Consider the following 41,552-nt stretch of genomic DNA (forward strand, 5'->3'; position numbering starts at 1 on the left):
ATGGAACTAAAATTAAAAGGATTTTTTAACAAAGCGGCCTAATAAAATTAGTCACAAAATTACTAGGAAGTCCAGATCGCTAGGTGGACAATGCAGCACAAGTAGTTGTTCAAGGTCGAATTTGATTTACCGTTTATAGCAAAATTTTTTTCTAAGGTGACTCTTAGTGCTCTAAATTCAGTTACCTGCTCCAAGGCAGTTTCTATAATGCTCTTTTGTTTTTTTTAAATACATCTCCTTTAGGGTTTCGGTGAGTTCTTAAGTTAATGTGTTTTATAACTAGCTAAAAAGCTTCCGAGGAACGAGGATTAGTTCAACACACTATTTAATTAATTGGCAGGTTTTTATTTACCAACTCAATGCAATGGCAATGAAACCATATGCAAACCCATTGCAACTATTAAAAGTTAAAAAAATTAAATTGAAAATCGAGAAAAGGTATTAAAGAAGGGCTAGATTCATGACTCATTAAAATAGAAAGTTACTCTCTAAGAGTTTTTAAAAATAAACTTTACAATGAGGCAATTCTACTTTAATTCTTGCTTTTTCTTTATCACTTAAAGAATTTCCAACAGCTATTAATGTCTGAAGCTTTTTTAAATCGCTAAGTCTTTCTGGAAATTTTTCTAAACCATTGTTAGAAATTATAAGCATCTCTAACGATTTTAATTCTGAAAAGCCGTTCGGCAATACGGTTAGTTCATTATCATTTATGATAAGAGTTTTTAAATGTTGTAATTCTCTAATTGCGTCTGGTATTTTTTTTAATTTATTATTCTCTAGGTTGAGTTCCTCTAAAGATTTAAGCTTCGTCCATTGTATATCAAATTCATGAAACTGATTATAACCAAGCTTTAAAATCTTCAAGTTTTTCAAACTCCTGGTGTTTTGCGGCAAATAACTAAGTTGATTGTGCGCCAACTCTAACACCTCTAAACTTTTACAATTACCTATTGCTTCAGGTAAAGCTGCTAATGAATTAGATGACAAATGTAAAAATTGTAATTTCTTTAGTTTCCCTATACATCTCGATATTTGTGTAAGAGAATTATCTGATATATCTAATGATTTTAGGTTTTTTAATTCGCTTATTTCTTGAGGCAAATACTGAAAGGTATTCAATTTTAAGTTAAGTGTTTCGAGTTTCTTTAGTGAGAAAAGTGATTGTTCCCAATGTGCTAAATGATTTCGCATTAAGTTTAAAAACGTTAAACCTTGTAACCCTTTTAAATCTTCTGGAATAAAAAACAATTGCTGATCGCGCAAATTTAAGCTGGTGGCTTCTTTTTTTTCCGCTACAGCGTTATCTAATTTATAATACACTGTAGCCTTTAGCGGATTAAAATTTTGTGCAAGAACGGTGTTCTCTAATGAAGTTATTATAAAAAACAACCAAGCTATAACACAAACATTTTTAAAGTTTTTCATAGTTATATTTTTAAAAAGAAAAAAGGACCGATGCTTTGCCCGGCACCGATCCTTACCATAAACATGGCTGAAAAAAATTTTAATTAATTAGATTTTAACACCTTATACCTTGCGGTTTTAGCTCCAATTTTCACCTCTATTATATAAAGTTGATTTGATGTAGCGAAGGTTGAAAAGTCTAACTTAATTTCTTGCTGATTTCCGGTAGTCTGCATTCCGTTAACTTCAGATATTTTTCTACCTAAAAGATCAAACACCTGAATGTTAATTTCTTGTCCAGAAATATCATTAATTCCTACAAATACATTTCCTTGTGTTGGGTTAGGATAAATGCTCACGATATCTTTTAAGCTACTTTCTACGCTTAAGTCATCTTCTACCACGATATAGTCCGTTTTAATTACCTCGTTATCACCTGCCATATTGGTAGTTTTTAAGGTTACTGAATAAACTCCTTCTGTAGCGTAAGTAACCACTGGGTTTTCATCTGTAGAAGTTGCCGGTGTTCCACCTTCAAAAGTCCATTCCCAAGCGGTTGGATTGTTGTTTGTTAAATCTGTAAAAGTGACCATATCGCCTTCTTCTACCAAAACCTCATCTGCCACAAAATCGCTTAACGGAATTTGTGCCCCCAAGTTTTCTTTTAAAGCAAAAACAACCGTTGCCGAAGCATCAAAAGTGATATCATTAAAGGTAGCGTCTTGTTGTGGAGAATTTGCTCCACTTGGATGCTGAATAGAAAAGAAACCATATTTATAATCTGGTGTAAAGGTTAATCCTGTAGGCTCAGAACCTGCTGGCATAGAAGCAAAAAGCTCTACTTGCGGTTGTGATTGCGTGTGGTTTGGACGCACTACCCAAATATAGTTGTTACCACCATCTTGTAATACCCAAAGATTCCCTTTTTCATCGAAAGTAAGGTTATCGTTTCCGTTACCCCAAGGTTCAGAATACGTTCCTTGAGTACTGTTAATACTGTAACTCATTCCGCCAACAAAGGTTTCAAAATTAGAAACAGCGGTTGTTCCGTTATCGGTAAATCTATAGGTTCTATTTTTTCCTTTAGCGGTAAAATAAACTTTTCCGTCAAGCGGACTTATTTCGCAATCTTCTACTCCGTTAAAATTAGTTCCGCCAAGGGCAGCCGCCGCATTTCTTACATTATTTCTTTCTGCTGGAGTTGTGTTAGGTACTTCCACCCATTGCGCGGTAGAAGAAGTTGGATCGTTGTTAGCAAGTGGCGTGTCTAATACCAATACATATAAAGTACCTGCTGAAAGGTTACCAGGAGTATCCATTACATATTTATACACACAGTCTGTACCACCATCTTCGCCGTAATAAGCTGTAGTTGCATCATCACTTACAACAACATTTTCATGGTTCATTCTTCCCATGGCCCAAAGCTTTTCTTGTCCGTTTCCGTAATCCATTACTTCTGCCGTAACAGGATCTATTTCTACCAACCAGCCAACATCTTCGTAACCATCGCTATTGGCATCTCCACCATTAGTAGATTCTTCTGCAGTAACTACAGTTCCCCAAGGAGTAACTCCTCCAGAACAGTTTCTTATGGTAGTTACCAAAGCATTGTTATATAAATCTACTGGTTGTGTGTTGGTTACTTCCCAAAGTAAGGTTTGGTCATTAAAATTTACATCTAAAATAGAAACTCCTCCTGGATTGTTTTCGTGATTAACCGAAACGTATCCCAACTCACTACTTCCATTAATAGGAACATAACCTGTAAAGTCATTATTACCAGGCACGGTTCCGCTACCGTCCATATATTGATCGCCTTGTTTAAAGATTAATTGAAAACGGTGTTCTTGCGGAATAATCATATGGTTTTGTTGCGCCGTAGGAACTATAGAAGTAAAACAACCCACATGCGGATTTGTACAATCGAAAGTTGAAGTGTTTTCTTCTTCCATTAATAAATCGAAGCCAAGATCTGAGCTAGAAGCTGTTGCTTGGTGCAATTCTACCGCCAAAACATTGGTTCCGTTTTGTAAAGAATTAGCAATATTTACCAAGTTAAAAGAAGTTTCATCATTTCCTCCAATAGTTGAAGAAGCATACGTGTTGTATGTTATAGCTCCAGATGGCAAGTTTAACCTAGAAACCTCAGTTCCGTTAAGGTAAACCACCACACCATCGTCATGCATAATGCCTAAAATTAAATTTCCTATAACAGAGGCATCTACAATTTGAAACTCATGACGAAAATAATAGGTAGGGTATTTATTGTTAGAATCTGGACCAAAGTCTAAAGTGGTAGATTCTACCCCGTCCCCATAACCAAAAATAGCGTTACCAGAAGCCCAGCTAGAATCGTCATAACTTACATCTTTCCAAGCGGTGCCTAAATCTACACCGGTGTCGTTGTAAGACCAAACGCTACCCGCACTAATAAGAGAACTGTTTGCAGTTAAAGCAGTTTCGTTACAGTTTTCTTCTTCCGTAAAAGAAGAGTTAACATTAGTTGCATACAAATTCAACCCAAAGGCAAAAAGCATACAAAGCATTAAAAAGGAATTTTTTTTCATGGTAAAATTTTGAGGTTTATAATTTCAAGTCAAAAGTAGAGGTTGAGTGTTTACTTTTATTAAATTCCGCTTTAAGCTTATTTTATGAAAAAGTTATCAAGGTTAACTCAGCCTTAGAGCAAGGTTATGAATGTAAAATCTTTGTTAACCAATTTATATAAACATCTAGCTATAAGGTATTTGTTTATTTCTGATTTAAACTTACTGCCTTAGCCCCGTTTAAAGATTTTATAAAAGCTATTAAGTCTTGTTTTTCTTTGTCTGAAAGATTTAAAGGATCTGGAGATAAGGTTTGGTTGTTCACCTTTAAGCCTTTACCTGCTCCGCCGCCATCGTTATAAAAATCGATTACTTCTTCTAAAGTGGCATAAGCTCCATTATGAAAATAAGGTGCGGTTAAACCGGAATTTCTTACGGTGGTGGTTTTGAAAGATTTTTCATAAATCCATGCTTTTTCTTCAGAGATTTCATTTTCCCACCGTCCTTCATCGGTATCTAATAAAATTTGTTTTGTCGGATTTTTTAAAACTCCCAAAATTTCACTTTCAGAATCGCTATAAAAAGGAGGCACAAGACCCGAGAAAGTGGGCGGGAAATGACAAGTGGCACAATTTGCTTTTCCCATAAATAAGTTGAATCCATCTTTTACTTCTCGAGGTAAATAGACTTCTTCGTTATTTATATATTCGTCAAACTCACTATCAAAACTGGTAAGAGAAAGCACGTAAGAAGATAGAGCCTTAGAGAAGTTAACTCGGTTAACTTGATTTTTACCAAACACCTTTTTAAAGCCTTCGGTGTATTGCTTATTATCTACTATTTTTTTTAAAATAGCATCATAAGCAGTATTAAATTCATCTGGATTAAAGATAACATGTTCTGCCTGTTGTTCTAAGGAGAAAGCCCTAAGATCATAAAAAAAGCGTTCGGCGTAAACTGCATTGAGTAAGGTTGGTGAATTTCTTAATACCGTTTTTCCCTCTACATTACTAAAAGATTTAGGTTGCCCATCGGTAAAAGCCATTTTAGGATTATGACAAGAAGCACAACTCATTTGTTGATTTTCGCTTAAAGTGGAATCATAAAAAAGTTTTTTTCCTAAAGCATTTAACTCTTTAGAATCTTCTTCTTTTTTAAATTCCGTAAAAAAATAAGGGTTTAAGAAGTCTTCAGAAAAAATAGATTTGCTTTTAGGGTTCCAGGAAGAAACGTAAGGAAGAAAATTTGGAATTTCTTTTTGATCTATTTCTCCCAATTTTCGATACAACGGATTGATATAAGATTTTAAAAATACCAGCCTATCAAAATTGGTAAAAGAAGCAGGTTGCTCTAAGTAATTTATAGATTTAGAGAAAAGGTTTATTATTTCTTGCAGTTCTTTTAAAGGTGATTGTTTTTGATATTCTTTAAAAAAAGACATCATTGCTTGCATTGATATTTTTGCTTCTTCAATAGCATTGAGCGACCCGGGAGTATCAAAACCAGTAACTCCCAACGTAAATACTCTTATTAAACCCAATCGCATAGCTGCTATTTCTTTTTCGGGTTCTATAGTTTTTGTTTTTAAGCCTTCATATAATAGTTGATATGCATTGTAAAGCTTTCTACTGTTAGTAGCAATTAAATTAGCGTCTAGGTTCTCATCTTCTTCATAGACTAATTCATCTAATACCTGTAAGCCTTCTGGAGGAATAACATCAGGTAGCATACCCGTTTTTTTTATATGTAATAAAGGGGCTCCGTTAATATGTTCGTTCACATATTCTTGATGATAAAATGAAAGGTAAAATTCTATTTTTTTGTAGGATAACCTAGCAGATTTTACCGCTAATTTCACATTACCAATTTCCGTTTTATGTAATTTATATGCATTTGCAGTAGTATCTAAACGTGCCAAAGATTCTTTTAGTTCATTTGCATACGTCCAAAACCTGTTATTTTTGCTATGATAATCAGTTTCTTTAGAAAAAGAAGAGAAAACAAAAAACAGCATAACAAGCAAGCAGGACAAAAAAAAACTGATGGTTTTAAAAGAAAATCTCATAAATCATAAAATTAAACGGTAAACATAGCAGAGTATTTTTAGGTGTAGATTACCTAAAGATTATCAAAAAATTAAATCCATCTATTTATAAAAGAAAGATTCTATTTTCATCATTGGTAGAACAAAGCATATATCTTTTTCTTATGTTTTTAAAATCGTATTTTTATAGTCACAAACAAAAACTCAAAACCATGAAAAAAATTACTTTTTTACTCTTTCTTACACTTAACATTGGGTTGGTTTCCGCGCAAAGCTACACCACTCCCAATAACGGAACTAGTTATGACTTAGATGGTATCTTAAATTTGAGCGCCAGTACTTTGAATTATGACGGTACGGCATATAGCTTATCAGAAGATTTAACTATTGCTTCTACAGATACACTAAACATTAGCACGCCCGAAACTTTAAATATTGCGGCAGACATTAGGATCACCATTGAAGGAACCTTGATCTTCGATGCGGGAACTGATCAAATTGTGATTCAAGCAGTAGATGAAACTGCGCCTTATGATGGTTTTCGTTTTGAAGAAGATTCAGAAGCCTTCATTCACAATACCTCAATCACCTATGGCGGAGGCTTAAAAGTAATCACCCCAAATTTCACCTTGACCGAAAGTTTTTTATCTAATAATGTATCGGGAGTATCCACTGGGGCGGTAGTTTCGCTCTCTAATGGCTCTCCTCTTATTCAAGGTAACACATTTACATTTAACGACTTACCTGCTGTCTCTTCTGGCGCTAATCAAAGTGTTTCGGCAACGATTACCGGGAATTTTTTAGAAGCTAACGGACAGGCGAATCAAAATCGTCCACAAATTAATATGGGAACCACAGGTGCCGATACGCTGAGAATTACCAATAACACGATCCTAGGAGATGTTTCCTTAGACCAAGTAGGTGGTATCGCCGTATCTAATTTTACAGGCGGAGAAATACTAGCCATTATTGATGGCAATATCATCACAGATAACCGCTACGGAATGACGATTGCCGGCGGTAATGCTTTTGTGTACATTAGAAACAATACGATTACCCAAAATAATACCCAGAACTTGCCTAACCTTGGCGGAAGTGGAATCTCATTAAATTCAACCACCGATACTCAAAACATTATTGCTAGAGGCAATTATATTGCCAATAATTTATGGGGAATCACACTTTTGGGAGAAGCTTCTATAGATCTAGGTACCAATGAGATCACAGATCAAGGAAATAACTTGTTTTCTGAAAACGGAAATAATGGAGGTACCTTTTCGCTTTACAACAATACACCTAATACCATACAAGCGGTTTGGAACTGTTGGGAAGAAGGGGTTTTGTTTAGTTCTGCGGAAGAAGTGGAGCCTTATATTTTTCATCTAACAGATGATGCTACTTTAGGCGAAGTAATCTTCAATCCGTTTGATTGTGCAGACTTAAGTGTTAGCAGCAACCAAGCTTTACAAGTAATTGTTTATCCTAATCCTTCTCGTGGAAGTTTTTCTTTTGAAAACACTCAGGATTTTACTCAAATGAGTATATATACCATTGCTGGAAAAAAAGTAAAAACAATCGATTTACAGGCTAACGACAATCAGGTCAATACGCAATTAGCTTCAGGAATTTACTTGCTGCAATTCAAAAAAGGAAATCAACATGCCTTTGAAAAATTGGTTATTGAATAATGTTTACATTTTTTAATGAAAGGCTTCGTGTCACAATAGATCAAGAAATCTAACAGGTTTTGAAAACCTGTTAGATTTCTTCTGATACATATTTAGAATTACTAGTAATACACTCGTGAAAAATATCACACCAAAAATTGCTAGTGTAACCTAAGTCACTGTCAACTCCCATTTCTTTGCTTAATTTTATCCTTTCAAGGAAAAAAGATGAGAATCAGCATCAATATAAACAAATGCATCTCAATAACCTTAAAACCTTTAGAACTATGAAATTAACAAACTTCACAAAAAGCATCTTAGCCGTATTTATTGTCCTGTTTTCCCTGTCCGTTTCGGCACAAAACACAGGAACGAAACCAATGAACAAACAAATGGTGTCCGATTTGAGCAAAACCCCAAATATGGCTTTGGGTTTGCAAAAAGAACGCCATGTCAAAGGAGCTTTCAAACTTTTTGACCGAATGATTGCTAGTGATATGGAGCTTAAACATTTCGAAATAGTAATTTGGGGAGATGCGGTGAAAGAATTTAGTAAAGCTTCGGAACTCTCTCGCATTATCGAGAAAAATCAACATCCAAAACTAAGAGTAAGCGTCTGCAGGCAAGCGATGAAAAGATGGAACGTGACCAAAGAAGATTTGCCAGAGGGCGTTATTTCTGTAGAAAACGCATTTTCGCGACTTTTACAAATTCAGGCAAATGGATATAATGTTGTTATTCCTTAAACCAAGCAATCTTGGTTTTGATATAAATATAATGGGTTTTTATTCAAAAGATTTGGGTAAAAACCTCTAACTATTAGTCTGTAACAAATTGTCTTTAAGCGAAATTACTTATTGCAATTCAAAAAAGAAAATCAACATGCATTTGAGAAACTGGTGATTGAATAATGAAATAATTTAAAATTCTAGCAAAAAGAAAAGTGAAAACTTTTCTTTTTGTTTTTAGTAGCAGCCTATCTTTGCCAAATGCAAAACAGTTTAGACGTGATTATAGTTGGAGGTGGCGCGGCAGGTTTTTTTACCGCTATTCAAATTGCCGAACACCAGCCAAACAAACGTATTCTCATTTTAGAACGGGGAAAAGAAGTGCTTACCAAAGTGAAAATTTCGGGAGGGGGTCGTTGCAATGTGACCCACGCCGAATTTATTCCGCAAGAATTGGTTAAAAACTACCCCAGAGGAGAACGAGAACTGCTAGGTCCTTTTCATCAATTTATGACTGGCGATACCATCGAGTGGTTCGAGAACCAAGGTGTGGGGCTTAAAATTGAGGAAGACGGAAGAATGTTTCCCGTAAGCGATTCTTCCCAAACCATCATCGATTGTTTTTTGCAACGCGTTGAAGATTTAGGGATTGAAGTCAGAACCTTAGAATCGGTGAAAGATTTTTTTAAAAAGGAGAATCTTTGGAATGTTACTACCAAGTCCGCAACCTATCAAGCTGAAAAATTGGTGATTGCCACCGGGAGCAATCCAAAAATATGGAACCATTTACAAGCCTTAAATCATCATATTGCGTCTCCTGTTCCTTCTTTGTTTACCTTTAATACCAAAGACGAGCGTGTACAAGGATTGGCAGGAATTAGCACCTATGCTTCCGTAAAGGTATTGGGCGAAAAGTTAGAAAGTGAAGGGCCGTTATTAATTACGCATTGGGGTTTCAGCGGACCTGGGATTTTAAAACTTTCGGCTTGGGGGGCGCAACAGCTTTTCGAGAAAGACTATCAGTTTCAATTAGAAATTAATTGGCTTGGTCACGCTTCCGCGGAAGCGACACTAGAAAAATTATTAAAAGTAAAAAAGCAGAATCCCAAACAGCAAATCGCCACCTATGCACAATTGAAGCTTCCCAAACGCTTGTGGCAGCAACTCGTAGCCGCAAGTGTTCCTAAAAATAGAATATGGGCAGAAGTGAGCACACAAGAATTGAAAAACCTATGCGCAGAATTAACACAAGGCGTTTATCACATACAAGGAAAAAGCACTTTTAAAGAAGAATTTGTGACTGCCGGCGGAGTGGAATTAAAGGAAATTAACTTTAAAACCATGGAAAGCAAATTGCAAGAAAATTTATTTTTTGCCGGAGAAGTGACCAATATAGATGCTATTACAGGCGGGTTTAACTTTCAAAATGCGTGGACAAGTGCATTTATCGCGGCGCGTGCTATAAGTTAGGGGATATGAAAAAGCACTTATTTATCCTGGCTTTATTGCTAGCCATTTTAGCTTCTTATGTATTTCCTCAACTTTCAGAAGTTTTACCTTTAGGCATCATTACCGATGTTGGAATTGCCTTTATTTTCTTTTTTTATGGCTTAAAATTATCCCCCACCGAGCTTAAATTGGGAATGCGTAATTACAAGTTACATCTCTTAATACAAGCGGCCACGTTTATTATTTTCCCGGTATTAGTGCTACTGTTTTATCCTATATTTACCTCTGAAGAATCTTATACCTACTGGCTTGCTTTTTTATTTTTAGCCGCCTTGCCTTCTACCGTTTCTTCTTCTGTAGTGATGGTTTCGTTGGCCAAAGGGAATATTTCTGCTGCCATTTTTAATGCGAGTTTATCTGGAATTATAGGCGTGGTAGTTACTCCGTTATGGCTTAGTCTATTTTTAGATACTTCAGAAAATGGTATCTCATTTTTGGATGTATTCAGTAAATTAGGAATTCAAATCCTTATTCCACTTGGGATAGGTTTTTTACTTCACAAGTATTTCAAAAAGCTTGTTGCCAAGCATAAAGCCAAGTTGAGCGTTTTCGATAAAAGTGTGATTACCCTGATCGTTTATAACAGCTTTAGTCACTCTTTTAAGGCTAATATTTTTAATGAATTATCTCTTCTTGACCTGCTTGTAATTTTAGGCGGAGTAGCAGGTTTGTTTTTTACAGTTTACGCACTTTTAGGATTTATATCTAAAAAACTTCATTTCTCTAAAGAAGATGAGATTACCGCTAGGTTTTGTGGTTCAAAAAAATCTCTGGTTCACGGCTCTGTAATGCTTCAGGTTTTGTTTGGTAATGCATCAAGTACAGGAATTTTCTTAATTCCCATTATGCTGTATCATATTTTTCAACTGATGGTTGTTGCCGTTTTTGCGAATAAATTTCAGCAAAGAAGTAGTTAATTTTATTAAATATTAGCGCTTTACGTCTTCCAAAATAAAATCTTCTACGCTTTGGGCTTTATCGTTGGTATGTAAAACGGCGATGTCACCCGTAGCTTCAAAAATAACCGCTCTCACTTGACTGAGCTCCAAAACATTTGCTTCTCGAAGTTTTGACCTTAAATCAGATACCGTTACTTTAGATCTTTTTAGGTTATCGTATAAAATTTCAGCTCCGTTCATTAATAGAATAGGATCATTATCTACTAGCTTTTGAAAAACCTTCTTATGCCTAAGACTCGCTACCAAAATTTGGAGAATATACACAATCCCCAATCCTACCGCGCCTTCCAGTAAAGAAGTAGATTTGGATAAGATGGTGGTAGCCAAAATAGATCCTATGGCGACAGTCATCGCAAAATCAAAACTCGACATTTTAGAAAAACTACGCTTTCCTGCCAACCGCGTATAAACGATGACGCAAATATAAATCCCGACAGCACTTAAAACGATGGCTACTAATGATGTAGATGAAGCCGCAAACCATTCTTTCATAATAGATTAATTAAGTCTCCAAATTTCATAGTTAAGCACGGCAATAAATCCTAACCAAACGATATATGGAATTAATAAATAAGCCGCTAAGGGCGAGACCACTTTAAACCACCTGATGGTAAAAAGAACCAATATAAAAAGGGAAATGATAATGATTAAGCTTAATAAAGGCAGTTTTAGACCAAAAAATACGATAGACCAAGCGGTGTTAAGTAACAATTGAAACCCAAAATGATAGAGAGCCGTTTTTACCCAAACGTGGTGCAATCCTTTGTTCCATACCAAGCCCAATGCAATTCCCATTAACATATACAAGACCGTCCAAACTGGGCCGAACAACCAATTGGGAGGGGTAAATCCCGGTTTCTGTAAAGCCAAATACCAGCCATCAAAACCAGACTGAGTGATAATAGCATCTATAAATCCTACCAATAGACAAACCAGTATAGAAATGGAAATATATTTCAGTTTGCTATTCATCATCTTTAGGCTTAGGTACCTGTAATTTATAAATTTATTTTTACAATCTCCATAGAAATGCTTTTATGAAGATTATATTTGCTGAAAATTTTGGTTATGCAAGAACAGCAGTTTATTCCATCGAAGAAATATCAGCTTCCAGAAGAAGGCCATGTTGCCTGGGAATCGCCCAGTAATATTGCCTTGGTAAAATATTGGGGGAAGTACGGCGAGCAATTGCCTAAAAATACTTCGATAAGTTTTACGCTTTCGCATTGCAAAACCACCACAAAAATAAATTTTAAAAAGAAGGATGCTGAGAAAGATTTTTCTTTTGAAGTTTACCTTGACGGAAAAAGAACAGAAAGTTTTGAACCTAAAATTAAACAGTTTTTTGAACGTGTGGAAGATTATCTTCCCTTTTTGAAGCAGTATCATTTTAAGATTGAAACTCAAAATTCTTTTCCTCACAGTAGTGGCATCGCTTCTTCGGCAAGCGGAATGAGTGCTTTAGCTTTATGCCTATTGCAATTAGAACGACAAGCAGATTCCGCTATGACGGAAGAATTTTTTAATAAGAAAGCTTCGTTTTTAGCAAGACTAGGATCAGGTAGTGCGGCGAGAAGTATTAAAGGAAATCTAGTGGTTTGGGGAGAACATCAAGCGGTTAGAGAAAGCTCCAACCTATACGGACTAGCATATTCTGATGATGTCCACGCTGTTTTTAAAGACTATCAAGACACTATTTTACTCGTAGATCGCGGTGAAAAACAAGTGAGTAGTACTGTAGGGCATGACCTGATGCACGATCATCCTTTTGCAGAACAACGTTTTACACAAGCTAATGATAATTTAGAAAAGCTTTTGCCAATTTTAGCTTCTGGTAACCTAGAGGAATTTATCCACATTGTAGAGCAAGAAGCCTTGTCCTTACACGCTATGATGATGACTAGCCATCCTTATTTTATCTTGATGAAACCGAATACGCTTCAAATCATCAATAAGATTTGGGAGTTTAGGCAAACGCATAACAGTAAAGTTTGCTTCACCTTAGATGCGGGTGCAAACGTACACGTACTCTACCCTAAGGAAGAGAAAGAAGAAGTTTTAGATTTCATTAAGAATCAGTTAGTTGGTTATTGTCAAAAAGGAATGTATATTTGTGACGAGGTAGGCTTCGGAGCAAAATCAATATAAGTTATAGCGTTTTTGCCTTAAAGCATTAAATCGACATTATGAAAGGACCATTATTTTATTCAAAAATTTTATTATTTGGGGAATACGGAATTATAAAAGACTCTAAAGGTCTATCTATTCCTTACAACTTTTATAATGGAGCGTTAAAATCTAGCGATTCACTTACTGAAAATCAATTAAAATCCAATCAGAACTTAAAGCGTTTTGGAGATTATTTGAAAGACTTGGCTCAAGAAAAACCAGCATTAATTAATTTCGATTTTGACGAACTGGAAAAAGACATTCAAAGTGGAATGTATTTTGACAGTAGTATCCCTCAAGGATACGGCGTAGGAAGTAGCGGTGCCTTAGTTGCTGCGATTTACGAAAAATATGCACACGACAAAATTACCGTTCTGGAGAGTTTAACTCGAGAAAAATTATTGAGTCTTAAAACTATTTTTGGGGAAATGGAATCTTTCTTTCACGGAAAGTCTTCTGGATTAGATCCTTTAAATAGCTACTTAAGTTTACCTATTCTCATCAATTCTAAAGATCATATTGAAGCTGCAGGCATTCCTTCCCAAGCGATAAACGGGAAAGGCGCTGTATTTTTAATAGACAGTGGGATTGTAGGAGAAACTGCTCCTATGGTAAATATCTTTATGGAAAACATGAAGCAAGAAGGCTTTAGACAAATGCTAAAAAATAAGTTTAATAAACATACCGATGCTTGCGTAGACGATTTCTTAAAAGGAGATGTAAAATCGCTTTTCGGAAATATTAAACAGCTTTCTCACGTGGTTTTAGACAACTTTAAGCCTATGATTCCTAAGCAATTCCACCAACTTTGGAAGGAAGGAATCGAAACCAATGCGTATTATTTAAAACTTTGCGGATCTGGTGGTGGCGGTTATATCTTAGGTTTTACTGAGGATATGGATAAAGCTAAAAAAGCATTGAAAGACTACAACCTAGAAGTAGTTTATAATTTTTAAAATTCTGTAGATGTCTTCTAAAAAGAACAGACACTTACTGCTAAAATTAGCAAGTTTGTTCTCTGTCGTAAGAGGCTATAATATTCTAGTTATTATAGCGGCACAATACCTAACTTCTATCTACATTCTTGCTCCAAACAAGCCTTTAGCTGAAGTTTTATTCGAAAAAAATTTATTTATTATCGTATTGGCTTCTGCCTTAGCGATCGCTTCGGGTTATATTATCAATAACTTTTACGATACCGAAAAGGACCTGATCAATAGGCCTCAAAAAACTTTTTTAGATAATTACATCAGTCAGAAGACGAAGCTCTCCGTTTATTTTACGCTCAACATTTTGTCGGTTATTCTTGCCAGTTATGTTTCTTTTAAAGCCGTATTATTTTTTTCTGCCTATATTTTCTTTTTGTGGTTTTATTCCCACAAGCTGAAAAAATACCCATTTATTGGTAACCTGACTGCCTCTACGCTAGCGGTAATGCCTTTTTTCGTGGTTTTCGTATTCTATCAAAATTTTGACTTGATCATTTTTATTCATGCTACTTATCTATTTCTGATTATCTCTATTCGAGAACTAGTGAAGGATTTAGAAAACCTGAAAGGAGATTTTACACAAGAATATAATACCATTCCCGTAGTTTACGGTGTTCCTTTTACCAAGAAAATAGCGACTGCTTTAGTAGCTTTGACTTCTATCCCTACCCTACTTCTTTTGGTAAAAGATTTTAATATAGGCTATATGTATTACTACTTTATCACAGCCTTTTTTCTGCTGATTGCTTTTTTATATTTTTTATGGAAATCAAAATCCAAGCTCCAATATACCATTCTGCATAACCTACTAAAGCTCATTATTGTACTGGGAGTTTTTAGTATTTTACTTATTGATATTGATGTTGTTTTAAATCGTATTTTTTAGAAAATTTTTATTCAGTATTAACAATTAGAAATTATTTATTTATATTGTACCTTTGCAAAAAATTAAAATTATGGGCAACGAAAGAAACCAAGGAAAAGGGAACATGAAGAATAAGAATAAGCCTTTTAATAAAGACAGAAAACCTACCTCAAAAAATAAAGTAAAAGTAGATCAACAAATTAAAGATCCTGAAGCAGGAATGCGCCTCAATAAGTACATTGCCAATGCAGGAGTTTGCTCTCGTAGAGATGCAGATATTTATATTTCTTCCGGAAATGTACGCGTAAACGGAGATGTAATTACCGAAATGGGCTACAAAGTAAAATTAACCGACGAAGTAAAATTTGATGGTAGAAAAATTACTCCAGACCAAAAAGAATATGTTTTGCTTAACAAGCCTAGCGGTTTTTACGTAACCGGAAGTTTAGAAAGAAACAACCGCACTGTAATGGATTTGGTGGCCAATGCTTCAAAATCTAAACTGAGTCCTATTGGAAAATTAGACACCAGTACGATGGGCTTGCTACTGTTTACCAATGATGGGACTTTATCTAAAAATTTAGCCAATCCCAAACAAGGTATCCGTCAGCTTTATCACGTAGAACTCAACAAGAATCTAGATCAGATTGATTTGGAGAAAATTAGAGAAGGTGTAACTTTAGAAGATGGAAAAGTAAATGTAGATGATATTAGCTACGTAGACAATCAGCCTAAAAGACAAGTAGGTATTGAGCTTAAAAGTACTCGTCAACATCTTGTACAACGTTTGTTTAAAAAATTAGGCTATGAAATTGTACGCTTAGACCGCGTGGTTTATGGAGGTTTAACCAAAAAAGATTTACCTAGAGGAAATTATAGACACCTCTCTAAACAAGAAGTGATTAACTTAGGGATGCTCTAATCACTAGGAACATATAGTTAAAAAAAGTGTCTTCTTCAAGGCACTTTTTTTTATGCAAAAATTTAACATTTAGAGGCTTTCACAGTATAGAAAAATAGATTTTATTTGTTTTGAATTAAGACGAATTAATTGAACTCTCTTTCAAATTTCGGATTGCTAAAAAACGGGAGGTTTTTTACAGCAATAGTTTACCAGGTAAACCTCCGATTTTTTAAGTTTACTTCCGTAACCTCACTCCCATTCAATCAGAAGTTAGCCTTTAAGCCAACTACTGCATTTCAAATTTTACTCTAATTGAAGCGTATTTTTATAAAATTATTTCTATCTTTTACATGTATTTACCTAACGCTAAATATTTTAAAAAAACCTAATGAATACAAAGTATATTGACCTCATAAGTCAAACCTATCATTTCCCTCAAGAAGAATTTAAGTTAAAAGACAACAGTCTTGAGTTTCACGACATCAATTTAATGGAGTTGATAAAAGAGTACGGCGCTCCATTAAAATTCACTTACTTACCAAAAATTTCTGAAAACATCCAACGTGCCAAAGGCTGGTTTAAGGATGCTATCGCAAAGAATAATTACAAAGGTAGTTACAGTTACTGCTATTGCACGAAGAGCTCACATTTTCAGCACGTTTTAGACGAGGCTTTAAAAAATGATATCCACATTGAAACTTCCTCTGCTTTTGATATTGATATCGTAGAGAAGATGATGAAAAAGGGAAAGATCAATAAAGACACCTTTGTCATTTGCAACGGTTTTAAACGCGCGCAATACGTCTCTAACATTGCAAGGCTAATCAATAATGGGCATCCTAACTGCATCCCCATTATCGACAATTATGAAGAAATAGATTTGCTATCAGAAGAAATTAAAGACGATTTTAAAATCGGAATTCGTATTGCTTCGGAAGAAGAACCTAAGTTTGAATTTTACACCTCAAGATTAGGTATTGGCTACCGCAATATTGTTCCGTTTTACGAAGATCAAATTAAAAATAACGATAAAGTAGAGCTTAAAATGCTTCACTTTTTTATCAATACAGGGATTCGTGATACTGCATATTATTGGAACGAACTTTTAAAATGTTTGAAGGTTTATGTCCGCTTAAGAAAAATTTGCCCCACCCTAGACAGTTTAAATATTGGTGGCGGTTTCCCGATTAAAAACTCCCTACATTTTGAATATGATTATCAATATATGATTGATGAAATCATAAATCAAATTAATCATTTTTGTGAAGAAGCAGAAGTGCCTGTTCCCAACATTTTTACTGAATTTGGTAGCTTTACTGTAGGAGAAAGCGGAGGCGCTATTTATGAAATCCTATATCAGAAGCAACAAAATGACCGTGAGAAGTGGAATATGATCAACTCTTCATTTATCACTACCCTACCCGATACCTGGGCGATTAACAAGCGTTTTATCATGCTTGCCATTAACCGCTGGGAAGATGAATATGAGCGCGTCTTATTGGGTGGTTTAACTTGCGATAGCGATGATTATTACAATAGCGAACAGCATATGAACGCTATCTATTTACCGAAATATAAAAAAGAAAAACCGCTTTATATAGGCTTTTTCAATACGGGAGCTTACCAAGAAAGTATTGGTGGCTTTGGCGGATTACAACACTGTCTTATTCCTAGTCCCAAACATATTTTGATTGATAAGGATAAAGAAGGCAACATCACTACAAAACTATTTAGCAACCAACAGAAAAGTGAAGACTTACTTAAAATTTTAGGCTACGATGACAACTAAAAACAATTATGCAGGCATTCCAGATAAATATGCTCGGTTAGAAGAAGCAAAAGTGGTATTAATTCCTGTTCCTTATGACGGTACAAGTACTTGGCAAAAAGGAGCCGATAAAGGTCCGCAAGCTTTTCTTGAAGCTTCAGAGAATATGGAGTTATTCGATATCGAAACCCGTACTGAAGTGTACAAGAAAGGTGTATACTTAGCAGCTCCCGTGACCGAGAATTCTTCTCCAGAGAAAATGGTAGAAGCGGTTCACAAAACCACGAAGAACTACATAAAACAAGGTAAATTTGTTACGCTATTTGGAGGCGAACACTCCATTTCTATTGGTAGCATTAGAGCGTTTAACGAAGCTTTTCCAGATTTAACGGTCGTACAAATTGATGCTCATGCAGATCTTCGTAAAGAATATGAGGGTTCATCCTATAACCATGCTTGTACCGTTCACGAAGCCAGCAAAACAACCAATTTAGTTCAAGTGGGGATTCGTTCTATGGATGAAGAAGAACTGGAATATATGGATGAGAATCAAGTGTATTTTGCACACGATTTATATGAAGATTGGATGGATGACGCCATTGGACAAATGACTCCGAATGTCTTTTTAACCATAGATTTAGATGCGTTTGATCCTTCTATCCTACCCTCTACAGGAACGCCAGAACCAGGCGGACTTTTTTGGTACGAGACATTAGACTTTTTAAAACTCATCTTTAAAAAGAAGAATGTAGTAGGCTTTGATATTGTAGAACTTTGTCCCAATAAAGAGGAGAAATCATCTGACTTCCTAGCGGCGAAATTGTATTATAAAATGTTGAGCTATAAGTTTGAATACGGAAACCCTATAGTGATAGAAGAGGAATAATTTTTAAATAACCTTTACTTAGGCTCTGGGCGAGCCTCGCACAAATAGACCTTACTTAAAAAATAATTATTCAGCGTTAAATGTTTTAGAGACTTGCCAAAGAAGATTTTGAAACGGACTCGCTTTAAAAAATCATAACATAAAAAATGACTAAAGGAGCAATTTCCCAATTTATAGAAAAATATTACTTACACTTTAATGCTGCAAGTCTTGTAGATGCTGCAAAAGCTTACGAAGATCAACTTAACGGAGGGGCAAAAATGTTAGTTTCCTTAGCCGGAGCTATGAGTACTGCAGAAATAGGTAAAATCTTCGCCGAAATGATTCGGAAAGATAAATTACAAATTATTTCTTGTACGGGAGCGAATCTAGAAGAGGATATTATGAATTTGGTCGCGCATTCGCATTACAAAAGAATTCCTAATTACCGCGACTTAACGCCTAAAGATGAGTGGGATTTATTAGAAAAAGGCTTAAATAGAGTTACCGATACATGTATTCCCGAGGAGGAAGCTTTTAGGAGAATTCAAAAGCACATCGTAAAGATTTGGAAAGATGCCGAAGCGAAAGGAGAACGTTATTTCCCTCACGAATTTATGTACAAATTATTACTAAGTGGCGTTTTAGAGGAGCATTATGAGATAGATCTTAAAGATTCTTGGATGTACGCTGCCGCGGAAAAAAACTTACCTATTATCGTTCCGGGTTGGGAAGACAGTACCATGGGGAATATATTTGCCAGTTACGTGATGAAAGGAGAGCTAAAAGCTAGTACCATGAAATCTGGAATTGAATACATGACTTTCCTAGCCGATTGGTACACCGAAAATTCTAAAAACGGAATTGGGTTCTTTCAAATTGGAGGAGGTATTGCAGGAGATTTTCCTATTTGCGTGGTGCCTATGTTATACCAAGATATGGAACGTCCCGACACTCCATTTTGGAGCTATTTTTGTCAGATATCAGATTCTACTACCAGTTACGGATCTTACTCTGGAGCGGTTCCTAACGAGAAAATTACTTGGGGGAAATTAGATTTAGATACGCCTAAGTTTATTATTGAAAGCGATGCCACCATTGTAGCGCCGCTTATTTTTGCCTATTTATTGGATATGTAATTTATTTAGGTATTAGGATTTAGCTAGCAGGATTTAGGTCTTAGAAAAAAATAATAAAATTATCTTTTTAATTTTCAAATGGAGCTTACTAAAAAAGTTTTTGCAAAAGGGATAGCAGCGGCATCTTTTTGTGAAGTGCAACGCAACAAAAAATATAGCGGATAGCCCGGTTGCGCTTTTTCAGCGCAATTTGCCCTCATAAAAATGATGCTATGAATTAATACGAGACTAAAATGATGGATAAAATAGAGAATATTGAGTTAAAATACCTCACCATAGAGGATTTTGAAGAATTAAAAGAGGCTACGGTTTCTTCCTACGGCTCTATGCCTAACTCGTATTGGAAATTAGATGAAATAGGAAAATTAATTTCTCTTTTTCCAGAGGGGCAAATCGTCATTAAAATTAACGGAGATATTGCAGGCTGCGCGTTATCGGTGATTGTTGATTTAGATGAAGTGGAAGATCACCACACGTATCAAGATATTGTGGGAGATGAAAATTTTAAGGCGCACGATAAAAATGGCGATACGCTTTACGGAATTGATGTGTTTATAAAACCCGCTTATCGTGGACTGCGCCTAGGAAGACGTTTATACGATTACCGAAAAGAGGTGTGCGAAAATTTGAATTTAAAAGGAATTGTCTTTGGCGGAAGGATTCCCAACTACCATAAATTCGCAAAAGAATTCACTCCGAAACAGTATATTGAAAAGGTGAAAGCGAAAGAAATTCACGATCCTGTGCTGAATTTTCAATTATCTAATGATTTTCATCCGGTGAGGATTTTAAAAGGATACCTGGAAGGCGATAAGGCTTCTGGGGAATACGCGGTTTTGATGGAATGGGACAATATTTACTATACCAAACCTACCAAAAAACCATCAGCCAACAAGAGTATTGTGAGGTTGGGATTAATTCAATGGCAGATGCGTTCCTACATTGGAATGGATGATTTAATGCAGCAGGCCGAGTATTTTATTGATAGTCTCGCAGGATATCGGTCTGATTTTGCAATGTTTCCAGAGTTCTTTAATGCGCCCCTTATGGCGAAATTCAATCATCTTTCTGAATCTGATGCAATTCGGGAACTGGCAGGATATACCGAAAGGGTGAAAGAAAAACTATCTGAGCTTTCTATTTCCTATAATATCAATATTATTTCTGGAAGTATGCCAGAGGTCATTGATGGTAGCCTTTACAACGTAGGTTACCTCTGCAAAAGAGACGGAAGCATCGAACGTTATGAAAAAATACACGTCACGCCAGATGAAGCTAAAATTTGGGGAATGCAACGTGGTAGCGAACTAAAAACCTTTGACACCGATTGTGGCAAAATAGGAATTTTGATTTGCTATGATGTGGAATTTCCTGAACTTTCCAGATTACTTTCTGATGAAGGAATGGATATTTTATTTGTTCCGTTTTTAACTGATACTCAAAATGGATATTCTCGGGTTCGGCTTTGCGCCCAAGCGAGAGCGATAGAAAACGAATGTTACGTCGCCATTGCAGGAAGCGTTGGGAACTTGCCAAATGTACATAATATGGATATTCAATATGCGCAATCTGCAGTATTTACGCCTTGTGATTTTTCTTTTCCGTCCAACGGAGTAAAAGCCGAAACCACTCCCAACACCGAAATGATTTTGGTTGCCGATGTAGACATCGACTTATTGCGAGAATTACATACATTTGGAAGCGTTCACAACCTCAAGGACAGAAGACCCGATGTGTACCAACTTCAGCGTACAAAAAAATCTTAAGCTTTTTTTAAATCACAAACTTGCCTTATAAAAATTTGCGTTCTTTGCAATCCTATTCCTTTACCTATGCAAGATTGGATTATTTATACGATTGGTTTTACGGCACAAATTCTTTTTGCTTCCCGTATTATTATACAATGGTTTAAGTCAGAAAAAGCTAACAAAATTAAGACTCCAGTTATCTTTTGGAAACTTAGTTTACTGGGGGCCATTATGTTCTTTATCTACGGTTACTTGCGTCGAGATTTTTCTATTATGTTGGGACAGGCAATTATTTATTTTGTCTTTATAAGGAATCTAGCGCTACAAAAAGAATGGAAACCTTCTCCTTTTATCTTTAAATTTATCGTCATTGGTTTTCCCATTTTTGCGATTTGGTATGGTATTTTTGGAGCAGATATCAACTATAACCTCTTATTTTCACAGCAGGAAGATCAAGGGATTGGCACCTGGTTGTTAATTACAGGGATTGTTGGGCAATTGGTCTATGTATTTAGGTTTATCTACCAATGGATTTATTCTGAACAAAAGCAGAAATCAAGTTTACCTTTAGGATTTTGGATTCTAAGCTTGGTAGGTTCTGCCATTGTTTTGGTTTATGCTATCTATAGAGAAGATCCTGTACTTTTAGCATCTCACTTTGGCGGTTCTATTATTTATATACGTAATGTTTATATTGGGTTACGATCCTCTGCTTCATCGTAGGGAAAAATTCCGCGAAAGCGAACAAAAACACGATAAGATATTCTAACGTCACAATCCATAAATGCTCTTCAAAACCCTGATTTGAGTAAGCGAAGTAACTTAAAATTACTGTAAAAGACCAAATAAAAATATACTTAAACTTAGTAAAAACGCCTAGAAAGATGGGGGTAATTAAGTACCAAGGATGTATTGTAGTAGCAAAAAGTAAATAGATACTTAGCGCAAAAAGCATGCTGGTTAATAAATTTTCTTCGGAAGTATTTCGTTTCAAAAAACTCAATAACAAAACACCTACTAAAACTAAAAGAGGCAATATTTTACCCGCAATACCAATGATATTATACCCCATCGTTTGAAAACCCAGCCACCTCACTATATAATAGACACTTGCATTAAACTCAAATTTGGAAAACCAAAGTCCCACAGAAGAAGCATAATGATTAAAAAACTCTGCAGAAAGAAAAGGAACAAAGCTAAGCAACACGGTTAAGCCTACGATTCCGTAGAAAAGTATCAGTTTAGGAAGATTTAGCGGGTTGTTTTTTCTAAAATAATAGAAAAACAAGGGTAAAAGTACCAATGGCAATAACTTTACGGAAACCGAAAGGCCAAAAAGTAAGGCTGCCCAAACGTATTTTTTCTGAAATAACAACCAAAAAGAGGCGGCTAAAAAAGCGACTATTAATCCTTCAAAATGCAAATTTCCCGTTAGTTCTAGGATGACTAAAGGATTTAAAAAATACCAAAAAGCCCGATGTGCCGGAAGCTTTAGGTAACGAAGTATCTTCTGAATAAAAAATAAAGAAATCACATCAGCCAGTATTAACACAAGCCGCATCACCACTACACCACCCCATATACTCTTGGGCGCAATGATTCCCGCTAATGCATAAACCAACTGAGAAACAGGCGGATAATTAGTATAATTACTAGCACTCAAACTTCCCATTCCCTCTACCAATGACCCAACCTGTGGAAATAGGTTAAAATTTTCTGAAGAAATATATTGCTGCGGAAAGGACAAATAAGGATTTATTCCCTCTGCCAACAGCCTACCATCCCAAATAAACCGATAAAAATCTTGAGAGAGGTTGGGCAAAGCAAACAGAAACACCAGTCTAAAGAGAATTCCTACGAACAATAAAAACTTAAAATTCCCCTGCTGAAACTGAATCAGTTTGTAGCTTAAAAAGAATAAAGCGGCGTAAAGCGAAAGAAGTTTTACAAAATCATAACGTTCTAGATCGTAAGCAAACGCTGCATACAACGCAACAAGAATTGCTGAAAAGAAAAAAGGAATCTTGTATTTTAAATAGAATTCTTTCACTTTTAATTTTTAAATGCCCAAGATTTAATCAGCACAAAACCAAAGCCCATAAATAACATCACGTGAAAAAGCAGCAAACCAAAATCATGCACTTTAAAAGCGCTATAAATGGCGAAACCAAAGTAAAGTAGGCAAAACACTTCTAAGATTTGTGCAAAAGAAAACTCTCTTTTCAAGTATTTATTGGCTTTCCAAACTTCATCTTTATTAGAAATATTGAATTTTGGGGTTCGTATAAAGTCCGATTTCTTCCCTAAATGTCCTTCCATCACCGCAATAGAGTTGTGCACCGAAAGTCCTAAAGCCACCGAAAAAAAAGTGAAGAACAATCCTATAAAATTTAGAAAATTTTTAAAACCTCCTCCATGAATTTTAGTGTAGGTAAGCCAATAACAAATCAGAAAAATAAACGTGCTCACGCTAAAAAATGCGAGTCCGTAGAACACAAAATTCCAATCGGGATGCGCTGCTTTAATGTATAAAATAGGAACACTTAAAATGGCGATTGCCAACACCAGTAAAAACATACTGCTGTTTAATAAGTGAAAAAAACTATGGTATTTGGTTTTCCAAGAAACCTTGGAGTCTCTGGCCAGTTTAAAAAATAACTTCTGAAAATTCTCTGCTGCACCTTTATTCCATCGAAACTGTTGGGATTTTGCAGCACTAATTGCCACAGGTAATTCTGCCGGAGTTTCAACTTCTTCCAAGTATTTAAACTTCCAATTTTTGAGTTGCGCCCGATAGCTTAAATCTAAATCTTCGGTTAAGGTATCGCCTTCCCAATTGCCCGCATCTAGAATACATTCTTTTCGCCAAACCCCTGCCGTACCATTAAAATTGATAAAATGGTTGCCAAAATTTCGTCCTACTTGCTCTAGAATAAAATGAAAATCTAACGCAAAAGCCTGTACTTTGGTGAGGATAGAAAAATCTCTATTGAGATGTCCCCAACGGGTTTGTACAACCCCTATCTGAGGATCTTTAAAAAAGGGAATGGTCTTTTGCAGCCAATCTTCTTTAGGCATAAAATCGGCGTCAAAAATGGCTATAAAATCTCCTTTTGCTGTTTTTAAACCTTCTTTTAAGGCTCCCGCTTTAAACCCTGAGCGCTTGGTACGCGTCATGTGCTTAATATCTAAACCTTCTTGTTGTAAACCCTGTATTAATTCTTGTGTTGGCTGCAAGGACTCATCGGTAGAGTCATCTAAGACTTGTATTTCTAATTTCTCTCGGGGATAATTAATTTTGGCGATGTTTTTCAATAAACGTTGCACCACATACATTTCGTTATACAAAGGCAATTGAATGGTCACTAAAGGAATTTCTTCAGGTTTTGAGAAATTGAATTGTATCGCTTTCGCGGAATTTTTTTTAGATTTCAAATAGTTAAAGTAGAGTCCTAATTGTGCGATGGCATATAAGAAAACCAGCAGTAAACACCCGGTATAAATACTGATAAGAACTATTTCTAAGATCATCTTTTTAAACCATATTTAAAAATCCAGGTTAAGATTTTCACTCCTGCAAAAACAGCTCCTTTCAACGTTCCCGAAACTTTGGAAACCCCTATCCTATTTCTATATTTTACAGGAATCTCTTCATAAGTGTATTCTTTTTTAAGCGCTTTTAGCTGCATCTCTACCGTCCAACCATAGGTTTTATCTTCCATACCTAAAGCCACTAATTTTTGATATTTGATCGCTCTAAACGGCCCCAAATCTGTAAATTTTGAGTTGAACATAACTTTCATTAAAAAAGTCGCTAATCCATTTCCAAAGATTTGTGGGAAGGTCATTGAACCTGCTTCTCGTAGTCGCTTTACCCTCGCTCCGATTACAAAATCAATGTCTTTATTTATAATGGGTTCTACCAGTTGCGTAAGTTGCTCTGGGTAATCGCTGTAATCTCCGTCTAAAAAAACGATAATATCGGGTGACGTTTCTTGCTGGAAGATATATTGCATCCCTTTTAGACAAGCGTAACCGTAGCCTTTTCTGGCTTCTTTTAAAACGGTAGCGCCAGCCTTGGCTGCATTTTCTTCGGTCTTATCGCTAGAATTATTGCTAATCACTAAGATTTCTTCTACATATTCAGGAATATCTCGAATTACTAAACCTATAGATTTTTCCTCGTTAAAGGCAGGAATAATCACTTTAATTCTTGGGGCCATTACTTTTGATTCACGTAGTCCATCAAATCTACATCGTTGCCCAAAAGTACGTCTTTAGGGTTGATTCTTCCGTCAAGGGAATCGTTTTCTAATTTTAAAACTCCACGCGGACAAACCTCAGCACAAATCCCACAACCTACACATGAAGAACGCACGATATTGGCTCCTTTTTGAGCGTAAGCACGCACATCAATTCCCATTTCGCAATAGGTAGAACAGTTTCCGCAAGAAATACATTGTCCGCCATTTACTGTAATTCTAAATTTTGAAAATAAACGTTGTTGAAATCCTAAAATCGCCGCCATAGGACATCCAAAACGACACCAAACTCGATTTCCGAAAATCGGATAAAAACCAGTTCCTATCACACCACTAAAAATACTTCCGATAAGGAAACCATAAGAAGACCTAAGTGTTTCTGCCTGAAATAAAAATAAATCATTGCCACTAAAAAAATGAATTCCTATCAAACTAGCAATAATAACCATATAACCGATGGCTGCATACTGCGCGTCTTTCTCTAATTCTTGGCGCTTAAAAATCATCACCCAAGCAAATACCAAGCTTAGTAAACCTCCCACTAAGAGTAAGAAAAGGTCTTTGGTAAGCCAATATTTTTCGGGATCATAACCCAAATAAGTATAAATCACAGCGGTGGTCATTAAAACGACAAACACTACAACGCTATGCACTACCCAGCGCTCTACCTTCCAAGCGAATGTACTTTTATCGCTTAGTTGTCTAAACGAATCTCCGGCTGTTTCGGCGAGACCTCCACAACCACAAACCCAAGAGCAATACCAGCGTTTTCCATATTTATAGGTTAAAATAGGCGTAATTACGAGAATAGAAACAATTCCAAAAATCAATAAAGCAACACCAACTGTTCCTGCACTTATAAAATCATCTACGCGGTATTGTTCAAAATTATAATAATTAAGCGGCCAAATATTTTTTAAATCGTAGTAAGGAAGCGAAAAACCTTTTCCGTTAAGGCGCGCCATAAATTCTGGAATCAAAAAAGCAAATGCCGTCTGAAAAAACATCACCGAGATGGTTCTTAGTTTCTCATAGCGGCTGTGTCTATATTTCCATAAAAATTTAAATCCGAAAGCAAGAATGGCTAGGGTGTATAAAACGCCGTAGACAAACCATTGGCTGGCGGGATTTCCACTTAAAGCTTTACTAAACGGATCAAAAAGAGCGATTAAACCTACATTGGCTGCATCTTCTCGAAGACCGATTAAAGCCGGGAAAAAATATAAAATAATGTAAAATCCTGTAAGTAACACTCCAAAAACCCAAGCCCAAAGTCCTCTACTAGAAATGGATTTAAACCAAACGCCATCATTTTTTATTCCTGCAGATTTATTTCCATACGCTGCCGCGGAAAATAAAATCACTCCGCCTCCAATACCGCCTAAAGCGAGACTTAACCACAAGCTTTTTTGAGGTAATTCCACTTGAAATGTCGCGAGTACCAAGATGAGTAAACCTAACACTCCCATGCTTACTGCTACTTTTTGCAAAGAAGAAAGTGCTTTTGGTGGCTGCCCGCCTAAGGCCATTGATTTTTGAGATTGATACATAGAGCTTTAGGTTACTTTTGAATAAATTTCGTTAAAAGCAGCTTGAATCTGCTTTTCATACTTTCTAGAAAATTCCTTATCGAAATTGGCCTTTTTTAAATTTGAAATCACTTCTTGCAGTTTCATTTGTCGAGATAAGTATTCATCAATTACTTCGTGACGCATTCTTATTCCGAAGGTATTGATGCCCAGAAAAGTTTCATCCGCTTTAGCGTATTGAATATGCACAGCTTTTTCATGCTTAAGATCTTCCCAATAGAAATCACCAATGTCTTCTTCCGCGTTAGCTAAAACACTGCCATAAGTTTGGTATTCTATATCGAAAAACTTAGCCGAATTATACCAATGTCCCGGTTGATAAGTCGTTAGATTGCCACAAATTGTTTGCGCCAACGTCTCTCCCATCATTCTACCCACATACCAAACCGCTTCTATACTTTTTCGATGTGTTGGATGTTCTTTCTGCTCGGCACAATCGCCAATCGCATAGACGTCTTTGATATTGGTTTCTAGGTATTTATTGACTAGAATTCCCCTATTAGTTTCTATTCCCGAATTCTTCAAAAAATCGATATTGGGCTGAACACCCGTACAAATACCTACAAAGTCACAACTAATTTCTTTTCCATCTTTGGTAAGGATTGCATTAACTTGATTATTTTTATCTCCTATAATTTTATCGAGTTCGGTTTCTTCTAAGATTTCGACTCCGTGTTTTTCAATATGTCTAGAAATAAACTGAGCGTCTTGCTGTGGTAAAACATTGCCCCAAAACCCAGATTCCCGAATCAGGATGGTGACATCAATTTTTCGGGTATGGAGCATTTCTGCCAATTCCACTCCGATTAATCCGCCGCCAATAAGGACCGCTTTCTTAATATTTTGTGTATTTTTTTCTAATAGCTCCAAGTCTTGTTTATTCACCAAGCCTTGAACTCCGTTTAAATTCTCGCCTTCCCAACCCCTAAAAGCAGTTTGAGAACCCGTAGCTAAAATAAGTTGATCGTAGGCAATTTCTTCTCCGTTTTGAGTGATTAACTTTTTAGAATTAACCTCTATGTTTGCTACAAAAGCTTGTAGCAACTGAATATTATTCTTTTTCCAAAAGTGATTCTCATAGGGTTGCGTGTGTTCAAACTTCATATGTCCCATATAAATGTACATAAGCGCCGTTCTCGAAAAGAAATATTCACTTTCTGCAGAGATGATTAAAATCTCCTTATCGGAAAATTTACGAATGTGTCTTGCTGCGGTCACTCCAGCAATTCCATTTCCAATAATGACTACTTTTTGGGACATGTGATCAATTTAAACTAGGATAATATACAAATTTTAAGTAACAGAACCTTGGCAGCTGCTTCCCGCTCCTGCCGTACAACCGTAGCAATGTTGAGAAGTAATAATATTTCTATCGTTTAAAACCTCTTCGTTATAATCTGATATATGCTTCACTTTACTCGCTACTTTTAAACCTAACATCTGATTAAAATCACAGTCATAAAGCCACCCATCCCAACTTATGGAGATGGTATTTCTACACATCACATTCTCTACCGCTGCAGGATTGTACGCATCTACTAAATTATACATATAATCCTCATAATTATCTGAAGCGATAAGATAATCTAAAAACCTTGAAATAGGGAGGTTGGTGATTACAAATAAACTATGAAAGTGAATATTGAAGTCCTCGAGCAGGGCTTTCTTAAAATCGCGTTCCATACTAGCTTGATCGCTAGGTAAGAATGCGCCGCTAGGATTGTAAACCAAATCTAAGCGCAAATCGCTACTAGGCATTCCAAAGCCACGTTCGTTTAATTCTTGAAGGGCTTTTATGCTTTTATCAAAAACACCTACTCCCCGCTGCTTATCTGTTTTTCTTCGCGTCCAATGCGGCATAGAAGAAACAACGTGTACATTGTATTGCTTAAAAAAGTCTGGTAAATCGTGGTATTTTTTATTCGCTCTAATAATGGTAAGATTAGAACGCACTATAAAATCTTTGATCCCCACTTTAGAAGCTTCTTCTACAAACCATCTAAACAGCGGATTCATTTCTGGCGCTCCTCCAGTTAAATCTAAGGTATGCGCACCTGTAGTTTGAATGACCTCTAAACACTGCTGCATAGTTTCTTTGGTCATAATCTCTTTACGATCTGGCCCAGCATCTACGTGGCAATGCTCACAAACCTGATTACACATATACCCCAAATTAATTTGAAGAATTTCTAAGCCTTTAGGACGTAAAGGAAATTGGTGAGTTTGGGAAACCTTATCTTTAAACGTGGGCAATTCGTCTTCAAAAATACCGCTAGATAATATCTCTAGCTGCCGATTGGCATCTGCAAGTTTATTTTTTTGTTTTTTTAAGGATTTCGTCGCCATAAAAGCTAGATTCTAGATTAAAAATAAGTTTCTTCAAAAAAAATTTAGTGAGAAAGCTTATCGTATTTTTTCATCATTTGCACTCCGTGTACCAAAGTTGCTCCGCTTTCTATCGCGGCTCCTGCGTGGACTGCCTCCATCATTTCTTCTTTGGTGATTCCACGTTTTAGTCCGTCTTGGGTATAAGCATCAATGCAATAAGGGCATTTTACTACGTGAGAAACCGCTAAAGCAATGAGTGATTTCTCACGTGCTGTTAATGCTCCTTCTTCAAAAACTTTTCCGTAGTAATCAAAAAATTTCTCTCCAAGCTCCTCACTCCAATCCGTAATTTTTCCAAAATTTCTTAGATCTGCGGGGTCATAATAGGTTTTACTCATGGGAATTGTTTTTAGATAGATTAAAGTCGTTGTCTAGTCTATAAACTTACGAAGAAGAAAGAAACTTGGATTGCCTAATCGTATTGATGATTAATGTACCGTTAATTTAGAAAGCTTAGTTCTTTAAAATTGGTAGTTTTTTCTATTGCTATCCAGTTTTATAAATATGAACAGTAAGATGGTAAAACCCCATAAAGCAGAGCCTCCATAACTAAAAAATGGTAAGGGAATTCCTACGGTAGGGAAAATACCCATGACCATTCCTATATTCACAAAAAAATGTATAAATAGAATCCCAGCAACACTATAACCGTAAATTCTACTGAATTGGGATTTTTGTCGTTCGGCTAAAAAAAGAATCCGTAGAAGTAGACAAACAAATAAAACCATTAAAATACTACTCCCTAAGAAACCCCACTCTTCTCCTACCGTACTAAAAATATAATCTGTATGTTGTTCTGGTACAAAGTTTCCTTTCGTCTGGGTTCCTTGAGTCCATCCTTTTCCTGTCCACCCTCCACTTCCTATGGCGATTTCACTTTGGCGCGTATTGTAGCCTATTCCGTGACTATCTACTTCTTTTCCTAATACAAGATTAAAACGATCGCGATGGTGTTGTTTAAAAACATTCTCAAAGATATACGTAACGGAAAAGGCAAAGCCTATGGAGAATGCGGTCACTAAAATGTATCGTATATAGTGTTTCCGTTTTTTCTTCCGATTAATAAACAAAACCAATAGAGCCATTAGAATTACACCTATGGAAACCCATATACTTCCGAAAAGTAGCGTAAACACGAAAAGAGCCCCGAAAGAAAGAAACACCAACAAGTAACCAGCTGAAATCCCTTCCCGATATAATGGAAAGAAAAATGCAGCATAAACTATAGCACTTCCAGGATCTGGCTGTAACATAATTAAAAGTACAGGAAGAAAAAGAATACCAAAAGCAGTTATTTGATGCTTAAAAGTTTTGATATTGGTTTGAATATCACTTAGGTATTTTGCTAAGGCTAGGGCAGCCGCAATTTTAGCAAATTCCGTAGGCTGAATACTAAAGCTTCCAAAAGTATACCAGGAAGTGGATCCTGAGATAGTTCTACCGAAGACAAAAAGTCCCAGCAAGGACAATAAGGCGACTAAATAAATCACGCTCGAAAAACGCTCATAAAACTTAGCTTCTACAGAAAGAATAAATACAATTAAAATGAGGCTTAATCCAATAAATAAGGCTTGTCTCCCATAGGTTTGACTCATATCAAAAAAACCCGTAGAAGCTTCATTTAACGAAGCCGAATAAATATTCATCCAACCAAACCCTACTAGTATTATAAAAAGAAATACAGTGATCCAGTCTATTTCGGTAGATTTTCCCATTTATTGATTAATTCTAAAAGGTTCTCCGCTATAGGGTTTTGCATATTCTTCTTCTAAAGAATGTTCTAACACCCATTTTTCTAAGTCTTTTCTGCTAATCTCTTCCTTTAAATATTTTTCTATCATTAAACTGGCTATTCTTCCTGCGAAACGAGAGCCCCAATATCCATTCTCTACCACTACTGCGATAGCTATTTTAGGATCATCTTTAGGAGCAAAAGCAATAAATATGGAATGGTCTGTTAACTGAGTTCTTTCGCCATCAATTTTGGTGAAATTTTCGGCAGTACCTGTTTTTCCGCAAATTTCGACTTCAGGAATTTGTAAAAATCGAGCTGTTCCATATTCATATACACCAAACATTCCTTCTACAATAGGATCAAAGTGCTCTCTATTAATCGTGGTTTGATTTTTTTGAATAAACTTTTCATCTTTTATAGGTTTATCATCAATCTCTTTTAAGATATGTGGTGTATAAAACCATCCTCGATTGGCTATGGCCGCCGTAAAATTAGCTAGCTGAATAGGTGTTGCCAAAACCTCTCCTTGTCCAATAGCATTAGATAGAGTGTAGGTAGAAGTCCATCTACCCCCAGGATACCATTTATCGTAATAGTCTCCGTTTGGCACTCTTCCTGGTTGACCTACAGGCAGGTCGTTCCCTAAGAATCCTCCCAATCCAAAACTCTTTAGGTGATTACTCCAAGCATCCATTCCGTCACTGGCTTTGTCATATTTATCGATCACTCTCCTATAGCTTTTAGCGAAATACGTATTACAGGACTGCGCTAATGCCGGAGTCATAGAAAGCGGACTCGCGTGAGAGTGACATCCCATTTTCGATTTTCTACCATACCTAAACCCCATATGGCATCCTATGGTTTCTTTGGTATCGATTACATTTTCTTCTAAAGCGATTAAACCTGTTAAGGCTTTGAAAGGGGATCCTGGAGGATACATGGCTTGTAATCCTCTATTTAAAAGTGGCTTATTAATGGTATCGTACCAGAGCTTTGTAAAGTTTTTAGATCTTTTTCTTCCCACGAGTAAGGCGGGATCATATGTTGGAGCGGTGACCAAGGAAATGATTTCACCGCTAGAGGGTTCTATCGCTACAATACCACCGTGTTTACCTTGCATTAATTTCTCACCGTAGGCCTGTAATTTGGCATCTAGCGTTAAAGTAATGTCTTTTCCTTTTACCGGAAGCGTATCGTAAATTCCTTCCTTATAAGGTCCAATATTTCTATTAAATCGGTCTTTTTGCGTGTATTTAACGCCTTTAACTCCTCTTAAAACTTCTTCATATTGTTTTTCTACCCCAGATCTTCCAATTAAATCTCCGGATTTATAGTAAGGGAGGTTATCTACTTCTGCATTAGTAACTTCAGAAATATAACCCAACTCACTTGCTGAATTTTTAGTCTTATAATCTCGTAATGATCTCTTCTGAATATAAAAACCCTCATACTTCCGCATTTTTTCTTGCAGGAAGGCGAACTCATCTTTAGTAAGCTGAGGCACAATAACCGAGGGCAATCTAGGAGAGTAGATTTTAGCCTTATCCAATTGCTTCTCCAATCGCTCTATAGAAATATTAAGCAAGCCAGAAAACTCTAAGGTGTCAAAAGGTTCAATATCTCTTGGAATAGCCATCACATCATAAGAAGGCTGATTAGAGACTAAAAGCTCTCCATTTCTATCAAAAATATAACCTCTCTGTGGGTAGTCATAGTCCACGCTAATTGCATTATTTTCAGAAAGCCCTACAAACGAAGTATCTACCACTTGCATATAAAATAGCCTCCCGATAAAAACAAATCCAGTGATTAAAATAATAGCTACGGAAAGTAATTTTCTCATTTTTTATTCTGTTTAAATAGGCCTGTTACAATAAGAATTAAAAGAATGGTAAATAGGCTAGAAAACAAAGTTTTCTTCAGGATCAATACGATATAAGATAAATCAAATATCTCTAAGGAGAACAACATCAAATGATGAATAAGCACCAACAATGAAATATAGGTAAATCGTTGCGCAAAAGGCGTTTGATGGAATTTTACGGTTTGGTGTTCGTAACTTATTCCGAAAGAAAACCTTAAAAAGTTAGGTCTTAAGTAAGCAATAAGAACGGAAGCTGCAGCGTGAATTCCTCCAGTATCTTCAAAAATATCTATGGTTAATCCTATTAAAAAACTAAAAAAAATAGTCTTATACTGCGTTAGGTTAAGCGGCAATAATAAAATAAAGAAAACGTATAAATAGGGGTTGATGTATCCCAAAAAGTTAATATTACTAAGAATGAGTACTTGCAATAAAGCTAGAATTATAAATCGAGCAATATTTGAAATTAGAAATTTATTCATTGCTATCTAAATTTTTAATTTCTTCTTGATTGTTGTTTTTGATCAAGTAGACATAGCCTACATTGGTCATATCGTTAAACAACCTTACATCAATCTCATAATAATTTTGATTGCTTTTTAAATGAAAATCTTCTATAATCCCTACCGGAATTCCCTTAGGAAAGATTAAAGATCTCCCATCTGTATGGATCGTATCTCCCTTTTTTACAGGCGCTAATCGCGGAATCTCTTCTACCTGCACCCTATTAGGATCTTTTCCGTTCCAAGTGAGTGTTCCAAAGTGATCTGACTTTTTAAGTTTTACATTAATCGCCGAATTAGTGTTTAAAATAGAAATTACCCTCGCGTAATTTTGGCTAGTTTCATCTACAATTCCCACAATTCCTCTACTGGTTATCACTCCATAATCTGTGGCAACGCTATCTGCTTTCCCTTTATTAACCAATAAAAAATTATCTCGCTTAGAATACCTATTGGCAATAACCTTTGCAGTGATAAATTGATAGGGATCATTATAAGAAGTAGTGTCGGTAAACACAGAGTCTAACTCGACTTCTGTTAAAGCCGCTAAATTTTCTCTTAGCGTCTTGTTTTCATCTACCAATCTCTCGTTGTATTCTCTTAGATTAAAATACATGTCAACGTCATTTACCCAAGAGTAAATTCCACCGGTAAAAAAATTGGCTGAACTTATAAACTTACTTTTATGATAAGAATGCGATTGTATGGTAAAGATAACAGACAACAGAAATAAAAATAAAAAAAGCAAGGTATTCTTATATTTGATAAGAAAATTGATAATCTGTTGCATACTCTAGTCTCTTCTCTTCCCTATTTAATCAAAACGCTCTTGAATTTAGCAAGGTTTTTTAAAGTAATCCCTGTACCACGCACTACAGCTCTTAAAGGGTCTTCTGCAATGTAAACGGGTAAATCTGTTTTTTGAGATAAACGTTTGTCTAATCCTCTCAACATAGATCCTCCTCCTGCAAGATACACTCCGGTATTATAAATATCGGCTGCTAACTCTGGAGGAGTTTGTGATAAGGTTTCCATCACTGCATCTTCTATACGAAGAATTGATTTATCTAAAGCTTTCGCTATTTCTCGGTAAGAAATTTCTACTTGCTTTGGTTTTCCAGTAAGTAAATCACGCCCTTGAACGCTCATTTCTTCTGGTGGCACTTCTAAATCTTCTGTTGCTGCTCCAATTTGAATTTTAATTTTTTCTGCGGTACGCTCTCCTACATATAAGTTATGTTGTGTTCGCATGTAATACACGATATCATTGGTAAAAACATCTCCTGCTACTTTTACAGATTTATCGCAAACAATTCCGCCAAGGGCAATAACCGCAATCTCTGTGGTACCACCACCTATGTCTACAATCATATTTCCTTTTGGCTGCATAATATCTACCCCAATACCAATTGCTGCGGCCATAGGTTCATGAATCAAATAAACTTCTTTTCCATTCACACGTTCGGCACTTTCTTTTACCGCTCGCATCTCCACCTCTGTAATCCCAGAAGGGATACAAATGACCATACGTAAGGCCGGAGTGAAAATCTTCTTTTTTAAAGCAGGAATTTCTTTAATAAACATGGTAAGCATTTGCTCACTTGCATCAAAATCTGCAATAACCCCATCCTTTAAAGGCCTTATGGTTTTAATATTTTCGTGAGTTTTTCCCTGCATCATTGCAGCTTCTTTTCCAGCTGCAATAATTTTTCCGGTTACTCGGTTTCTAGCTACGATAGATGGGCTATCCACCACTACTTTATCATTATGAATAACAAGAGTATTGGCCGTACCAAGATCTATTGCTATATCTTCTGTTAGAAAATCAAAAAATCCCATAGAATTTAAAAAGGTATTGAATTAGGGTAATTTATAAGCGTATAAAGTTAATGTTTAAAATGACGCGTTCCTGTCATAACCATAGAAATATCATTTTTATTGCAATAATCTATACTTAATTGATCTTTTATGGACCCTCCGGGTTGAATAACCGACTTAATCCCTGCTTTATCAGCTATTTCGACACAATCTGGGAAAGGAAAAAAAGCATCACTTGCCATTACCGCTCCGTCTAAATCAAAGTTAAAAGCTTCCGCTTTTTCTATACTTTGTCTCAACGCATCTACACGAGAAGTTTGTCCGGTTCCGCTGGCACAAAGTTGCTTTCCTTTTACCAAAACAATGGTGTTCGATTTGGTATGTTTACAAATTTTTGAAGCAAACAATAAATCTTCTATTTGCTCTGCACTTGGTTTTGTGTCTGTAGCCTCTTTTAGATTTTCTTTTGTATCAGTTTTTAAGTTTTTATCCTGAACCAAAACTCCGTTTAAACAAGTTCTCACCGTCCTTGCCGGCTGCTCAACTTCTTTTAGGATCAAAATGATTCGGTTTTTCTTTCCTTTTAAAACCTTTAAGGCATCTTCATCATAGCTTGGCGCTATCACTACCTCACAAAACAATTGATGAATTTCTTCTGCAGTAGCGACATCAATTTTGGTATTAGAAATTAAAACTCCGCCAAAAGCCGAAACTGGATCTCCTGCCAAGGCATCCTTATAAGCCCCTAAAATGGTTTCCCTTTGTGCTAATCCGCAAGCATTGTTATGTTTTAAAATAGCAAAGGTTGGGGCATCATTTTTAAATTCCCCCATTAAATTTACCGCTGCATCTACATCTAGTAAATTATTATAAGACAATTCTTTTCCGTGTAATTTATCGAAAAGGGCATCAAAATCTCCAAAGAAATATCCTTTCTGATGTGGATTCTCCCCGTATCTTAATTGCTTCCCTTGTGTGATGCTCTGCTTGTAAACCACCTCATCTTCATTCTGATTGAAGTAATTAAATATTGCCGTATCGTAATGAGAGGATTCCTGGAAGGCTTTTCCTGCAAAACGTTTTCTATCGGCCAAAGAAATAGCGCCCTTGTTGGCTGAAATTAACTCTAAAAACTCTTCATAATCGTTCATAGAAGAAACGCAAAGCACATCCTTAAAGTTTTTTGCTGCAGCTCTAATTAGAGAAATTCCTCCAATATCTATTTTTTCTATTATATCTTGTTCTGCAGCGCCAGAAGCTACCGTTTTTTCAAAAGGATATAGATCTACAATTACGATATCCAATTGCGGAATTTCATACTGCTCCATCTCTTTCACATCCCCCTCGTGATCTTGTCTATTTAAAATACCACCAAATACTTTAGGGTGTAATGTTTTTACTCTTCCCCCAAGAATAGACGGATAAGAAGTGACATCTTCTACAGGAACAACTTCTATTCCTAAATTCTTAATAAAAGTTTCTGTTCCTCCGGTAGAATAGATCTTTACCCCTTGCTCGTTAAGCTTTTTAACGATAGGTGCTAATCCATCTTTGTGAAATACCGAAATTAAGGCTGATTTTGCAGTTTTTGAATGACTCATGTAGTGTTGTTGTTTGGAGTCGCAAAAGTAATATTTTAAGCTCAAAAGTTAAACATGAATAGGATTTTATTCTTATAAAATTGTAACAAAAAAATAAGGAAAACGTCCTATCTTTAAAGCGACCTATTAAATCTTAGCTAGAAGGCCTTATGCTCATCTATTTACGCATCATCAAAGAGAGTTTTAATTTTGCGATTAACGCCCTCAAAAACAACAAACTAAGAACCTTTTTATCCCTTTTAGGGGTAACCATTGGTATTTTCTCCATTATTGCGGTTTTGGCTGCTGTAGATTCTTTAGAGAAAGAAGTAAAAGGAAGTTTGAGCTCTCTAGATAGTAGCACCATTATCATCATGCGTTTTTCTTTTGGTCCTACAGATATTCCTCAGTGGAAAAGAGAACAGTTTCCCGATGTAAGCTATACCGAATACCAGCACCTTAAGAAAAATATGTCTGAAACAGAAGCGGTTACCTATAGGCTTAACGTCAACCGAGAAACCATCACTTTTGGAGGCAAGCAGGTAGAAGGCGTTGAAATTGGAGCTACGGGAAGTGAATATTACGACATTGAGTCTTTAAAATTATTAGACGGCAGATTTTACAACGAAGCTGAAGCCAATAGTGGCTCCCCCGTTATTGTTCTAGGACACGAAATTGCCGAAAATCTCTTTGGACAAGCCATTTCTGCTACTGGAAATAAAGTACGGCTTTACGGAAGAAAATTTACCGTGATTGGCGTTTTAGAGAAAGAAGGCTCTAGTATGCTTGGATCGTCCAAAGATGGCATCATTTATATCCCCGTAAATGTGGCTCGAAGGATTTATGGAGACAATAACAAAAGTGTTTTTCCGCAAATTGTGGTGAAACCTGAAAAAGGCGTAGATAACGACGAATATATTGCCAGCTTAGAGCAACACCTAAGAATTTTTAGAGGTCTTAAGCCTACAGATGTCAATAATTTTTTCACCAATCAGCTAAAAGGATTTACAGATTTTATAGACAATATCACTGGGCAACTTAACTTTATGGGAATGATTATTAGTGGCTTTTCTTTACTTGTAGGTGGCTTTGGTATTGCCAACATTATGTTTGTTTCGGTAAAAGAGCGCACCAACCTCATAGGTATTCAAAAATCTTTAGGAGCCAAAAACAAGTTTATCCTACTTCAGTTTTTATTTGAAGCTGTTGTTTTGGCTATTATTGGCGGCTTGGTTGGCTTATTTTTGGTCTGGATCATTTCCTTAATTGCTTCTAGCCTAACAGAAGATTTTGACTTTGTTTTATCTACCTTTAACATCATCATCGGGATGTCTGTTTCTGCACTAATTGGATTAATTTCGGGTATAATTCCCGCTATTTCTGCCTCTAGATTAGATCCTGTAGAAGCTATTCGTACTGGAATGTAAACCACTTATTAATGAAAAATATATCGCATTATTAAGTATCCATTTTGTTTTCGCTTCCGCGGAAGCGAAAAATTTAAATACTCAGAAATTAGACAGCCTATTTGATTTGTTAGAACAACATCACAAAATGATGGAAAGTGTCGCGATCACCAAAAATGGAGAAAAAGTATACTCTAGAAGTATTGGTTTTGCGAACGTCGAGAAAAAGAAAAAAGCCAACGAAAAAACCAAGTATAGAATAGGCTCGATCACCAAAAGTTTTACCGCCACGGTTATTTTACAACTTATAGACGAAGGCAAACTAACGCTAAACACGAATTTGGCTGAGTTTTATCCCGAGATTGTAAACGCTTCAGAAATCACCATTCAGCAATTATTAAATCATCACAGCGGATTATTTAATTTTACCAGTGCAGAAGACTATTTAAGCATCAACACCAAAGCACTTTCGAAAGAAGAACTCTTGGCGATCATTAAGAAAAACGGAAAAGCATTTGAACCCGGAGAAAAAGGAGAATATTCTAACACCAACTACCTTTTACTTACCTTTATCTCAGAAGATCTTGATAAAGATAGTTTTGCCAATATCTTAGAAAAAAGAATTTTTAAGCCGCTAAAATTAAAAAATACCCAAGTGGGCGAAAAAATAAACTCCAAGAAAAATGAGGCTTTTTCTTATTCCCGTAAAATGGGTGCTCGGAAAAAAGAGCAAGAAACCCATATGAGTATTCCTTTGGGCGCAGGAAATATTATTTCTACTCCTACTGATATTGCCAAATTTTATACCGCCTTATTGGAAGGAAAATTACTTTCTCCAGGAAGCTTGCTCAACATGAAAATTTTTGAGGATAGTTTTGGGCTAGGGCTCTTTCAATTGCCTTATAATGAGAATAGAGCCTACGGACATACGGGAGGTATTGATGGCTTTTTATCTATGGCAGGATATTTCCCCAACGAAAAAATGGCTTTTATATTAACTTCTAATGGCAGCTCCATCAACCTCAACGATGTTGCTCTGGGTGTTTTAGCCATTTACTTTAAGGATAATTATCAATTACCCCAATATGAAGAAGAAGTGGTTCTTTCTATGGAAATCCTAACTTCTTACGAAGGGGTTTATGGAAACGACACTTTTTCTTTAGACATTAGCGTCACTAACGATGATGGGGATTTAATGGCGCAAGCTACAGGACAGTCTTCCTTTAAGCTGACTCCTACTTCTAAAAACACGTTTGTCTTTAAACCTGCAGGAATCAAAATCACTTTTAAAAATGATATTCTTAGCATAGAACAAGCAGAAATGACTCATGCTCTGACTAAAAAATAAATTCTTTCTTTTTTTAAAACTTTATAAAACACCTTTTACGAGGTATTTTTTTATGCGATTTTTATTATGCCCTTCATCCTAAATAAAAACTCATCTACAAATTAGATTAAAAACTACTCTCGGTCAATTAACAGATTCTCGTTACATCGTAAAAAACAAGCATCGTTTGAATAAATACCCATTTTCGGGTATTACAAGCTCCATTCATTTGTTCTTATTTTACCATAACTAAAGTAATTATCTAAATAACGAACGATGAAAAAAATCTTCCTAGTACTAGCATGTCTCTGCTCTTTGATTATGTTCTCTCAAGAACATTTTTTAGGAATCAACACTTCGAGAAAAACGACAATGCTGAATGTAGACTATAACCCAGCAGAACTCGTAAACCTTTCTAATAAAGTAGACATAGGAATACTTCACTTAAGCGTTAATGCCTCTAACAACAAGATTAATATGTTAGATTTTATAGATTCTGATAAGTCCTCAGAAGATTACGAAGCCGCTTTATTGAGTGGCGGAGATCCCTTTAGTACCAGTGTTAACCTTAAATTAATGGGACCATCAATTGGTGTAAGGCTTAAAAAATGGGGTTTCGGGTTTAAGTATACTCTTAATGCCAACGTTTCATTAACCAATTTAGACCCTAAACTTATAGATATTATTGATGCCGAAGAAGACTTCATAACCGAAGTAAAAACCAATGATAATCAGCGTATAACTGCTGTTGCATATCAAACCTTAGATTTCTCTGTCGCCAGAAATATCATGGAGAATGAAAAAGCAAAACTCTCTGCTGGAGTAACCGTAAAATTACTCGCATCAGAAGCTTATGCCAATGGAGGAATTAATAAGCTCAATGCTCATATAGAAAGAGAAGAGGATGACTTATATTTTAGTAAGGCTAATGCCGATGTAGAACTCACGTATTCTGGCATTTTCAATCGAAGTTTTGACGAATATAATTATAGCTTTCTGGCCAATGGTATTGAGGGAATTGGAAGTGATATTGGCTTAAATTATCAAATTAAAAACACCAACTTAAAATATCCGTATAAATTAAATTTAGGACTCGCTGTAAAAGATATTGGAAGCATGAATATTAAAGAAAATGCTCGAAAAGAAACCTATAAATTAAATATTCCGTCAAACGAGCGATTTAATACCGCCGAGTTTAATGATATAGAGAATGCTGAAGATCTTATGGGAGTATTAGAAGAAAGTAATTATTTTGAGTCTACTAGCTCTGCTACGAGTGCAAAAGTAAAACTCCCTACTTCTTTACATATATATGCAGACTATCAAATAATAGGTAATTTTTTTGGAACATTACAAATTAATCAAAGTCTGGTAAAAAACAGTAATAACGATGTAATACCTAATTATAGCACTTACGCCTTAATTCCTAGGTATTCTGCAAATGGTTTCGAAGCTTATTTGCCCTTAAGTATTTCTAGCATCTCTAAGTTTAATGCTGGATTTGGCTTACGTTTAGGTGGCTTCTTCTATCTAGGATCTTCCTCTGCCCTTTCTGCTATGTTACAAGATGAAATAAAAAAAATAGATCTACATCTTGGACTTCGATTTGGTATAGGATCAAGAAAAAATAATAGCTTAGAAGAAATAGAAGAACCAAAAACTAACTCATAAACTTGTTTCTTCTAAGTATTAGAATCTTGAATTCAACTCATAAACGCAACTTTTAGCGAATGATGATATAGTTATTTTTCAGAAGAAAGAAGGGAATGT

At 35.9% G+C, this 41,552-nt stretch carries 34 protein-coding genes; 16 read left to right on the plus strand and 18 right to left on the minus strand.

Annotation, left to right across the window (positions count from 1 at the left end; genetic code table 11):
* Positions 1 to 498: 498 nt before the first annotated feature.
* From RBU60_RS09995 to RBU60_RS10005, 3 genes are all read right to left on the minus strand, one after another.
* Positions 499 to 1,428, minus strand: coding sequence for a leucine-rich repeat domain-containing protein (locus RBU60_RS09995; RefSeq protein WP_308864777.1), 930 nt, complete (start codon positions 1,426 to 1,428; stop codon positions 499 to 501).
* An 83-nt stretch (positions 1,429 to 1,511) separates the two neighbouring features.
* On the minus strand, positions 1,512 to 3,977 hold the full coding sequence (locus tag RBU60_RS10000; protein ID WP_308864778.1) for an alkaline phosphatase PhoX: 2,466 nt from the start codon (positions 3,975 to 3,977) through the stop codon (positions 1,512 to 1,514).
* 184 nt (positions 3,978 to 4,161) lie between these two features.
* Entirely contained in the window at positions 4,162 to 6,021 is a 1,860-nt protein-coding gene (locus RBU60_RS10005) for a cytochrome-c peroxidase (RefSeq protein WP_308864779.1), read from the minus strand.
* A gap of 191 nt (positions 6,022 to 6,212) precedes the next feature.
* Here RBU60_RS10005 and RBU60_RS10010 point away from each other — a divergent pair, with 191 nt between their 5' ends.
* The 4 genes from RBU60_RS10010 (at position 6,213) to RBU60_RS10025 (ending at position 10,821) form a co-directional block, all read left to right on the plus strand.
* A complete protein-coding gene (locus RBU60_RS10010; protein ID WP_308864780.1) occupies positions 6,213 to 7,688 on the plus strand; it encodes a T9SS type A sorting domain-containing protein in 1,476 nt (491 codons plus the stop codon).
* Between the two features lie 266 nt (positions 7,689 to 7,954).
* Positions 7,955 to 8,413: a DsrE family protein gene (locus RBU60_RS10015; protein ID WP_308864781.1), complete on the plus strand. Its 459-nt coding sequence runs from the start codon at positions 7,955 to 7,957 to the stop codon at positions 8,411 to 8,413.
* Between the two features lie 243 nt (positions 8,414 to 8,656).
* Positions 8,657 to 9,865 (plus strand): BaiN/RdsA family NAD(P)/FAD-dependent oxidoreductase, encoded by a 1,209-nt coding sequence (locus RBU60_RS10020; RefSeq protein WP_308864812.1) that lies wholly within the window; start codon positions 8,657 to 8,659, stop codon positions 9,863 to 9,865.
* Positions 9,866 to 9,870: 5 nt separating this feature from the next.
* Positions 9,871 to 10,821, plus strand: a complete 951-nt coding sequence (locus tag RBU60_RS10025) for a bile acid:sodium symporter family protein (protein WP_308864782.1) — start codon at positions 9,871 to 9,873, stop codon at positions 10,819 to 10,821.
* A gap of 12 nt (positions 10,822 to 10,833) precedes the next feature.
* On the opposite strand, the gene RBU60_RS10030 is transcribed toward RBU60_RS10025, so the two are convergent.
* Entirely contained in the window at positions 10,834 to 11,355 is a 522-nt protein-coding gene (locus RBU60_RS10030) for a DUF421 domain-containing protein (protein ID WP_308864784.1), read from the minus strand.
* Positions 11,356 to 11,361: 6 nt separating this feature from the next.
* Positions 11,362 to 11,835 carry a TspO/MBR family protein gene (locus RBU60_RS10035; RefSeq protein ID WP_407660202.1) on the minus strand — a complete coding sequence of 158 codons (474 nt, stop codon included), beginning with the start codon at positions 11,833 to 11,835 and terminating at the stop codon, positions 11,362 to 11,364.
* Between the two features lie 96 nt (positions 11,836 to 11,931).
* Here RBU60_RS10035 and RBU60_RS10040 point away from each other — a divergent pair, with 96 nt between their 5' ends.
* From RBU60_RS10040 to RBU60_RS10080, 9 genes are all read left to right on the plus strand, one after another.
* Entirely contained in the window at positions 11,932 to 13,011 is a 1,080-nt protein-coding gene (locus RBU60_RS10040; protein WP_308864787.1) for a diphosphomevalonate/mevalonate 3,5-bisphosphate decarboxylase family protein, read from the plus strand.
* Positions 13,012 to 13,049: 38 nt separating this feature from the next.
* A complete protein-coding gene (locus tag RBU60_RS10045) occupies positions 13,050 to 13,988 on the plus strand; it encodes a mevalonate kinase family protein (RefSeq protein ID WP_308864788.1) in 939 nt (312 codons plus the stop codon).
* A 10-nt stretch (positions 13,989 to 13,998) separates the two neighbouring features.
* The gene (locus tag RBU60_RS10050; RefSeq protein WP_308864789.1) at positions 13,999 to 14,907 is read left to right on the plus strand and encodes a geranylgeranylglycerol-phosphate geranylgeranyltransferase; all 909 of its coding nucleotides are present in this window, start codon (positions 13,999 to 14,001) and stop codon (positions 14,905 to 14,907) included.
* A 70-nt stretch (positions 14,908 to 14,977) separates the two neighbouring features.
* Complete coding sequence (locus tag RBU60_RS10055; protein ID WP_407660200.1) at positions 14,978 to 15,808, plus strand: pseudouridine synthase; 831 nt, start codon at positions 14,978 to 14,980, stop codon at positions 15,806 to 15,808.
* Positions 15,809 to 16,178: 370 nt separating this feature from the next.
* Positions 16,179 to 17,579 carry an arginine decarboxylase gene (locus RBU60_RS10060; RefSeq protein WP_308864791.1) on the plus strand — a complete coding sequence of 467 codons (1,401 nt, stop codon included), beginning with the start codon at positions 16,179 to 16,181 and terminating at the stop codon, positions 17,577 to 17,579.
* Complete coding sequence (gene speB / locus RBU60_RS10065; RefSeq protein WP_308864792.1) at positions 17,569 to 18,444, plus strand: agmatinase; 876 nt, start codon at positions 17,569 to 17,571, stop codon at positions 18,442 to 18,444. The genes RBU60_RS10060 and speB overlap by 11 nt, the downstream gene beginning before the upstream one ends.
* A gap of 146 nt (positions 18,445 to 18,590) precedes the next feature.
* Positions 18,591 to 19,562, plus strand: a complete 972-nt coding sequence (locus RBU60_RS10070; protein WP_308864793.1) for a deoxyhypusine synthase family protein — start codon at positions 18,591 to 18,593, stop codon at positions 19,560 to 19,562.
* Positions 19,563 to 19,795: 233 nt separating this feature from the next.
* Positions 19,796 to 21,328, plus strand: a complete 1,533-nt coding sequence (locus tag RBU60_RS10075; protein ID WP_407660201.1) for a carbon-nitrogen hydrolase family protein — start codon at positions 19,796 to 19,798, stop codon at positions 21,326 to 21,328.
* Between the two features lie 66 nt (positions 21,329 to 21,394).
* The gene (locus RBU60_RS10080) at positions 21,395 to 22,033 is read left to right on the plus strand and encodes a lipid-A-disaccharide synthase N-terminal domain-containing protein (protein WP_308864794.1); all 639 of its coding nucleotides are present in this window, start codon (positions 21,395 to 21,397) and stop codon (positions 22,031 to 22,033) included.
* On the opposite strand, the gene mptB is transcribed toward RBU60_RS10080, so the two are convergent.
* The 13 genes from mptB to purH form a co-directional block, all read right to left on the minus strand.
* Positions 21,981 to 23,360: a polyprenol phosphomannose-dependent alpha 1,6 mannosyltransferase MptB gene (gene mptB / locus RBU60_RS10085; protein WP_308864795.1), complete on the minus strand. Its 1,380-nt coding sequence runs from the start codon at positions 23,358 to 23,360 to the stop codon at positions 21,981 to 21,983. The two genes, RBU60_RS10080 and mptB, sit on opposite strands and share 53 nt — an antisense overlap.
* A 2-nt stretch (positions 23,361 to 23,362) precedes the next feature.
* Entirely contained in the window at positions 23,363 to 24,841 is a 1,479-nt protein-coding gene (locus RBU60_RS10090; RefSeq protein ID WP_308864796.1) for a cellulose synthase family protein, read from the minus strand.
* A complete protein-coding gene (locus RBU60_RS10095; protein ID WP_308864797.1) occupies positions 24,838 to 25,533 on the minus strand; it encodes a glycosyltransferase family 2 protein in 696 nt (231 codons plus the stop codon). The genes RBU60_RS10090 and RBU60_RS10095 overlap by 4 nt, the downstream gene beginning before the upstream one ends.
* Positions 25,533 to 27,122 (minus strand): 4Fe-4S binding protein, encoded by a 1,590-nt coding sequence (locus RBU60_RS10100; protein WP_308864798.1) that lies wholly within the window; start codon positions 27,120 to 27,122, stop codon positions 25,533 to 25,535. The genes RBU60_RS10095 and RBU60_RS10100 overlap by 1 nt, the downstream gene beginning before the upstream one ends.
* A gap of 6 nt (positions 27,123 to 27,128) precedes the next feature.
* Entirely contained in the window at positions 27,129 to 28,421 is a 1,293-nt protein-coding gene (locus tag RBU60_RS10105) for an NAD(P)/FAD-dependent oxidoreductase (RefSeq protein WP_308864799.1), read from the minus strand.
* 33 nt (positions 28,422 to 28,454) lie between these two features.
* Positions 28,455 to 29,507 (minus strand): arsenosugar biosynthesis radical SAM (seleno)protein ArsS, encoded by a 1,053-nt coding sequence (gene arsS, locus RBU60_RS10110; RefSeq protein ID WP_308864800.1) that lies wholly within the window; start codon positions 29,505 to 29,507, stop codon positions 28,455 to 28,457.
* A gap of 44 nt (positions 29,508 to 29,551) precedes the next feature.
* The gene (locus tag RBU60_RS10115; protein ID WP_308864801.1) at positions 29,552 to 29,887 is read right to left on the minus strand and encodes an arsenosugar biosynthesis-associated peroxidase-like protein; all 336 of its coding nucleotides are present in this window, start codon (positions 29,885 to 29,887) and stop codon (positions 29,552 to 29,554) included.
* A gap of 123 nt (positions 29,888 to 30,010) precedes the next feature.
* Entirely contained in the window at positions 30,011 to 31,264 is a 1,254-nt protein-coding gene (gene rodA / locus RBU60_RS10120; protein ID WP_308864802.1) for a rod shape-determining protein RodA, read from the minus strand.
* The gene (gene mrdA / locus RBU60_RS10125) at positions 31,265 to 33,127 is read right to left on the minus strand and encodes a penicillin-binding protein 2 (RefSeq protein ID WP_308864804.1); all 1,863 of its coding nucleotides are present in this window, start codon (positions 33,125 to 33,127) and stop codon (positions 31,265 to 31,267) included.
* Complete coding sequence (locus RBU60_RS10130; protein ID WP_308864805.1) at positions 33,124 to 33,630, minus strand: rod shape-determining protein MreD; 507 nt, start codon at positions 33,628 to 33,630, stop codon at positions 33,124 to 33,126. Before RBU60_RS10130 ends, mrdA begins: the two co-directional genes overlap by 4 nt.
* Positions 33,623 to 34,441, minus strand: coding sequence for a rod shape-determining protein MreC (gene mreC, locus RBU60_RS10135; protein ID WP_308864806.1), 819 nt, complete (start codon positions 34,439 to 34,441; stop codon positions 33,623 to 33,625). Before mreC ends, RBU60_RS10130 begins: the two co-directional genes overlap by 8 nt.
* A gap of 20 nt (positions 34,442 to 34,461) precedes the next feature.
* Positions 34,462 to 35,490, minus strand: coding sequence for a rod shape-determining protein (locus tag RBU60_RS10140; protein WP_308864807.1), 1,029 nt, complete (start codon positions 35,488 to 35,490; stop codon positions 34,462 to 34,464).
* A gap of 47 nt (positions 35,491 to 35,537) precedes the next feature.
* Positions 35,538 to 37,070 carry a bifunctional phosphoribosylaminoimidazolecarboxamide formyltransferase/IMP cyclohydrolase gene (purH, locus tag RBU60_RS10145; protein WP_308864808.1) on the minus strand — a complete coding sequence of 511 codons (1,533 nt, stop codon included), beginning with the start codon at positions 37,068 to 37,070 and terminating at the stop codon, positions 35,538 to 35,540.
* A gap of 149 nt (positions 37,071 to 37,219) precedes the next feature.
* Here purH and RBU60_RS10150 point away from each other — a divergent pair, with 149 nt between their 5' ends.
* The 3 genes from RBU60_RS10150 to RBU60_RS10160 all read left to right on the plus strand — a co-directional run bounded on the left by RBU60_RS10150 (position 37,220) and on the right by RBU60_RS10160 (position 41,453).
* Positions 37,220 to 38,476: an ABC transporter permease gene (locus RBU60_RS10150; protein ID WP_308864809.1), complete on the plus strand. Its 1,257-nt coding sequence runs from the start codon at positions 37,220 to 37,222 to the stop codon at positions 38,474 to 38,476.
* Positions 38,477 to 38,582: 106 nt separating this feature from the next.
* Positions 38,583 to 39,803: a serine hydrolase domain-containing protein gene (locus tag RBU60_RS10155; protein ID WP_308864810.1), complete on the plus strand. Its 1,221-nt coding sequence runs from the start codon at positions 38,583 to 38,585 to the stop codon at positions 39,801 to 39,803.
* A 255-nt stretch (positions 39,804 to 40,058) separates the two neighbouring features.
* Positions 40,059 to 41,453, plus strand: coding sequence for a DUF5723 family protein (locus RBU60_RS10160; RefSeq protein WP_308864811.1), 1,395 nt, complete (start codon positions 40,059 to 40,061; stop codon positions 41,451 to 41,453).
* Positions 41,454 to 41,552: the final 99 nt, after the last annotated feature.

Source organism: Mesonia profundi (genome assembly GCF_031085155.1).
Classification (GTDB): Bacteria; Bacteroidota; Bacteroidia; order Flavobacteriales; family Flavobacteriaceae; genus Mesonia; species Mesonia profundi.

Coding starts and splice junctions, on each gene's coding strand:
- RBU60_RS10080 (WP_308864794.1), top strand. CDS start 21,395: ATGCAAGATTGGATTATTTATACGATTGGTTTTACGGCACAAATTCTT.
- RBU60_RS09995 (WP_308864777.1), bottom strand. CDS start 1,428: ATGAAAAACTTTAAAAATGTTTGTGTTATAGCTTGGTTGTTTTTTATA.
- arsS (WP_308864800.1), bottom strand. CDS start 29,507: ATGGCGACGAAATCCTTAAAAAAACAAAAAAATAAACTTGCAGATGCC.
- mrdA (WP_308864804.1), bottom strand. CDS start 33,127: ATGAGAAAATTACTTTCCGTAGCTATTATTTTAATCACTGGATTTGTT.
- RBU60_RS10025 (WP_308864782.1), top strand. CDS start 9,871: ATGAAAAAGCACTTATTTATCCTGGCTTTATTGCTAGCCATTTTAGCT.
- RBU60_RS10090 (WP_308864796.1), bottom strand. CDS start 24,841: ATGATCTTAGAAATAGTTCTTATCAGTATTTATACCGGGTGTTTACTG.
- rodA (WP_308864802.1), bottom strand. CDS start 31,264: ATGGGAAAATCTACCGAAATAGACTGGATCACTGTATTTCTTTTTATA.
- RBU60_RS10010 (WP_308864780.1), top strand. CDS start 6,213: ATGAAAAAAATTACTTTTTTACTCTTTCTTACACTTAACATTGGGTTG.
- RBU60_RS10005 (WP_308864779.1), bottom strand. CDS start 6,021: ATGAGATTTTCTTTTAAAACCATCAGTTTTTTTTTGTCCTGCTTGCTT.
- RBU60_RS10015 (WP_308864781.1), top strand. CDS start 7,955: ATGAAATTAACAAACTTCACAAAAAGCATCTTAGCCGTATTTATTGTC.
- speB (WP_308864792.1), top strand. CDS start 17,569: ATGACAACTAAAAACAATTATGCAGGCATTCCAGATAAATATGCTCGG.
- RBU60_RS10075 (WP_407660201.1), top strand. CDS start 19,796: ATGATGGATAAAATAGAGAATATTGAGTTAAAATACCTCACCATAGAG.
- RBU60_RS10060 (WP_308864791.1), top strand. CDS start 16,179: ATGAATACAAAGTATATTGACCTCATAAGTCAAACCTATCATTTCCCT.
- RBU60_RS10030 (WP_308864784.1), bottom strand. CDS start 11,355: ATGAAAGAATGGTTTGCGGCTTCATCTACATCATTAGTAGCCATCGTT.
- RBU60_RS10050 (WP_308864789.1), top strand. CDS start 13,999: ATGTCTTCTAAAAAGAACAGACACTTACTGCTAAAATTAGCAAGTTTG.
- RBU60_RS10070 (WP_308864793.1), top strand. CDS start 18,591: ATGACTAAAGGAGCAATTTCCCAATTTATAGAAAAATATTACTTACAC.
- purH (WP_308864808.1), bottom strand. CDS start 37,070: ATGAGTCATTCAAAAACTGCAAAATCAGCCTTAATTTCGGTATTTCAC.
- RBU60_RS10045 (WP_308864788.1), top strand. CDS start 13,050: ATGAAAGGACCATTATTTTATTCAAAAATTTTATTATTTGGGGAATAC.
- RBU60_RS10105 (WP_308864799.1), bottom strand. CDS start 28,421: ATGTCCCAAAAAGTAGTCATTATTGGAAATGGAATTGCTGGAGTGACC.
- RBU60_RS10140 (WP_308864807.1), bottom strand. CDS start 35,490: ATGGGATTTTTTGATTTTCTAACAGAAGATATAGCAATAGATCTTGGT.
- RBU60_RS10160 (WP_308864811.1), top strand. CDS start 40,059: ATGAAAAAAATCTTCCTAGTACTAGCATGTCTCTGCTCTTTGATTATG.
- mreC (WP_308864806.1), bottom strand. CDS start 34,441: ATGCAACAGATTATCAATTTTCTTATCAAATATAAGAATACCTTGCTT.
- RBU60_RS10150 (WP_308864809.1), top strand. CDS start 37,220: ATGCTCATCTATTTACGCATCATCAAAGAGAGTTTTAATTTTGCGATT.
- RBU60_RS10040 (WP_308864787.1), top strand. CDS start 11,932: ATGCAAGAACAGCAGTTTATTCCATCGAAGAAATATCAGCTTCCAGAA.
- RBU60_RS10035 (WP_407660202.1), bottom strand. CDS start 11,835: ATGAATAGCAAACTGAAATATATTTCCATTTCTATACTGGTTTGTCTA.
- RBU60_RS10095 (WP_308864797.1), bottom strand. CDS start 25,533: ATGGCCCCAAGAATTAAAGTGATTATTCCTGCCTTTAACGAGGAAAAA.
- RBU60_RS10000 (WP_308864778.1), bottom strand. CDS start 3,977: ATGAAAAAAAATTCCTTTTTAATGCTTTGTATGCTTTTTGCCTTTGGG.
- RBU60_RS10055 (WP_407660200.1), top strand. CDS start 14,978: ATGGGCAACGAAAGAAACCAAGGAAAAGGGAACATGAAGAATAAGAAT.
- RBU60_RS10100 (WP_308864798.1), bottom strand. CDS start 27,122: ATGTATCAATCTCAAAAATCAATGGCCTTAGGCGGGCAGCCACCAAAA.
- RBU60_RS10115 (WP_308864801.1), bottom strand. CDS start 29,887: ATGAGTAAAACCTATTATGACCCCGCAGATCTAAGAAATTTTGGAAAA.
- RBU60_RS10020 (WP_308864812.1), top strand. CDS start 8,657: ATGCAAAACAGTTTAGACGTGATTATAGTTGGAGGTGGCGCGGCAGGT.
- RBU60_RS10130 (WP_308864805.1), bottom strand. CDS start 33,630: ATGAATAAATTTCTAATTTCAAATATTGCTCGATTTATAATTCTAGCT.